General features: G+C 63.7%; 41 protein-coding genes. 24 read left to right on the top strand and 17 right to left on the bottom strand.

Annotation, left to right across the window (positions count from 1 at the left end; all coding sequences use genetic code 11):
- Positions 1-118: 118 nt before the first annotated feature.
- From QUG01_RS16420 to QUG01_RS16405, 4 genes are all read right to left on the bottom strand, one after another.
- Positions 119-1645: a fumarate hydratase gene (locus tag QUG01_RS16420; RefSeq protein ID WP_500831040.1), complete on the bottom strand. Its 1527-nt coding sequence runs from the start codon at positions 1643-1645 to the stop codon at positions 119-121.
- 234 nt (positions 1646-1879) lie between these two features.
- A complete protein-coding gene (locus tag QUG01_RS16415; protein WP_500831039.1) occupies positions 1880-2608 on the bottom strand; it encodes an MgtC/SapB family protein in 729 nt (242 codons plus the stop codon).
- A gap of 166 nt (positions 2609-2774) precedes the next feature.
- Positions 2775-4421: an NRAMP family divalent metal transporter gene (locus tag QUG01_RS16410; RefSeq protein WP_500831038.1), complete on the bottom strand. Its 1647-nt coding sequence runs from the start codon at positions 4419-4421 to the stop codon at positions 2775-2777.
- A gap of 560 nt (positions 4422-4981) precedes the next feature.
- The gene (locus QUG01_RS16405) at positions 4982-5878 is read right to left on the bottom strand and encodes a DMT family transporter (RefSeq protein WP_500831037.1); all 897 of its coding nucleotides are present in this window, start codon (positions 5876-5878) and stop codon (positions 4982-4984) included.
- Positions 5879-5973: 95 nt separating this feature from the next.
- Here QUG01_RS16405 and QUG01_RS16400 point away from each other — a divergent pair, with 95 nt between their 5' ends.
- Positions 5974-6798 (top strand): AraC family transcriptional regulator, encoded by an 825-nt coding sequence (locus QUG01_RS16400; RefSeq protein ID WP_500831036.1) that lies wholly within the window; start codon positions 5974-5976, stop codon positions 6796-6798.
- A 146-nt stretch (positions 6799-6944) separates the two neighbouring features.
- On the opposite strand, the gene QUG01_RS16395 is transcribed toward QUG01_RS16400, so the two are convergent.
- Complete coding sequence (locus tag QUG01_RS16395; RefSeq protein WP_500831035.1) at positions 6945-8360, bottom strand: cryptochrome/photolyase family protein; 1416 nt, start codon at positions 8358-8360, stop codon at positions 6945-6947.
- Complete coding sequence (locus tag QUG01_RS16390) at positions 8357-9307, bottom strand: LysR family transcriptional regulator (protein WP_500831034.1); 951 nt, start codon at positions 9305-9307, stop codon at positions 8357-8359. Before QUG01_RS16390 ends, QUG01_RS16395 begins: the two co-directional genes overlap by 4 nt.
- Positions 9308-9487: 180 nt before the next feature.
- Here QUG01_RS16390 and QUG01_RS16385 point away from each other — a divergent pair, with 180 nt between their 5' ends.
- On the top strand, positions 9488-9958 hold the full coding sequence (locus tag QUG01_RS16385; RefSeq protein WP_500831033.1) for a DMT family transporter: 471 nt from the start codon (positions 9488-9490) through the stop codon (positions 9956-9958).
- 2 nt (positions 9959-9960) lie between these two features.
- Entirely contained in the window at positions 9961-10425 is a 465-nt protein-coding gene (locus QUG01_RS16380; RefSeq protein WP_500831032.1) for a DMT family transporter, read from the top strand.
- Between the two features lie 8 nt (positions 10426-10433).
- On the opposite strand, the gene QUG01_RS16375 is transcribed toward QUG01_RS16380, so the two are convergent.
- Genes QUG01_RS16375 through hmpA form a run of 3 tightly spaced genes read right to left on the bottom strand, consistent with a single transcriptional unit; the run spans position 10434 to position 12507 of the window.
- Positions 10434-10775 carry a YnfA family protein gene (locus tag QUG01_RS16375; RefSeq protein WP_500831031.1) on the bottom strand — a complete coding sequence of 114 codons (342 nt, stop codon included), beginning with the start codon at positions 10773-10775 and terminating at the stop codon, positions 10434-10436.
- Between the two features lie 24 nt (positions 10776-10799).
- A complete protein-coding gene (locus tag QUG01_RS16370) occupies positions 10800-11237 on the bottom strand; it encodes an Rrf2 family transcriptional regulator (RefSeq protein ID WP_500831030.1) in 438 nt (145 codons plus the stop codon).
- Between the two features lie 55 nt (positions 11238-11292).
- Positions 11293-12507 carry an NO-inducible flavohemoprotein gene (gene hmpA, locus QUG01_RS16365; RefSeq protein ID WP_500831029.1) on the bottom strand — a complete coding sequence of 405 codons (1215 nt, stop codon included), beginning with the start codon at positions 12505-12507 and terminating at the stop codon, positions 11293-11295.
- Positions 12508-12922: 415 nt separating this feature from the next.
- Here hmpA and QUG01_RS16360 point away from each other — a divergent pair, with 415 nt between their 5' ends.
- The 3 genes from QUG01_RS16360 (at position 12923) to QUG01_RS16350 (ending at position 16518) form a co-directional block, all read left to right on the top strand.
- Positions 12923-15547 (top strand): glycoside hydrolase family 15 protein, encoded by a 2625-nt coding sequence (locus tag QUG01_RS16360; RefSeq protein WP_500831028.1) that lies wholly within the window; start codon positions 12923-12925, stop codon positions 15545-15547.
- Positions 15544-15873 carry a hypothetical protein gene (locus QUG01_RS16355; RefSeq protein ID WP_500831027.1) on the top strand — a complete coding sequence of 110 codons (330 nt, stop codon included), beginning with the start codon at positions 15544-15546 and terminating at the stop codon, positions 15871-15873. The genes QUG01_RS16360 and QUG01_RS16355 overlap by 4 nt, the downstream gene beginning before the upstream one ends.
- Positions 15874-15987: 114 nt before the next feature.
- Positions 15988-16518 carry a GNAT family N-acetyltransferase gene (locus QUG01_RS16350; RefSeq protein WP_500831026.1) on the top strand — a complete coding sequence of 177 codons (531 nt, stop codon included), beginning with the start codon at positions 15988-15990 and terminating at the stop codon, positions 16516-16518.
- Between the two features lie 70 nt (positions 16519-16588).
- Here the strand turns inward: QUG01_RS16350 and QUG01_RS16345 are convergent, their stop codons facing one another.
- Positions 16589-16909, bottom strand: a complete 321-nt coding sequence (locus tag QUG01_RS16345) for a cupredoxin domain-containing protein (RefSeq protein ID WP_500831025.1) — start codon at positions 16907-16909, stop codon at positions 16589-16591.
- A 58-nt stretch (positions 16910-16967) separates the two neighbouring features.
- Positions 16968-17924 (bottom strand): metallophosphoesterase family protein, encoded by a 957-nt coding sequence (locus QUG01_RS16340; protein ID WP_500831024.1) that lies wholly within the window; start codon positions 17922-17924, stop codon positions 16968-16970.
- 215 nt (positions 17925-18139) lie between these two features.
- Here QUG01_RS16340 and QUG01_RS16335 point away from each other — a divergent pair, with 215 nt between their 5' ends.
- The 6 genes from QUG01_RS16335 (at position 18140) to QUG01_RS16310 (ending at position 28582) form a co-directional block, all read left to right on the top strand.
- A complete protein-coding gene (locus QUG01_RS16335; protein WP_500831023.1) occupies positions 18140-18757 on the top strand; it encodes a TetR/AcrR family transcriptional regulator in 618 nt (205 codons plus the stop codon).
- Between the two features lie 73 nt (positions 18758-18830).
- Complete coding sequence (locus tag QUG01_RS16330) at positions 18831-19571, top strand: NADPH-dependent oxidoreductase (protein WP_500831022.1); 741 nt, start codon at positions 18831-18833, stop codon at positions 19569-19571.
- A gap of 33 nt (positions 19572-19604) precedes the next feature.
- Positions 19605-20711 carry an alkene reductase gene (locus tag QUG01_RS16325; RefSeq protein ID WP_500831021.1) on the top strand — a complete coding sequence of 369 codons (1107 nt, stop codon included), beginning with the start codon at positions 19605-19607 and terminating at the stop codon, positions 20709-20711.
- Positions 20712-20882: 171 nt separating this feature from the next.
- Positions 20883-22952, top strand: a complete 2070-nt coding sequence (locus QUG01_RS16320; protein ID WP_500831020.1) for a prolyl oligopeptidase family serine peptidase — start codon at positions 20883-20885, stop codon at positions 22950-22952.
- 138 nt (positions 22953-23090) lie between these two features.
- Positions 23091-27662 (top strand): response regulator, encoded by a 4572-nt coding sequence (locus QUG01_RS16315; protein ID WP_500831019.1) that lies wholly within the window; start codon positions 23091-23093, stop codon positions 27660-27662.
- Positions 27659-28582, top strand: coding sequence for a diguanylate cyclase (locus tag QUG01_RS16310; RefSeq protein WP_500831018.1), 924 nt, complete (start codon positions 27659-27661; stop codon positions 28580-28582). Before QUG01_RS16315 ends, QUG01_RS16310 begins: the two co-directional genes overlap by 4 nt.
- Positions 28583-28774: 192 nt before the next feature.
- Here QUG01_RS16310 and QUG01_RS16305 read toward each other — a convergent pair whose 3' ends face one another.
- Positions 28775-29926, bottom strand: a complete 1152-nt coding sequence (locus QUG01_RS16305; RefSeq protein ID WP_500831017.1) for a PP2C family protein-serine/threonine phosphatase — start codon at positions 29924-29926, stop codon at positions 28775-28777.
- A 370-nt stretch (positions 29927-30296) separates the two neighbouring features.
- Positions 30297-31385 carry a M35 family metalloendopeptidase gene (locus QUG01_RS16300; RefSeq protein WP_500831016.1) on the bottom strand — a complete coding sequence of 363 codons (1089 nt, stop codon included), beginning with the start codon at positions 31383-31385 and terminating at the stop codon, positions 30297-30299.
- A gap of 267 nt (positions 31386-31652) precedes the next feature.
- On the opposite strand from QUG01_RS16300, the gene queC reads away from it, so the two are divergent.
- The 10 genes from queC (at position 31653) to QUG01_RS16250 (ending at position 38613) form a co-directional block, all read left to right on the top strand.
- Positions 31653-32354, top strand: a complete 702-nt coding sequence (queC, locus tag QUG01_RS16295; protein ID WP_500831015.1) for a 7-cyano-7-deazaguanine synthase QueC — start codon at positions 31653-31655, stop codon at positions 32352-32354.
- A gap of 1 nt (position 32355) precedes the next feature.
- Positions 32356-33375 carry a 6-carboxytetrahydropterin synthase gene (locus QUG01_RS16290; RefSeq protein WP_500831014.1) on the top strand — a complete coding sequence of 340 codons (1020 nt, stop codon included), beginning with the start codon at positions 32356-32358 and terminating at the stop codon, positions 33373-33375.
- Positions 33376-33440: 65 nt separating this feature from the next.
- Positions 33441-34076 carry a 7-carboxy-7-deazaguanine synthase gene (gene queE, locus QUG01_RS16285; protein WP_500831013.1) on the top strand — a complete coding sequence of 212 codons (636 nt, stop codon included), beginning with the start codon at positions 33441-33443 and terminating at the stop codon, positions 34074-34076.
- 293 nt (positions 34077-34369) lie between these two features.
- The gene (locus tag QUG01_RS16280) at positions 34370-34621 is read left to right on the top strand and encodes a BufA1 family periplasmic bufferin-type metallophore (protein ID WP_500831012.1); all 252 of its coding nucleotides are present in this window, start codon (positions 34370-34372) and stop codon (positions 34619-34621) included.
- An 88-nt stretch (positions 34622-34709) separates the two neighbouring features.
- A complete protein-coding gene (locus QUG01_RS16275) occupies positions 34710-34970 on the top strand; it encodes a BufA1 family periplasmic bufferin-type metallophore (protein WP_199155092.1) in 261 nt (86 codons plus the stop codon).
- Between the two features lie 52 nt (positions 34971-35022).
- Complete coding sequence (gene bufB / locus QUG01_RS16270) at positions 35023-35853, top strand: MNIO family bufferin maturase (protein WP_500831011.1); 831 nt, start codon at positions 35023-35025, stop codon at positions 35851-35853.
- Positions 35840-36607, top strand: a complete 768-nt coding sequence (locus QUG01_RS16265; protein ID WP_500831010.1) for an HvfC/BufC family peptide modification chaperone — start codon at positions 35840-35842, stop codon at positions 36605-36607. Before bufB ends, QUG01_RS16265 begins: the two co-directional genes overlap by 14 nt.
- Positions 36604-37080, top strand: coding sequence for a DoxX family protein (locus QUG01_RS16260; RefSeq protein WP_500831009.1), 477 nt, complete (start codon positions 36604-36606; stop codon positions 37078-37080). The genes QUG01_RS16265 and QUG01_RS16260 overlap by 4 nt, the downstream gene beginning before the upstream one ends.
- Positions 37081-37230: 150 nt before the next feature.
- Positions 37231-38079, top strand: a complete 849-nt coding sequence (serB, locus tag QUG01_RS16255; protein WP_500831008.1) for a phosphoserine phosphatase SerB — start codon at positions 37231-37233, stop codon at positions 38077-38079.
- Positions 38080-38088: 9 nt separating this feature from the next.
- Entirely contained in the window at positions 38089-38613 is a 525-nt protein-coding gene (locus tag QUG01_RS16250; RefSeq protein WP_500831007.1) for a hypothetical protein, read from the top strand.
- A gap of 6 nt (positions 38614-38619) precedes the next feature.
- Here the strand turns inward: QUG01_RS16250 and moaA are convergent, their stop codons facing one another.
- Positions 38620-39594 carry a GTP 3',8-cyclase MoaA gene (moaA, locus tag QUG01_RS16245; RefSeq protein ID WP_199155087.1) on the bottom strand — a complete coding sequence of 325 codons (975 nt, stop codon included), beginning with the start codon at positions 39592-39594 and terminating at the stop codon, positions 38620-38622.
- Positions 39595-40137: 543 nt separating this feature from the next.
- Here moaA and QUG01_RS16240 point away from each other — a divergent pair.
- The gene (locus tag QUG01_RS16240; protein WP_500831006.1) at positions 40138-42054 is read left to right on the top strand and encodes a S53 family peptidase; all 1917 of its coding nucleotides are present in this window, start codon (positions 40138-40140) and stop codon (positions 42052-42054) included.
- Positions 42055-42191: 137 nt separating this feature from the next.
- On the opposite strand, the gene QUG01_RS16235 is transcribed toward QUG01_RS16240, so the two are convergent.
- Entirely contained in the window at positions 42192-42476 is a 285-nt protein-coding gene (locus tag QUG01_RS16235; RefSeq protein ID WP_500831005.1) for a YMGG-like glycine zipper-containing protein, read from the bottom strand.
- 109 nt (positions 42477-42585) lie between these two features.
- On the bottom strand, positions 42586-43326 hold the full coding sequence (locus QUG01_RS16230) for an acetoacetate decarboxylase (protein ID WP_261173932.1): 741 nt from the start codon (positions 43324-43326) through the stop codon (positions 42586-42588).
- A gap of 252 nt (positions 43327-43578) precedes the next feature.
- On the opposite strand from QUG01_RS16230, the gene QUG01_RS16225 reads away from it, so the two are divergent.
- Positions 43579-43914, top strand: coding sequence for a hypothetical protein (locus tag QUG01_RS16225; RefSeq protein WP_500831004.1), 336 nt, complete (start codon positions 43579-43581; stop codon positions 43912-43914).
- Here the strand turns inward: QUG01_RS16225 and QUG01_RS16220 are convergent.
- A complete protein-coding gene (locus tag QUG01_RS16220) occupies positions 43911-44957 on the bottom strand; it encodes an oxidoreductase (protein WP_500831003.1) in 1047 nt (348 codons plus the stop codon). The two genes, QUG01_RS16225 and QUG01_RS16220, sit on opposite strands and share 4 nt — an antisense overlap.
- Between the last annotated feature and the right edge of the window lie 121 nt (positions 44958-45078).

Here is a 45078-nt window from a genome sequence, read left to right as displayed (position 1 = left end):
ATCAGCAGATACAACCTGTGCATTGTTTGCAGGAAGCGGTGGGGCGAGGCTACCAACTTACAATTGGGACATAGCCAAAAAAATGCCGCCCATCGGGCGGCATTTCCCAAGCAATAATTTAAGCTTGGCTGACCGGTATCTTCCCAATCTTCACCCGCCACTCCGCCGGGCCGGTGTTGTGCACCGAGGTGCCACAGGAGTCCACCGCCACCGTCACCGGCATGTCCTTGACTTCAAACTCGTAGATCGCTTCCATGCCCAGGTCGGCGAAGCCCACTACCTTGGAGGCCTTGATCGCCTTGGACACCAGGTAAGCGGAGCCGCCCACGGCCATCAGGTAGACCGCCTTGTTGTCCTTGATTGCCTCGATGGCCGCCGGGCCGCGCTCGGCCTTGCCTATCATGCCGAGCAAGCCGGTCTGCTCCAGCATCTGGCGCGTGAACTTGTCCATGCGTGTGGCGGTGGTCGGGCCGGCCGGGCCGACGACTTCGTCGCGCACCGGGTCCACCGGGCCGACGTAGTAGATGAAGCGGTTGGTGAAGTCCACCGGCAGCTTCTCGCCCTTGTTCAGCATGTCCACCATGCGCTTGTGCGCGGCGTCGCGGCCGGTCAGGATTTTGCCGTTCAGCAGCAGCACGTCGCCCGGCTGCCAGCTGGCCACTTCTTCGCGGGTGATGTTGTCCAGATCCACGCGCTTGCCGTTGGAGGCGTCGTAAGTGATGTCCGGCCAGTCTTCCAGCTTCGGCGGCTCCAAGTGCGCCGGGCCGTTGCCGTCCAGATGGAAATGGATGTGGCGGGTGGCGGCGCAGTTGGGGATCATCGCCACCGGCAGGGAAGCCGCGTGGGTCGGGTAATCCAGGATCTTCACGTCCAGCACCGTGGTCAGGCCGCCCAGGCCCTGGGCGCCGATGCCCAGCGCGTTGACCTTTTCGAACAGTTCCAGACGCAATTGTTCGACGCGGGACAGCTCGGCGCCGCTAACCGCCTTGGCCTTCAGCTCGTGGATGTCCACGTGGTCCATCAGGCTTTCCTTGGCCAGCAACATGGCCTTTTCCGGCGTGCCGCCGATGCCGATGCCGAGGATGCCCGGCGGACACCAGCCGGCGCCCATGGTCGGCAGCGTTTTCAGCACCCAGTCGACGATGGAGTCGGACGGGTTCAGCATCGCCAGCTTGGACTTGTTTTCCGAGCCGCCGCCCTTGGCCGCGCAGATCACCTCCACCTGGTCGCCCTCGACGATCTCAAAGTGCACCACGGCCGGGGTGTTGTCCTTGGAGTTCTGGCGCTTGCCGGCCGGGTCCAGCAGCACGGAGGCGCGCAGCTTGTTGTCCGGATGGTTGTAAGCGCGGCGCACGCCTTCGTTGACCATTTCCTGCACGCTGAGCTGGGCGTCCCACTGCACCCGCATGCCCACTTTCAGGAACACCACCGCGATGCCGGTATCCTGGCAGATCGGGCGCTGGCCTTCGGCGCACATGCGGCTGTTGACCAGGATTTGCGCCATCGCGTCCTTGGCGGCGGTGCTTTCTTCGTGTAGGTAAGCCTGGTACAGCGCGTCGATATAGTCTTTCGGGTGGTAGCAACTGATGTACTGGAAGGCATCGGCGATGCTCTGGATGAAGTCTTCCTGGCGGATGATGGTCATAAGGCTGTCTCGAGAAGCCGGGCGCCGCTGCGGCCGCCCGTGGATTACCCCGCCGCCGGCGCTGGAGAAAAACCATGCCGCGCGACAACTAAAAACCTGTCTCGATTGTAACACTGTCCGTCATAAACTTTGACCCCGGACAAGGCGCGCGGCCGGCTATCCCGTCCGGCATCGGGCGCAAAAAAGCCGCCAGCGCCTGAAGGCCGCGGCGGCTGACGCCGGAAAGACTTGCGCTCATTCGCTGGTGCTGGTGTTCCAGTATGCCTGGCTGATATAGGGCTTGGCCGCCAATTCGTCGGCAATGCGGTCCAACTCGTCCGAATCCACCGAGGTGGCCAGCAGCGTGGCGGTCATTTCCACCTCGTCGTCGCCAAAGGCCTCCACGTCCAGATCGCCCACCGGATAATTGGCCCGCTCCAATAGATCCCCCACATGCGCCAGAGCCTGCTTCTGCTGCTCGCGAGTGGAGATCACGCACAACTGATACGTGACTTCGCTGGCGTCGTCGTCGATCGGACGGCGGTTGATCGAGTTCACCACCGGCCGCAGCAGCGTGTTCACCGCCAGCACGAACACCGTGGTCAGGATGGCCTGGCCCAACATGCCCGCGCCGGCGCAGGCGCCGGTGGCCGCCGATCCCCACAGCGTGGCCGCCGTGTTCAAGCCGCGCACGTTCAAGCCTTCTTTCATGATGGTGCCGGCGCCGAGGAAGCCCACCCCGGACACGACATAGGCCACCACTCTGGAGGCGCTGCCGGAGCCATCCAGTTGCAGCGCCATATTGACGAAAGCCGCGGCGCTGACTGCCACCAGCGCGTTGGTGCGCAACCCGGCGGTGCGCTGGCGGTATTGCCGCTCCAGGCCGATCACCGTGCCGCAGACAAAGGCCATCGCCAAACAGACCGTGGAGTGCAATAAGCCGAACAAATCGAAATCGAACAAATTATGCAGGTTGTAGTGCATGCGTCCTCCTGCTTGTAAAGTCGTTATACATATTAAGGAACGTGCATCGTGGCTTTCCGCGAAAGCCACGAGGGACCCTCCCTCATGCGAAAAACCGCCCAAACGGGCGGTTTCGCTCCGCCGGCTGCACCTCGCCGCGCAGCCGGCCACAACCATACCTTGCCGATCAGTGGCCTAGCAAGGCGACTTGCGTCACTTTGTACACCACCATGATGACTGCTACCACCAGATAACCGCGCAATACCGCCATCCACAGACGATTGGCGCGGGACAAGACCATGGGCTTCAGTTGGTCCAGCGGCGGCATGCGCCAGGTGTGCATGTACAGCTTGGTCGGCTTGACGTCGTCCTTCAGGTCGGCTCCGGTTTCGGCGTCGCGGCGCAGTTTCACGGTATGCGCCGCAATCACCACGATGCCGCCGATGATGCCGCCGCCGACCAGCACGTTAATGATGGTTTGGCTGGAAATATCCGGCCACAGCACGGAAGCGGTCAGAATCACCGACAACAACACCAGCACGGCCGCCACCGCGCCGGTAAACAGATTAGTCCAGCGGCCGTTCACCCACGGACCCAGCACTTCCTTGTCATTGCACAGCAGCAGCAAGAATACGGATGCGGACGGCAGCAGCACCCCAGCCAGGGTTTGCACCGCGTTGGTCAGCAGGCCCAGTGGCACGCCCGGGATCAGCACCAGCGCGGCGGCGCCGGCGATCAGCAGGAAATAGACCAGATAGAAGGCCCGCGCGTCGCTCGGCTTGCGGTGCAGCGAATGCTTCATGTTCAGCACGTCGGCCAGCGCGTAGGCGGTGGACAGCGACACGGCGCTGGCGCCGATCAGGCTGGCGTCGATCAGGGCGACAGCGAACAGCACGCCGGCCAGGTGGCTGTGATACTTGCCCAAGCCGGCGGCGACGGCGCCGGCATCCTGGAAATTGCCGAACTCCGGCTTGCCGGCAAACAGCGCGGCGGCCATGCCGATGATGGCGACGGCGCCGATCAGCACCAGCACGATGCCCAGCCACAGGTCGGCGCGCTCATACTTGATGAAGCGCGGGGTGATGCGCTTGTCGATCACATAGCTTTGCTGGAAGAACAGCTGCCACGGCGCCACGGTGGTGCCGACGATGGCTATGATCAGCAGCATCACGTCGGACAGCTTGCCGCCGGCGGGCATGCCCGGCACCAGCAGGTCATGGCCGATCTGTTCCATCGGCGGATGCACCATCATGAAAACCGGCACCAGGAACAGGCTGAACACCACCAGGATCATGGCAAAGCGCTCAAAGCGGCGGAAATCCCCGGTGCTCGCGGCGGCCATCACCAGCAGCGCGGCCGCGACTACCCCCCACTCCTTGGGCAGGCCCAGATACTGCAGGGCCAGGGTGATGCCGATGAATTCGGTGACGATGGTCAGCGCGTTCAGCAGGAACAGGTCGATGGCGCTGAAGGCGCCCCAGAATTTGCCGAAGCGCTCCAGGATCAAGCGGGCATGGCCCACGCCGGTGACGGCGCCCAGGCGCAGCACCATTTCCTGGTTCACGTACAGCACCGGAATCAGCAGGATCAGCGTCCACAGCAAGGAGGTGCCGTAGTTCTGGCCAGCTTGCGAGTAAGTGCTGAAAGCGCCAGCGTCGTTGTCGCCGACCATCACGATCAAACCAGGGCCCAAGATGGCCAACAGCGTGCGCAGGCGCTGCCAGATGCCGGTGCGGGCAGCCACGTCGCCGTGGCGGATGGTGCCGAATGCGCCGCGGATGTCTCCGACGTGGGCGCTGTCCAATACAGCTTCGTTCTTGACGGCATTTGTCATTGTCATCGTCTCCGTGCGGGCGGCGCAAGCGGGCCGCCCGTCGTTTTGCAAGCAAACGAAAGCATGCGGGCACGGACGCGGTTGCGTCGGCGAGCGAAAACGCTCAGCGTATGCAAGCACGCACGTGCACAAACCTGATTTAGGCGTCCGGATAGATTCGGTACGCGGTCATCAGCAGTAACGGTATGAGGGTAAGTACGCGGCGCGGGCCGGATGGCCACGCCTGAGATGCGCACTGTCTGGCTTCGCGGCAAGACAGCGGCCAATAGGATGGAACGATGCCTGTGCCGGTCAGCGCGACCCGGTAGATAACCAACTACTACTGCAACTTTCCAAGGCATCAGCCCCCAGTAATGAAAACGCGGCGATGGTACGCCCGGCTATTTACTTACGTCAACACCCCAGTCACTTCGCATTTTTGCAAGGCCATCTGGAGCTGCGCAGCAATCTGCCATGACATCGGTCAAACATGTGACATCATGAAAAATTGCTGCGCTGATTATTTTATAAGCGCAATGAAACGCCTCAAAAACGCAGTAAATTTTTGTTAATGAAATGTATCACTTATTCACGAAAGACAATATCAGCCCAGGCCGAACCCGCAACACACCCTGCCCCAACGCCACACCCAGCAAGATCAAGGCGCCGCCCAGCCAATGGTAGTGATGGATGGTTTCACCCAGCAGCGCGCTGGCCAGCAAGGCGGTGAACAGCGGCAGCAGATTCATGAAAATGGCGGTGCGCTCGCTGCCCAGACGCTGGATGCCGCGCATCCAGAAGTAAGCCGCCATCACCGATGAGCCTATGCCGGCAAACAGCACCAAGCCAATGCCCTTGGCCGGAATGGCCATGCTTTGCGCGGTGAGGGTCAGCGGCAACAACAACAGCACCGCCAGGCTGGCTTGCAGATACAGATTGACCCAGGCGCCGAACGGCGGCGCCCAGCGTTTCAGCAGAATGCCGTACAAGGCATACGACGCCGCGCCGGCCAGGATCAGCGCGTCGCCGGGATTGACGCCATTGGCCAGCAGGCTCAACGGCTCGCCCTTGCCCAGCAGATAGACCACGCCGGAAAAAGACACCGCCACGCCCAGCCAGGCCAGGGCGCTGACCTGCTGGCGGAATACCGCGGCATTCAGCAGCAGGCCCAGCAAGGGCACCAGAGCAGTGATCACGCCCATATTGGTGGCGCTGGTGCTGTGCGCGGCGTAATAGGCCAGGCACTGGAACATCACCATGCCCAGCATGGCCAGCACCAGCAGCCTGGGCAGCCAGCGCTTCAGTTCGCCCAGATGGCGGCGCACGGCCGGCAGGCAGAATGGCGTCAACACCAGCGAGGCCAGCAGCCAGCGGTAAAGCGAGATCGCCGCCGGGTCCAGCACCTGGGCGGCGGCCTTGGATACGATGACGTTGGCGGCCCAGATCAGCACCGCCAGCAGGGGAAACAACATGGCCATCACAGCCTCCTTCAAGAAGATCGCTCTATTTTAGGATCGTCCGTTATGGACGATATAATGAAAAACAGACAATCCACTCAGGCAAACCGGACAATATGGCCACCGATACCGGCGATGATTACTTTGCCAGCGACAGCAGCCTGCCCGAGCCGGCGCCGCTGACTTTCCGCTACCACCGCTTCACGCCCAAAAGCGAATTCGCCCGCCATCGCCATCGCTGGGGGCAACTCAACCGGATCAGCCTGGGCCTGGTGGAGTTGTTGCTGGACGAGGGCAAGGTGGTGGCGCCGGCGCAATACCTGCTGTGGACCCCGCCGGAAGTGCCGCACGCCGCGTATATCCGGCAGGCCATGCATTACACCTCGATCTATGTCTGCGATGAGCTGGCCGCGCGGCTGCCCGGCCATACCTGCCTGATCGAGCAAACGCCGCTGGTGCGCGCGCTATTGGACGACTTCAGCCTGCGGCAGATCACCGTGCCGAGCGCCCCCTGGGACATCCGCCAGGCCGAGCTGCTGTGCCAGCGCCTGCAAGAGTCGGCCCATGAGGCTAGTTATCTGCCGGACAGCCCGCACAAACTGCTGCGGCCGATACTCGACGCCATCCGCCATGATCCGGCCGACGCCACGCCGTTGAAGGAATGGGCGGCAAGGGTGTACAGCACCGAGCGCACGCTGGCGCGGCTGTTCCAGCGCGAACTGGGCATCAGTTTTGGCCAATGGCGCGGCCGGGCCAGGCTGGTGGAAGCGTTGGCGCGGCTGCGCCAGGGCGACAGCGTGCAGGCCATTTCGGCGCAGCTGGGTTACGCCACGCCGTCGGCCTTCATCGCCATGTTCCAGAAACAGCTGGGCGCGTCGCCGGAGCGCTACCGCCGGCAATTGCAGGAGGGCGGACAGTGGCAGGACGAAATCAACGCTTGACCCCATAAACGGCAGCACCCGCCACAAAACCCACGAAATGGCACGAAAAATTTAAAACCACGCAAAACTCGCCCTCAACAGGCATGCGGCCCTCCTGCTGCGCGCGATTGTTGGTGTTCTTTCGTGTATTTCGTGGCGAATGCGGTTTACCGCTTGAACAAGGCCAGCGCCAGCTCACGCTGCACGGCGTGATCGACTATAGGATGCGGGTAATCGCGGCCCAGCCGCACGCCGGCATCCAGCAGCTGCTCCGGCTTGGCCAGCCACGGGGCATGGATCAGCTTGTCCGGCAGCCGCGCCAACTCCGGCACGTAGCGGCGGATGAAGCGGCCGTCGGCGTCGAACTTCTCGCTCTGGCTCACCGGGTTGAAAATCCGGAAATACGGCTGCGCGTCGCAACCGGTGCTGGCGGCCCACTGCCAGCCGCCGTTATTGGCCGCCAAATCGTAATCCAATAATTTCTCGGCGAAGTAGCGCTCGCCCCAGCGCCAGTCTATCAACAGGTCCTTGACCAGAAAGCTGGCCGCCACCATGCGCAGCCGGTTGTGCATATAGCCGCTGCGGTTCAATTGGCGCATCGCCGCGTCCACCAGCGGGTAGCCGGTGCGGCCCTCGCGCCAAGCATCGAACCATTGTTGATGATTCGGAAACGGCAGCGCGTCGTATTCCGGCTTGAAGGCGTGCTCGACCACATCCGGCCGGTGCCACAGCACTTGCTGGTAGAAGTCGCGCCAGATCAGTTCGTTCAGCCAGCTCATCGCCCCTTCCCCGCCGTCATGCCAGGCGAAGGCGGCCAGTTGGCGGATGGAAATGGTGCCGAAGCGCAGATGGACGCTGAGATAAGACACGCCCTTGATGCCGGGGAAGTCGCGGGCGGTCTTGTAATACGCGATGCGGCGGGCGAAATCGGCAAACAGCGCCTCCGCGCCTTCCGCGCCCGCCTTCACCGGCAAGGAGGAGAGATCGCTGGGCTGGAATCCCAAACTCTCCAGGCTAGGCATCGCCTCCGGCTGGCGCGGCATCAGCGCATCGAGATAAGGCCGCACCGGGTAGGCCTGCAGATGGAAAGGCGTCAGCGCTTTCAGCCAGGCGTTCTTGTACGGCGTGAAAACGCCGAACGGTTTGCCGGCGCCGGTCAGCACTTCGTCGGTTTCAAAGATCACCTGATCCTTGCTGTGATGGAAGACTATGCCCTGCTCCGCCAGCCGCTTTTCCACCTCGGCGTCGCGCGCGCGGGCGGCCGGCTCGTAATCGCGGTTGCAGAACACCGCGTCGGCGCCCAGCTCCGCCGCCAGTTTGGGAATATCATCCTGCGGCACGCCGTGGCGCACCAGCAGGTCGCCGCCCAAGGCATTCAGCTCCGCCTTCAGCGCCGCCACGCTCTGCCAGATGAAATCGACGCGGCGGTCATCGCGCGGCAGCGCGTCCAGAATGGAGCGGTCGAACACGAAGACCGGCAACACTGCCTGGCTGTGTTTCAGCGCGTGGTAGAAGGCGGCATGGTCGTCCAGCCGCAAATCGCGGCGCAGCCACAGCAGCGCCGTGCGATAGCGTTTGCTCATGATGGTTTCCCTGTTTGCGGTGACAGCACAGATGGGGGCAGTCCTTCGTCCCACAATGGCGCGTCCCCGCCCAGCCGCTCATCGAGGAAATCGATGAAAGCGCGCGCCTTGGCCGGCAAGCGGCGGCGTTCCGGAAATACTGCATGGATGGCGTGCAGCGGCAAGGGGTAGTCGGTCAAGACCGGCAACAGCCTGCCGGCCGCCAGATCGGGGCCGACAATGAAGGTGGGCATTTCGCAAATGCCCAGCCCCGCCAACAGCGCGTCGCGCCGCGCCTCGCTGTTGTTCACCTGATAGTTGCCGCCCGGCTGCAGCCGGATCTCGCCCTCAGGCCCTTGAAAGGTCCAATAAGCGCCGCCGCGGTAGTAGGAATAAGAGAGGCAGTTATGCCGGGCCAGATCGACCGGGTGGCTGGGCACGCCATATTCGGCCAGATAGGCCGGCGACGCGCACATCACTACCCGGCACGGCGCGATGCGCCGCGCCACCATGCTGTTGCCCGGCAGATTGCCGATGCGCACCGCCAGGTCATAGCCGCCTTCCACCAGGTCCACCATGCGATCGTCCATCGCCATGTCCAGTTGGATGTCCGGATAGCGGCGCAGAAACGCCGGCACCAATGGCGACAAGTGCAGTCGGCCAAAAGCCATCGGCACGCTGATGCGCAGCAATCCCTGCGGCGCGCCCTGCAAGCCGGCCGCCACCTCCTCCGCCTCGCGCGCCAAGGCCAGCGCGCCGCGCGCCCGGTCGTAATAGCGCTCGCCGGCTTCGGTCAGGCTCAGGCTGCGCGTCGTGCGCTGCAATAGCCGCACGTTCAGCGCGGCCTCCAACTGCTGCACCCGCTTGCTGACGGCGGATTTGGTCAAACCCAGTTTGGCCGCGGCGGCGGAAAAGCTGCCCGCCTCCACCACGGCGACGAAGATGGGGATCGCAGCGAAATGTTCCATTGCTATTGTCCACTTATTCTCTACGATAAGTTTCCACAAAGCCGGATTATCAGTCAATAAAACACAATATACCATTCCGGCACGCGTCAACGACCTGCCGCCCATCCAGCACGAATGCCTCACTCCCCCAACGTCGCTGCGCTCGTCGTCCGCCCCCTATCTAGACACAAGGATCGCATCATGTCCCCACACCACGCCGCGGCCCCGCTGCTCAAGGATTACGGGCTTAGCCTGCTGGCGCTGCTCGCCGGAGCCTTGCTGGCGCTGATGATTCACTGCAACAGCCAGCTTTCCAGCTTCAGCAACCCTTTGTCCGCATCCTGGCAGGCCCACGGCATAGGCATGCTGACCGCCCTGCTGCTCTGGATGGCCAATCGACGCGCGTCTCCGGGCTCCACATCCCCGCCGCGTTGGGCTTACCTGGGCGGCATGCCCGGCGCGCTGGTGGTGGCGTTGGCGGCGATCACCGTCAACAGCCCGCTGGCGATGTCCGGCACGCTGGCGCTAGGCATGGCCGGGCAGCTGTTGTTCGGCCTGCTGTCCGATCACTTTGGCGGGTTCGGCATGCCGCGGCGGCGACTCTCCCTCAACGATGTTTTGGCATTGCTGCTGGCGCTGTCCGGCTGCGCCATTCTGATTTTTGGAGCCTGATCATGCTGTATTTCATGACCCTCGCCCTGATTAACGGGCTGTGCATAGGCGGCAGCCGCGCCATCAACGGCAAGCTGGCCCAGCACCATGGCGCCTTGGCTGCCTCGTTCTGGAATCATCTGGGCGGCTTTGTGTTTCTGAGCCTGTTATTAGGCTGTGGCGCGGCGGCGCTTCATCTGCCGCAGCACGCCCCATGGACAGCCTGGTGCGGCGGCGTCATCGGCGCCGGGTTTGTCGCGCTGAACAGCTTCGTTTTGCCGCGGCTGGGCGCCCTGAAAACGGCCTTGCTCGTCATTGCCGGCCAGATGCTGACCGGCGTGCTGTTTGACCGCCTGGCGGGACAGAGCCGTCAATCCGCCCTAGTCCAGCTGGCCGGGATCGCCCTGATCACCGTGAGTCTATACGTGTCGAAGCGCGGCCAGGCCAAGCCGGCGGCAGCGGCCCCTGCGCTGCGCACCACGCGCTGACCGGCCGCTCAGCCGCGCGGCGCGAACATGATCACCGCCATCCCGGCCAGCGCCAACGCGCAACCCAGCGCGTCCCAGCGGTCCGGCCGGATGCCGTCAACCAGCCATAACCAGCCCAGGGCCACCGTCACATAGACGCCGCCATAAGCGGCGTAGACCCGCCCGGCGGCGGCCGGATGCAGGGTCAGCAGCCAGGCGAACAAGGCCAAGGCTCCGGCGGCGGGCAGCAACAGCCACCACGGCTTGCCTTCGCGCAACACCAGCCACGGCAGATAGCAGCCGACGATCTCCATCAGCGCGGTCAAGACAAAAAGGCCTGCCACGCGGGGCAGGCCGGCTAGCCATTCCATGTTTACTCCTTGAGTCTACGCTTATCAGGCCACGCCGCGATGCAAACGGATGATGGCCTCGCCGGTGGGGCTGGCGACGATGTCGCGCAGCGTGTAGCCGTCCAGCGTCAGGAAAAACGCCGCCAGCGCCTCGTCCAGCGCGCCCTTGAGCAGACAGCCCTGGCGCAGCGCGCAGGGCGGCTCGGCGCAATCTATCAGTTGCGGCGTGCCCTCCAGCGCGCGCACCACTTCGCCCAGCCGGAAATGCTCCGGCGGCCGCGCCAGCGCCAGCCCGCCGCCCTTGCCGCGGCTGGTGGCCAGCCAACCCTGCTGCGCCATGAAATGCACCACTTTCACCAGATGGTTGCGCGATACATCGAACCGTTCGGCGATTTCCGGGATGGTGGCCAGCTGGCCGGATTCCAGCCTGGTCAGATACATCAGCACGCGCAGGCCAAGGTCGGTAAAACGGGTCAGTTGCATGGCGAAGATCGGGTAAGGTGGACCGGCGGCAGCATACCGCGTCTGGCCCTAGGCCTCAATCGCCGCCGGGATGGGAGCCGAACACTTCGTAATGGATGCGCTCCGCCGGCACGCCCAGCCGGCGCAGGCTGGCGCGCTGGGCGCGCATGAAGCCCAGAGGGCCGCACAGGTAGTAGTCCGCGTCCGGCAGCAGGACCAGGTCTTTCACTTCATCCAGATTCAGCCGGCCCGCCGCGTGGTAATCGATGCCCAGCGCATCCTGGGCGCGCGGCGCTTCGTAGCGGAAATGGATCTGCAGCTGCGGATGTCGCTCCGCCAGCTGTCGCACCTGCAAGCCCATCGCATGCGCGCCGCCGTGCCGCGCCGCGTGCAGGAAGCGCACCTCGCGCTGGCCGCGCTTGAGCAGCTGGCCCAGCATGGCCTGCATCGGCGTCTGGCCCACGCCGGCGCTGATCAGCACCACCGGACCATTCCTGTCCTCATGCAGGAAGAAATCGCCCTGCGGCGCGCTCAGCTCCAGCACGTCGCCCTCCTGAATCTCGCGATGCAGCAGGCTGGACAGGCGTCCGGCCGGCTTGCCCTCCGCCGCGTCCTCGCGCTTGACCGAAATCCGCAGGTACTCGCCGTTCGGCGCGTCGGACAGGCTGTACTGGCGCGGCTGATTCAGCCCCCACTCGGCGACGAAGCGCTTCACCGATACATACTGGCCCGGCTTGAACGGCGGCAATGCGCCGCCATCGCACGGCGCCAGATAGAACGACGCGATCTCCTCGCTTTCCTCCACCTTGTGCGCCACGCGGAACGGCCGCCAGCCGCTCCAACCACCGGCCGCGTTGGCGGACTCGCCATACATGCCGTTCTCGATGCCGATCAGCGTATCCGCCAACTGGCCATAGGCCTCGGCCCAGGCCTGGATCAGATCGTCGCCGGCCGCCTCGCCCAGCACTTCGCGGATGGAGGCCAGCAGATGCTTGCCGACGATGGGATAGTGCTCGGCGCGGATGCCCAGGCTGACATGCTTGTGCGCCACGCGGGTCAGCACCGGCAGCAGCGGCGACGGGTCTTCGATATGCTGGGCATAGGCCAGCACGGCGCCGGCCAGCGCCTGCTGTTGTTGCCCGGAATGCTGATGGCCCTGATTGAACAGGTTCTTCAGCTCCGGGTTGTGCTCGAACATGCGGCGATAGAAATGGCTGGTCAGCGTCACGCCGTGTTGCTGCAGAACCGGGACGGTGGATTTGACCAGGGATAGCGTTTGCTCGCTCAGCATGGACCACTCCTTAAGATGTATTAAAAATACATTTTTACCATTCAAAAAACAGCCCGTCATAACGAGAGTTTATAAGATGTAAAAATAATACATCTTATAAACCACATTGTCAGAAAATTACGCAATCCGCGGCAGCGCTGTTGTCTTTCTGCACCAGTGATGCCAACCGTTCTTTAGATCAGTTAGGCCGCCTTCTTTCCTATTCATGCGTGATTTTTGGGCGATTTTACTGCATGAGTGGCCATTGCCGGCCATCACCGCCTCAACATCCGCCGGCACAATCAAACAAGCGTTTGCACTAGAGCAAATCCCTTTCACTTTGTTTTGCTATAGTCCGTAACAAAATTACATCGGCATTCGGTAAGACTTTTATCCGTAGGTCAACCTGCCGTACTACAAAGTGGAGACAACAACCATGCGTAAACCGTCCCTGATGCGCCCCGCCTTGCTGGGCGTCCTGATCGCCAGCCTGTTCAGTCCGTTTGCCCATGCCGGAGAGGCCTTCGGCGCCCCCGGCGACACCCCGGCGCGCGGCCCTGCGGCCAAATCCTTCCTCGGCACCGCCGTCGGCAGCCCCTCCAAGGTTTATTTCACCGGCTACCGCGGCATCGTGTCCGAGGTGTACTACCCGGTGCTGGACACCCCGGAATCGGTGGATCTGCAATTTTTGGTGGGCGACGCAGGCAAGACCTTCGTCGACGAGGAGAAGCGCCAGGCCTACTCGGCCAGCCAGAGCGACACGCGCACCATGAGCTGGATCGCCAGCACCGGCAACGCCGGCCACAACTGGCAGATCAGCAAGCGCATCTTCGCCGATCCCAACCATGACACGCTGATCCAGCGCGTCACCTTCACCGCGCTGAACGGCCATACCATCGGCGACTTCAACCTCTACGTGCTGTTCAAGCCCTATCTGGACAACGCCGGCAGCGGCAACACCGCCCAGACCGTGGCCGCCGCCGGCGGCTACGCCCTGGCCGCCAGCCACAACAGCCGCGCCTCCGCGCTGCTGGCCAGCCAGCCATGGAAAACGGTCAACGGCCAGCCCATGCTTTCCAACGGCTTCGTCGGCCAGAGCGACGGCTGGACAGATTTGATAGGCAGCGGCGACAACAAGATGGACTGGACCTTCAGCTCCGCCAGCAACGGCAACGTGGCCCAGACCGGCTGGCTGGACCTGGGCGACCCGAACGCCACCAGCGTGTCCTTCGACGTGGCGTTGGGCTTCGGCAAGAGCCAGGTCGATGCGATCAATAGCGCCGCCGCCTCGCTGGGTTCGGACCTCACCGCCGCCCAGCAGCAATACGACAATGCCTGGCACGCCTACGCCGCCGGCCTGTCCACCCAGGGCGGCCTGGCCGACGACCGCTACTACCTGTCGGCGATGACGTTGAAAACCATGCAGGACAAGAGCAACGGCGCCATGATCGCCGGCATCGGCACGCCATGGGGCGAAACGCAGGGCGACGCCAACCAGGGCGGCTACCACCTGGTGTGGCCGCGCGATCTGTTCAAGTTCGCCAACGCGCTGACCACCGCCGGCGACACCGCCACCGCCACCACCGTGGTCAATTACCTGTTCAATACCCTGCAGCAGACCAGCAACTGCGGCACGGCCGAATACAACGCCGCCGGCTGCGCGGCCGGCTACAGCCGCATCGGCCGCTTCCCGCAAAACGCCTGGGTCAGCGGCTGGCCGTACTGGCAAGGCACGCAAATGGACGAGCAGGCCATGCCCATCCTGCTGGCCTGGCGGCTGGGGCCGTCGGTCTCCAGCCCGCTGTGGCCCAAGATCAAGCTGACGGCCGACTACATCGTCTCCACCGGCCCGTGGAGCTATCAGGAACGCTGGGAAGAAAATTCGGGCTATTCGCCATCCACCATCGCCGCCGAGATCGCCGGCCTGGTGGCCGCCGCCGACATCGCCCGCAACAACGGCGACGACGCCAGCGCCGGCCGCTACCTGTCGGCCGCAGACTACTGGCAGCAGAACATCGCCGCCTGGACCTATACCAGCAGCGGCGGCTTCGGCAACGGCAGCTATTATGTCCGCATCAATCCGGCCAGCCGCGCCGGCGCGGGCACAGACCGCGCCAGCTTCGCCCCATCCGCCGGACCGGACACCCCGCAGACACTGACCATCAAGAACGGCGGCGGCAGCCACGACGCCCGCCGCGTGGTGGACGGCGGCTTCCTGGAGCTGGTGCGCATGGGCGTCAAGCGCGCCAACGACCCCACCATACTCAATACCATCAATGTGTTCGACAGCGTGCTGGGCCAATCGCTATCCCTGCCCGGCGCGCCTACTCTCCCGTACAACGCCTGGTTCCGCTACAACTTCGACGGCTACGGCGAACACAACGACGGCAGCGACTTCAACGGCAGCGGCGCCGGCCGCCTGTGGCCCATCTTCACCGCCGAGCGCGGCATGTACGAGATCGCCCGCCAGGGCAGCGCCGCGGCCGGCCAGCCCTATTTCGCCACCTTGAAGCTGCTGGCCACGCCGGAAGGCATGCTGCCTGAGCAAGTGTGGTCCAACAACGCCACGCTGCCGGACGGCTGGACGGTAAGCACGCCGGCCGGCTATCAGCCCGGAACGCCCACCAAGTCCATGGCGCCGCTGAACTGGGCGATGGGCGAATACATCAGCCTGCTGGCCTCGATCCACGCCGGCAAGGTGGTCGACATCCCGCAAGTGGTATGCGCCCGCTACAACAACTGCCGCGCCGCGCCCAATGCCGGCGAGGTGCCGGTCAGCATCAACGTGACCGCCAGCACGCAGTGGGGGCAGCAGGTCTACGTCACCGGCAACGCTCGCGCCCTGGGCAACTGGAACCCCGATCTGGGCCTTCCGGTGGATGCGGCCAATTACCCGGTATGGCAAAACGGCGTCAACCTGCCGGCCGGCCAGCAGATCGCCTACAAGTACTACCGCAAGAACGCCGATGGCAGCGTCACATGGGAAAATCTGTCCGGCAACCGCAGCCTGCAAACGCCGGCCAGCGGCAGCCTGACCCTGAACGACCAGGTGAGCTGGTGATTCCGCGCCGCGCCAGGCCTGCCGTCCTGCTATTGATCGCGGCGGCGGCCGGCGGCGCGGCCTGGTGGCTGTGGCCGGCGGAGGCGCCTGCGCCTGCTCCGGCTGTAGCCAGACCCACGGCCGCCCTGCCCGCCCAGCCCATCGTCCATTTGCCGACGCCTGTCACGCCATGGAAGCCGCCCAGCCGGCCCGCCCTGCCGCCGGTGAAGAAAGGCGGCAACAGCTGGCGGCCGGAAGCGGCGCCGGTGGTGAACAAGGTGGAAACCCAGCGCGGCGCGCCGGACATCCCGGACGCGCAGCCGCTGGCCAGACCGCCCGATCCCTGAGCCGCCCGCGGCTCCCCTCGGCCCAGGCCCGGCTCAAGCGGGCCTTTTTCTTGCTTGCACCGCCTGGACTCATATCCAAGATCCATCGCCGGACCAGAGTTAAGGAGAATCAAGATGGCGCAAAGGGAAATCTTCGCAATGGACGCCGAGCAGGCCGAAGCCTGGCTGCCCGAGTTGGCCGAACTGCTGCACGCCTGCGTGCATGACGGCGCCAGCATTCATTTCGTGCTGCCGTTTTCCCTGGAACAAGCTGCCGCGTTCTGGCGCGACAAAACCTTGCCCGGCGTTGCCGGCGGCGGGCGATTGTTGCTGGCGGCGCTGCTGGATGGCGAACTGGCCGGCAGCGTGCAGCTGGACTGCGACACGCCGCCCAACCAGCCTCATCGCGCCGAGGTGTGCAAGCTTTTGGTGCATCCGCGCCACCGCCGCCAGGGCATCGCCCGCGCGCTGATGCTTGAACTGGAACGACACGCGCAAGCGCGTGGCCGCAGCCTGCTGACGCTGGACACCGCCAGCGGCGACAAGGCCGAGCCGCTGTACCGCTCGCTCGGCTATCAAGTCGCCGGCATGATCCCAGGCTTCGCGCTCGATGGCCGCGGCGAAAAGCTGAATGCCACCACGATCCTGTACAAGACGCTGAGCTGAATTTCGCCCGCGCATGAAAAAGCGGCCTCTCATCCGGAAGCCGCCTCTCAGGTCATAAAAAATGAAGCGTTTAGGGCTTGCGCACGTGCACCACGCCAGTCATATACGGGTGCACGGCGCAGAAATAGGCGTAGTCGCCCTCCTTGTCGAAGACATGCTCGTAGCGGTCATCGGTGTCCAGCGCCTTGGAGACAAAAGACTTGTCGCGGCCGGACACCGTATGCGGGATTTCGTCATGATTGATCCACGCCACCTTCGAGCCAGGCGCCACCGTGATTTCCTTAGGCGTGAAGGCGAACTTGCTGATATCCACCACCTGCGGTCCTTTGTCGGCCCAGGCTGCTGCGGCCAGGCAGACGCTCAATAGCCCGCCCATTTTCCAAACATTCATGCCATCTCCCCATCCGGCAGAAATCGGCCGCTGGCGGTAAAAGAATCTGAACAGGGGCTCAATGATCGAGCGGCGTATCCACCAAGGCCAGCAGGCTGCTGCCGGGCATCACCGTGATCTGCCGCGTCCCCAGCAGCTTGCCCAGCTCTCCGGCCGGCACCTTGACCGGCGCCGGCTCGCCGAATCCGGCTTGTCCCGGCGTCGGCAACGGATAGGCCAGCGAGCGGGCGGTATGGAAAGCGACATGGCCCTCCACCTTCTGCATCACTTGATGAATATGCCCGTTGAGAACGGTTACCGAACCGAACGGCCGCAGCAGGGCCAGCACTTGATCGGCATCGGCCGTGCCCCAGCCCCACTGTTCATATATGGTCCACAAGGGGATGTGTGCCAGCACGACTATCGGCGTGGAGCGCGATACGCCGGCCAGATCCTGCTTCAGCCAGGCCAGTTGCTCATCGCCCAGCGCCGCCAGCCGGCTGGTGGAGAAATTCAGCACATTGTTCAGCGCGACGAAATGAACGCCGCCCTGGTCAAAGCTATACCGGGCCTTGCCCTTGCCGTCGTGATCGAAAAACTTCAGATAGCCGGACACCCCATCGTCCAGCGCATCGTGCTCGCCGGGGATGGTGTGCACGCGGTCGACACGGATGTCCTTGAACATCTGTCGGCCCAAGTCGAACTCTTCCGGCTTCGACAAATGGCTGACGTCGCCGGTATGCACCACAAAGGCCGGCGGCTGACTTAAGGCATTGATATCGGCGATGGCTCGACGCAGGCTGCCCGGCACGTCTGGATTGGCCTCGCGATGGAAGCCCAGATGCGTGTCGCTGATCTGGACGAAGCTGAAACCGTTCCCGCCGCTCCCGGCAACCCCGGCGGCCTGCGCTTTTGGCACGCCTCCCACCAGCGTCCACACCAGCGCCGCGCCAGACCAGGCCGCCAGACAAGCCAGCGTTTCACGACGGCCGGCATCCGGCGTCTCGTCTTCAGCAACCGATTTGTGTTCTGACATCGCCAGCTCCTATCACCGTCAACTCATGGGGACGCCATTCTCTTGCAACAGGAAGGCGCTGAGCTGGTTGTAGGAGGATGCCATGGCAAGGTCAAGCTTGCCGCGCGCCATGGCCTTGGCCTGGAGTGTCTGCACAGATGTGAAAACGCAACAAAACCATCGCACTCGACATCGTGCGCTTGAAACTAGACGACTGGTCTAGTAGTATCCAGCTCATGTCACGAGCCAACCACACCGCAGACACACGCGAGCACCTGCTTGCCACTGGAGAAGCCATCATCCAGGGCAAGGGTTTCGCCGCCGTCGGACTGGCGGAAATCCTGTCCTGCGCCGGCGTGCCCAAGGGTTCGTTCTACCATTACTTTCCGTCCAAGGAAGGCTATGGCGTGGAGATGCTGCGCCGCTACTTTCTGAACTACGACGAAAAGCTGGTTCTGTTGCTGCGGCCTGAGGCCGGCCATGCCCGCGACTGCCTGCTGACGTATTTTCAGGGCTGGGTAGAACACCACCCATGCAGCGAGCACAACCACACCTGTCTGGCGGTAAAGCTGGCGGCGGAAGTGTCGGACCTGTCCGAACCGATGCGGGAGATGTTGGCCGAAGGCATGGGCAGGGTGATCCACCGCCTGGCCGACGCCATTCGCCGCGGCCAACAGGAAGGCAGCTTGTGCACGTATCTGGAGCCGGATGAGCTGGCGGCCAGCCTGTACAGCCTGTGGGTGGGCAGCGCCCTGCTGTACAAGGTGCTGCGCTCGCAGCAACCGATGCTCAACGCCTACAAGTTGACCGAAACCATGCTGGTGCAGCCCGATAGCGCCAGTTGCAAGCGATAGCGAACCCCGCCTCGATTGGCGGGTTTTCTTGAAACAAATACTAGACGACTGGTCTACTCAAATGGAGCCCATCATGAACGAAACCCTGCAACTGATGCATGAACACCGCAGCGTGCGCAGCTATCAGGACAAGGCGGTCGCGCCGGAAATGCTGGATGCGATTCTGGACGCGGCCTGGAAAGGCCCGACTTCGATCAACGGCCAACAGGTCTCGCTGGTGGTGGTGCAGGATGCGGCGCGCCGCAAGCGCATTGCCGAAATCGCCGGCGGCCAGCCTTGGATCGCCCAGGCGCCGGTCTTCATCGCCGTGGTGATGGACTTCCACAAGACCCGGGTCGGCGTCGAAATGGCTGGCGAACAGCAGGTGATTCACCACAGCGTAGAAGCCTTCGCCGTCGGCGGCGTGGATGCCGGCATCGCCTTGGGCAATATGATGACCGCCGCGCACGCCGCCGGCCTGGGCGTGGTGCCGATCGGCGGCATCCGCCGCGACCCGCAGGCCATGATCGAACTGCTGGAGCTGCCGGAGCTGACCTTCCCGCTGGCCGGACTGGTGATCGGCCACATCCAGCATGACAGCCAACAAAAGCCGCGCCTGCCGCGCCCGAGCTTCGTGCACCGCGAACGCTACCAGCCCGGCGAGCTGGCCAATCACATCGCCGCCTACGACGAAACGCTGCGCCGCCACTGGCAGGAGATAGGCCGCGCCGATGGCGAACCGTGGTCAAACAGCATCGCGCGTTTTTACCGCCAAGTTTACTATCCGCAGGTTGCGCCGGTTGCGCGCGCCCAGGGATTTGGATTCGATCAGTAAGCCCAACGCAATAGACTTCAAAAGGAAGAAAACATGCACGCCGACAAACTGTTCACCCCGCTGACCATGGGCGCCGTTACCCTGGCCAACCGCGTGGCGATGGCCCCGCTGACCCGCCTGCGCAATATCGAACCGGGCGATGTGCCCGGCCCGCTGGCCAAGGAATACTACCGCCAGCGCGCCAGCGCCGGCCTGATCGTGGCCGAAGGCACCCATATTTCCCCCACCGCCAAGGGTTACGCCGGCGCGCCGGGCATCTACAGCGAAGAACAAGTGCGCGCCTGGAGCGAAGTCACCGCTGCCGTGCATCAAGCCGGCGGCAAGATCGCGCTGCAACTGTGGCACACCGGACGCATCTCGCACCGCTCGCTGCAGCCGGGCGGCGACGCGCCGGTCGGTCCGTCCGCCATCCAGGCCGACAGCCGCACCAATATCCGCGCCGCCGACGGCAGCCTGGTGCGCGAGCAGTGCGATACCCCGCGCGCGCTGGAAACCGAGGAAATCGCCGATATCCTGGAAGACTACCGCCGCGCCACGGATAACGCGCGCCGCGCCGGTTTCGACCTGGTGGAAATCCACGGCGCCCACGGCTACCTGCTGGACCAGTTCCTGTCGCCGGCCGCCAACGTCCGCACCGACCAGTACGGCGGCAGCGTGGAAAACCGCGCGCGCTTCCTGCTGGAAGCGGTGGACGCGGTAGTGGCCGAGTGGGACGCCGGCCATGTCGGCATCCGCATCTCGCCGCTGGGCATTTTCAACGGCGTCTCCAATACCGACCAGCTGGAAATGGCGCTGTATCTGGCCGAACAGCTGGCCAAGCGCAAGCTGGCCTTCCTGCACATCTCCGAACCGGACTGGGCCGGCGGCCCCAAGCTGGACGACACATTCCGCGCCGAGTTGCGCAAGCGCTACCCCGGCGTGATCATCGGTGCCGGCGGCTACACCGCGGAGAAAGCGGAAACCCTGATCAAGCAAGGCTATATCGACGCCGCCGCGTTTGGCCGCAGCTATATTTCCAACCCGGATCTGGTGGAGCGGCTGAAACAAAACGCCCCGCTGAATCCGCCGCAAGCGGAAACCTTCTACGGCGGCGACGCGCACGGCTACACCGACTACCCGACGCTGCAACAGCAGGCGTAACGCCCGCTTCCGCCCGGCCCCTCAGGCCGGGCTTTTTTACGCCCCGAGCGGATGACAACTGGTTTTGAAACGCGCTACAGTCTGGGATCGCCGCGACGCCGCCGCGGCGGCACAATGACAGGCGCCCTGCACGCCGATGCGCGGCAAGGGCGCCGCACTCAGGAGAACATCATGAAGACCAGATTGCTCGCGTCCGCCGCCCTGATCCTGGCCGCGCAGAGCCACGCCGCAGCCGACCCATACCTGTGGCTGGAAAACATACAAGGCAAACAGGCCATGCAATGGGTGCGCCAGCAAAACGCGCTGACCAACAAACAAACGGAAAGCTGGAACAGCTTTCCTGGACTGAAAAAAGACATCCTGGCCATTCTGGACTCCAGCGCCCGCATCCCCGGCATCGAGAAAATCGGCGACCGCTACTACAACTTCTGGCGCGACGGCCAGCATCCGCGCGGCATCTGGCGCAGCACCACGCTGGAGGAATACCGCAAGGCCGATCCGGCCTGGGACACGGTGCTGGACCTGGATCAGCTGGCCAAGAATGAGAAGGAAAACTGGGTGTGGCAAGGCGCGGACTGCGTCAAGCCGCAACAAGACCGCTGCCTGATCCGCCTGAGCCGCGGCGGCGGCGACGCCGCCGTGGTGCGCGAATTCGACCTGCCGGGCAAACGCTTCGTCGCGGATGGCTTCGTCGTGCCGGAAGCCAAGAGCGAGGTCAACTGGAAAGACCGCGACGCGCTGTACGTCGCCACCGATTTCGGCAAGGGCACGCTGACCGCCTCCGGCTACCCGCGCATCGTCAAGCAATGGCAGCGCGGCCAGCGCCTGGAGCAAGCCGCCACGCTGTTCGAAGGCAAGGCCAGCGACATCTCGGTCAGCGCCAACCGCGTCAACAGCGCGGGCTACCAGTACCATCTGATCAGCCAGGGCACCAGCTTCTTCAGCAACGACCTTTACCTGCAGCGCGACGGCAAGTGGCAGAAACTGGACAAGCCCGGCCACGTCGAAGCCAGCTTCCACGGCCCATGGCTGTTGTTGAAACCGCGCCAGAGCTGGAGCATCGGCGGACATGATTGGCAAGCCGGCAGCCTGCTGGCCATCAAGCTGGACGATTACCTGCAGGGCAAGCGCGACTTCAGCCCCTTGTTCCAACCCAGCGCCTCCACCTCGCTGGCTGAAAGCACCGACACCCGCAACGCCGTCATCCTGACCGTGCTCGACGACGTCAAGAGCCGGCTGGTGGAGTGGCAAGTCGTGGACGGCAAGTGGCAATCGCGCGCGGTAGCCGCGCCAGGCTACGGCAATATAGAAGTCAGCGCGATCGACAGCGACAGCTCGGACGACTACTTCTTCACCTTCACCGACTTCCTGACCCCCACCTCGCTGTCGCTGGCCCATGCCGGCAGCGACGCGCGCGAGCCGCTGAAGCAACAGCCGGCCTTCTTCGACGCCAGCCCCTACCGCATCCAGCAGTTCTTCGCCCGCTCGAACGACGGCACCCAGGTGCCCTACTTCGTGGTGGCGCGCAAAGACTTGAAGCTGGACGGCCAGAACCCGACCCTGCTATACGGCTACGGCGGCTTTGAAGTCTCGATGACGCCGTACTACAGCGGCACCATGGGCAAGGCCTGGCTGGAGCGCGGCGGCGTCTATGTGCTGGGCAATATCCGCGGCGGCGGCGAATACGGCCCGGCCTGGCACGAGGCGGCGTTGAAGCACAAGCGCCAGAAGGCCTATGACGACTTTTCGTCCATCGCCAAGGATCTGGCGCGGCGCGGCATCGCCGACGCGCGCCACCTGGGCATCAAGGGCGGCAGCAATGGCGGCCTGCTGATGGGCGTGATGCTGACCAAGTATCCGCAGCTGTTCCATGCCGTCGTTTGCCAGGTGCCGCTGCTGGACATGCGGCGCTTCAACAAGCTGTTGGCCGGCGCCAGCTGGATGGACGAATACGGCAATCCGGACAAGCCGGAAGACTGGGCGTATATCAAACGCTACTCGCCATACCAGAACCTCCGCTCCGGCGCCGCTTATCCGGCTACGCTGTTCGTCACCTCCACCCTGGATGATCGCGTCCATCCGGGCCACGCTCGCAAGATGTACGCGGCGATGAAACAGCTAGGCGCCAACGTCCATTATTACGAACGAACCGAAGGCGGCCACGGCTCCGCCGCCAACCACGAGGAAGAGGCCGGCATCGCCGCCATGGAATACGCCTTCCTGTGGCAGCAGCTGCGCTGACCGCGCGCGGCCCCGCGCAAGCGGGGCCGTTATTCCAATGCATCGCATCCCTGCGCCTCCGCGATGCGATTTGAATGAGGCGACCGCTTTTCTATACTGGACGAGGGCTGTCCTTGACCCCATCCCGGGAGTTGAACCTTGTCCATCCTTCCCCGCGCCGCGCGATTGCGGCTTGAATGGTCGCTCGTCGCGTGTTTCCTATTGATCACGCTGATCGTTACCGCCGTCGTGGTCTGGCAAACCGGGCAACATCAACGCCAGCAGCTGCTGGCCGTTTATCAGACCCGGCTGGGTTACGTCTCGCAAACCCGCAACGCCATCCTGCGCAGGCAATTTGACCAACTGGATCGCGATGTGCGTTTTCTCAGCGCCACGCCGCCCATCGGCGGCATCATCCGCGCCAAGGCCGACAACGGCATCGACAAACAGGAAAAATCCACGCTGCTGGATTGGAACAAGCGCCTGACCTCCCTGTTCAGCGCCTTCCTGGCGGCCAATCCGGAATTGACCTCAGTGCGGCTGATCGGAGCGGCCGATGGCGGGCGGGAACTGCTGCGCGTGGAGCGCGGAACGCGCGGCGACATAGTCGTCGTTGCGGAAGGAAAGCTGGCCCGACGCGGCGATCGCAATTACGTAAGTGAGGCGCTGCGCCTGCCGCCGGGACAAGTCTATTTTTCCGATCTGTCGATGGGCTCGCGCCCGCGGGAAGCGCATGGCGCGCCGCCGGTGCCGACCCTGCATGTATCGATGCCGGTCCGCGATGACCGCGGCTCGGTATTTGGCGTGGTGGTCATTAATTTCAACGCCGGCGAACTGCTGGCCTCGTTAAAACGCAACATCCCGACGGAAATCCAGATTTACCTGACCGATCAGAACGGCAGCTATCTGCAGCAACCGGACCCGACCCGCGCTTTCGGTGCCGCCCCCGGGCACCTCAAGCGCTGGCAGGATGATTTCCGGCCGACATCGCAAGACATGGGGCAACCGGCTACCTTGCGCACCTTCGACTCGCCGTACGGCATCGCCTACGCGCATGCGATCCACGTTCCGTTCACGCCCAGAGCGCCTGAACACTATTGCCAGCTGATCGCCGTGCTGCCGGACGAGCAAGTGGCCAAACTGGTCGCCAACACCCAGGCCGCCGTGCTGACCAATGCGCTGAGCGTATTCCTGCTGCTGGGCCTCGCCTGCCTGCTGTATTTCCGTACCTACCGCCAGGCTGCCATACGCCAGGCCGAACTGGCCGCGATCATGGAAAGCTCGCAGGACGCCATCATCGGCTGCACCGCCCAGGGACGCATCGTCAGCTGGAACGCCGGCGCGGAACGCCTGTTCGCTTGTCCGTCCGAACAGGCGATAGGCCAAACGCTGGACAGCATCATTCCGCAACCCGAAGGCGCTCCCGCCTCTCCCGAGCGGCTGCTGCAGGCCCGCGAAAATGGCGCGCCAAGCAACCTGCGCTGCGGCCTGCGGCTGCCGGATGCCCGCTGGCTGGACGTGGACATCACCATTTCGCCGATTCGCCATGGCCGCGGCCGCCCCAGCGGCGTGGCGCTGACCATACGCGACATCAGCGAACAGCAAGCCGCCGAAAAATACATCCGTGAATTGAATGCCTCGCTGGAGCAGCAGATCGAGCAGCGCACCCGGCAGCTGCGCGCCTATTCCGCCATGCAAAACGCCATCCTGGCCCACTCCGGCTACGCCATCATCGCCACCGACGGCAACGGCCTGATCACGCTGTTCAATCCGGCGGCGGAACGGATGCTCGGTTATTCGGCGCCCGACATGATAGGCCAACGCTCTTTGGCCGACTTCCATTGCCGGGACGAATTGGCCGAACGCTCGATCCAGCTATCGCACGAACTGGGCGAAACCGTAGGCGCGGACTTCGAGGCCATCGTCGCGCCGGTGTGGCGGCAAGAAACCGACGAAAGGCAATGGACCTATGTGCGCGCCGACGGCAGCCGCTTTCCGGTACAGCTGACGGTCTCCCGGCTGGAAAATGAGAGCGGCGACGCCGCCGGCTATCTGGTCATCGCCTCCGACATCACGCAGCGCCTGCAGGACCAGCGCAGCCTGGAGTCCGCCCGCGACCAGCTGATCAAGGCGGCGGAGGTGGCGGAGCTGGGCATCTGGAGCTGGCGCATCGCCAGCGACACGCTGGAGTGGAACGATAGGATGTTCGACATCTACGATATACCGCGCTCGTTCCGCGACTTCGGACTGTACTACAACCATTGGCGGGGGCGGGTCCACCCGGACGATGTCGCGGATGCCGAACTGCAGCTGCAGCAGTCCCAGGAAACCGGCGCGGCCTTCAACCAGACCTTCCGCATCGTGCGCCAGGACGGAGACATCCGTTACGTGCAGGCGGCGGCGGTCGTCGAATGCGGCCCGGATGGCAAACCCAGCCTGATGCTGGGGATCAATCGCGACATCACCCCGCAGCGCGAGCAGGAAAACTGGCTGCGCGAAGCTAAAACCGCGGCGGACAGCGCCAGCCGGGCCAAGTCTGACTTCCTGGCCAATATGAGCCATGAGATCCGGACGCCGATGAACGCCGTGCTGGGCATGTTGCAACTGTTGCAGCACACCAGCCTGGACGACCAGCAAGCGGACTATGCCGACAAGGCCGCCGCCGCCGCGCGCACCCTGCTCGCCCTGCTCAACGACATTCTGGACTTCTCCCGCGTGGAAGCCGGCAAGCTCACGCTGGACCCGCATCCGCTCAGCCTGGACAAGCTGCTGCGCGACATCGGCGTCATCCTGTCCGCCAATGTCGGCGCCAAAGACGTGGAAGTGGTATTCGACATCGCCCCCGAGCTGCCCGACACCATCATCGCCGACTCGTTGCGCCTGCAGCAGATTCTGATCAATCTGGCCGGCAACGCGATCAAGTTCACCGAGCGCGGCGAAGTGGCGCTGTCGGCCCAGTTGGTGGAACGGGATGCGGACCGGCTGCGCATCGCCTTCGCCGTGCGCGATACCGGCATCGGCATCACGGCGGAACAATGCCAGCGCATCTTCGAAGGCTTCTCCCAGGCTGAATCGTCCACGGCGCGCCGCTATGGCGGCTCCGGACTCGGCCTCGCCATCAGCCAGCGCCTGGTCGGGCTGATGGGCGGCCAGCTGCGGGTCGATAGCGAACCGGGCCAGGGCAGCACCTTCAGCTTTGAAATCGAATGCGAAGCGGCGCCTGCCGCGGACATGCCCGTCTCCACAGGGGTCGTGCCGCTGCAAAACCTGCACTGTCTGGTCATTGAAGACAATGACAGCGCCCGCCAGACGCAAAGCGCCATCCTGCGCTCCTTTGGCTGGAGGGTCGATGCCGCCGCCAGCGGCGAAGAGGCGCTGGCCATGCTTTCAGCACAGCCTGAAGGGCTGGATTACGACGTGGTGCTGGTGGACTGGCGCATGCCCGGCATCGATGGCTGGGAAACCTGCGAGCGCCTGCGACGCCTTCCGCCGCAGGGCCAGCCGCCGGTGATCATGATGGTCACCGCCTACGGACGCGAGCTGTTCGAACAGCGCCGCAAGCAAAGCCCCGGCGTCATCGATCACTTCCTGATCAAGCCGGTGACGGCATCCATGCTGTTCGACGCCGTCGCCGACGCACGCGCCGGACGAGGACTGCGCCAGGCCCTTCCCCCGCTGCCCGCCGGCCAAGCGCCGCGGCTGGCCGGCCTCAAGCTGCTGCTGGTGGAAGACAACGCCACCAACCAGCAGGTGGCGCGTGAACTGCTGAGCCAGGAAGGCGCCACGGTGGATGTGGCGGACTGCGGACAGGCGGCGCTGGCCGCCATGGCGTCATCGGCTCATTACGACCTGGTGCTGATGGACATCCAGATGCCGGACATGGATGGCTATGAGGCAACCCGCCGCTTGCGCGCCCAGTTCCCCGCTACCACCCTGCCCATCATCGCGATGACCGCCAACGTGATGCCTGCCGACCGCGAACAGGCGCTGGCCAGCGGCATGAACGACCATGTCGGCAAGCCCTTCGACTTGGATCAGCTGGTGGCGGCGATACTCCGCCACACTGCGCGTCCGCCCCAAGCCAAGATGGAGCCCCTCGCCCAGGCGGAACCGGCCCGCGCAGAACCGACAGCCGACAGCGGCCTGATCAACAGTCGCGCCGCCATCCTCCGTTTCGGCAGCAATGTCGAAATCTACCGCCGCACCCTGCTGAGCTTCTGCGAAGAACTAATCGGGTTGATGGCCAGCCTGCAAGGCCAGATCCAGCAAACCCTGCGCGAGCCGGCGATCCAAACCCTGCATACGCTGAAAGGGCTGGCCGCCACTGTCGGCGCCGACCCACTGGCCGCCCTCGCCGCCGACAAGGAGGCCTGGCTGCGCGATCCGGCGCGCGCCTGGCCAACGGACTTCTCCGCGCTGCGGCAAGCGGCGGAAGAGGCGGCCGCGGGGGCACAACGCCTGGCCCAGCAGCTAGTCGCGCCCCCCGCCGCCCAGCACCCCGCAGCTGGCGATGTCGCCGACATCTGGCAGGAGCTGGCCGATTTGCGGCGGCTGCTAAACACATCCAATCTAGAGGCCGTTCAGCGCTTTGAGCAGCTGGAACAGCAATATCGCGTGGCCATGCCGCAGGAACTGGAACAACTCGGCGACGCCATCATGCAGCTGGACTTCGCCGCCGCCACGCGCCTATGCGACGACCTGCTCAGACAACAAAAGGTGGATCAGCCATGAACGATGCGCCCTTCCATGCCAGCGGCCGGCGCGGCAGGATACTGGTCGTAGACGATCAGCCGACCAACATCTTGGCGGCGCATCAAATCCTGCAGCCGGAGCACGATGTTTTCATGGCCACCACCGGCGAACAAGCCATCGATTTTTGCCAGTCGACGCCGCCTGACTTGCTGCTGCTGGATGTGGAAATGCCCGGCATGAACGGCATGCAGATCTGCCAGCAGCTGAAGCAAGATCCAGCCACTTGCGACATCCCCGTCATTTTCGTAACCGCCCACCACGGGCAGGAGCAGGAAATCGCCTGCTGGGAGGCCGGCGCCGTGGACTTCGTCACCAAGCCGGTGACGCCGGTCACCTTGCGCAAGCGGGTCAATGCCCATTTGACGCTGAAATTCCAGGCCGACCAACTACGCGCGCTGGCCTTCAGCGACGGCCTGACCGGCCTCGCCAACCGGCGCCGCTTTGACGAGCGGCTGGAGCAGGCCTGGCGCCATGGTCTGCGCCATAATCATCCGCTCTCGCTGATCATGGCCGACATCGATCACTTCAAGAAATACAATGATCGCTACGGCCACAGCGCCGGCGACGAATGCCTGCGCCGGGTGGCGCAGACGCTGCGCGAGCAACTGAACCGCTCTTATGATCTGGCCGCCCGCTTCGGCGGCGAGGAGTTCGCTTGTCTGCTGCCGGAAACCACGCTGGCCGGCGCCACCACGCTGGCCGCGAAAATGGAGGCAGCCATCCGCGAGCTGCGGATCGAACATGCCGATTCGGACGTGGCGCCCTGGGTCACGCTCAGCCTGGGGGTCGCCTGCCTGCAGCCGGTTGTCGACTGCCGCAGCCAGCGCTTGATCGAACAGGCTGACGGCCAGCTCTATCTGGCCAAGGGCAGGGGGCGCGGGCGCGTCTGCGCCATCTAGGGGCTGTTGACGTTTGGAGAGCGGTCGCGCCGGGATACGTTTTGCGCCGAATCGAGGCGTTTCGCGCGCCGCATTTCATTCTCTGCCAGCGCGGAACAACGAAGAGTCGGCGCGAAAGGCGCCCGGCCCTGCGGGTTTGGCGAAGCTCAAACGCGATCCACTCACCAAACGTCAACAGCCCCTAAGATCGGCCTAACTGGCCGGATGGCGGATGACCAGCAGGGAAATATCGTCGCAGGCCACGCCGCCCAGCATATGGGCCTTGGCCGACGACAGCACTGATTCGCCTATCGCTTGCGGCCAGCCCTGGCGCACCGCCGCCTCGACCCCGGACAGGCCGAACATCGCGCCGGCGCCGTCCTTGGCCTCGGTGATGCCGTCCGAGCTGACCACCAGCACCTGCGACGGACGCCACTCCAGCGTCTGCATCGAGTCGTCAAAGTCTTCGGCCGCCAGCACGCCCAGCGCCGGGTGGCTGGACTTGCAGCGCGCCGTCACCTCACCCTGCTCGTCGAACAACAGCACGCAAGGCACGCCGCCATTCCATATCCGCAGCGTGCCGCCGCCGGGTTCGATGGCGATCAGCGCCGCCGCCACGAAACGGCCGCCCGGCAGCAAGCGGTGCAGTTTCTGATTGACCCCGCGGACGATGTCAGCCATGTCGCAGCCGGCCTCGGTCATCTCATGAAAACAGTCGATTGCCGGCAGCGCGCTGATGGCGGCAGTCAAACCGTGTCCGGTGCAATCGGCCAGCATGATGTGCTCGCCGCCGGCCGGCGTAGGACAAATGATGATCAAATCGCCGTTGAAGCCGGCGGCCGGGCTGAGGTATTGCCAGATATGGCTGGGTGTGGACGTGCGCAGGCTGATCAGCCGCTCGATCAGCTCCAGCGCCAGTTGCTGCTCGAACTCGTTTTCGCGGTAATACTTTTCCAGCCGCACCGCATCCTGGTTGATCTGGTTCTGCATCTCGGCAATGCGCAGAAAGACATGGATCTTGGCGGATAGCAGATCGAAACTGACCGGTTTGGCCAAGTAGTCGTCGCCGCCGGCCTTCAAGCCCTGCACCACGCTCTCCAGCTCATTCAGGCTGGTCAGGAAAATGATGGGCACCCAGTGCTCGCCGAACATCCGGCGCAGCTCCGTGGTTGCCTGCAAGCCATCCATCTCCGGCATGATGACATCCATCAGGATCAGGTCCGGCAGCTGATTCTGACAAAACGCCACCGCTTCCAGGCCGTTCTTGGCCGAAACGCAGCGATAGCCAAGCTCCATGATGAACTGCTCGATGAAATAGCGATTGGTCGCGCTATCCTCTACCAACAAGATTGTCGTCGACGACATCCCATCCTCGCCTGATGCAGCTGCTGCCAGTCACAAACCGAATCCATCCCGGCCCCGTCGTCATGCTGCGCCGCTGACAAATCCCCTGCTACTGCATAAGCCCTGGACCATCCGCACCAGGGCATTCCGCGCTCCGCGCTTGTATTAACAAGGCCAAGAACCGACCGCCGCACCGCCATGCGCTCAATCAGCCCACTCCCATAATAAGACTACTGCCGACAACACTCCAAGTTGCAATGCAATATCGCGCGCGGGCAGCACATATCCAAGAAAAATCCCCGCAGACGCGGGGATCAAAAGTTATCGCGCTTTCCGTTTTTGACATGGCGAGTCGACGCGATTGGGCCAGACGGGAAACCGCGCGTGCCGCTCACGGCTGGAATGGCGTGTTTTCAGCAAAATATTCATGGTTGTCGGCATTGTTCAGCGCCTGAGCCGGGCTGCTCCTGGCCAAATCCTGAGCGCCGCTCTGGCCATAGACATTGTCCCGCGTCCCGGCCACCACGGTGAAATGCGACAACTCATGCACCAGCGTGCCGCCTTTGGAATCGGTGCCCTTGGTCGGCGCTTTCCAGAATGCCCCGCACAGGTAGATAGTGTACGGCTGCGACGGATAGACGTAGGCAAAGGTGTCGCTGTTGGTGCAGCTGCAATCCAGCTTGATCGGTTTGGTGTCCAGCGCGTCCTTGATCTTCACATAGTGGGACTTGGCCGTGTTCCAGTTGGCCTGGCTGTACTTGCCAAACCAGGTGACATAGCGCGGCGACGCCGATTGCGCCCCGCTCAGATACGCCGCGGTCTCATCCGCCATCGCCCCGGCGGCCACTACGCCATCCTTGGATTGCGACTGCTGGCTGACCGAGCAATTGCCGGCGTAACTGATGCCGCTGACCGCGCTGCGGCTCTGGATCTGCCAGGTCTGCTTCGCCGCGCGCGAGCGCAGCAGCAAGGGGCTGATCTTGCCTGCGCTGACGGCGCCGACCGCATTGGACACGATGGCTTCGTCCTGCTGCGGCGCGGCCTGCTTGGCGCTGATGCCGGCAGGCAGGCCGCGGTTCAGCACCCGCTTGCCGCTGCTTTCGAAGCGAACGCTCAACTGGCCGCCCTTGGACAGATCGTAATAATCAGACACCCGCACCTTGGCGCTCAGCGTCGCGCCGGGCGCCAGCGTCACCGTATCGCGCAGCGACGGCACCGCCCGCTTGTACTGCGGCCCAAGGTACTCCGCCGGCTTGCCGTCGACGCTGACCGCCAGGAAACGCTCCTGCACTTCCTTGCCCGGCAGGTACCAGCGGTAGAGATGCAAGGGCTGCTTGCCGGTATTGCGATAGTTGACGGTCACATCGACATCCTGCTCGGCGCTGACGCTTGGCTGGCCGAGGCTGACTTGCAGATCCGCGGCAAAGGCCGATGAAGCAAACAGCAAAGCCGCGGCAACGATGGGTAATCTCTTGTCCATTTTATTGTTCCCTTTAGAGGATTCTTTCATCACGGAAAGTTATATAAAACGCATTTGTCATGCGAAAATCATTAATTACATGAACCAGCCATGACGACAATCAATAAAATTACCGATGTTGCAAAATGCACACATCATATCCATGGCTGCACCCGCCTCAGCGCCAACATCGCCGGTCTATAGTGCGGTAAGATCACAGGTTGACTGCGCCGGGTGAGACCGATCCCGGCGCGCGGCCACAACCCTCGACTGTTTTTCGACGGAATCATGAATCAAGCATCTGAAAAAGCCCTGGTCGTCCTGTCCGGCGGCCAAGACTCCACCACCTGTCTGTACTGGGCGCTGCGCCGTTTTGGCGCAGGCAATGTGGAAGCCGTCACCTTCGACTACGGCCAGCGCCACCGCGTGGAGCTGGATTGCGCCCGCAAAATCGCCCAGCTGGCCGGCGTGCGCCAGACCGTGCTGCCCATCGACACCTTCGCCGCCATAGGCGGCAACGCGCTGACCGACGACGCCATCGCCCCGGAAGCAGGCATGCGCGACGACGACGCCCTGCCCAACACCTTCGTGCCCGGCCGCAATCTGATCTTCCTGACCTTCGCCGCCGCCTTCGCTTACACCCGCGGCGCGCGCCATCTGGTGACCGGCGTGGCCCAGACCGACTACTCCGGCTATCCGGACTGCCGCGAAAACACGCTGAAGGCGCTGGAGCTGGCGCTGCGCCTGGGCATGGATAGCCGGGTGGAGCTGCATACGCCGTTGATGTATCTGTCCAAGGCCGAAACTGTGACGCTGGCGCAACAGGTCGGGGCGATGGAAGCGCTGGCCTGGAGCCACACCTGCTACAACGGCGAGGTGCCGCCCTGCGGCCATTGCGCATCGTGCGAGCTGCGCGCCAAAGGCTTCGCCGAAGCCGGCGTGGCCGATCCCTTGGTGGAACGCTGCCAGGCCGAAGCGGAAGGGCACTGAGATGCACGCCAGTTATCTGCTCGCCGGCGCCGGCTTTGAAGCGGCGCGGCAGCTGCCGGCCGTTGCCGGCAAAGCCTCCCGTCCGCATGGCCACAGTTTCCGCGTCCTGATCCGCAGCGAATCGCAATGCGGCGACGCCGCGGCGCTGGAAAGCGCCGTGCATGCGGCCCTCTCGCCGCTGGACTACACCGACCTGAACGCGCTCCTGGCCGACAGCGACGATCTGGCGCTGGCGCGACACATCGCCCAGGCCCTGCCCCACCCGGCCGCCATCAAGCTGCAAGGCGCGCCGGATCGCGGCGTGACGTTGGATGGACAACACGCCTTCTGCTGGCTGAACGCTTCATTCGAGGCCGCCCACCATCTGCCGCACGTGCCGGTTGGCCATAAGTGCGGCCGCCTGCATGGCCACGGCTTCGGCGTGAGGCTGGTAGCCGATGCCGCGCGCTGCGGCGTACAGGAACTGGAACAGGCCTGGACACCGTTGTTCCATCGCCTGAACCACCGCTACCTGAACGATATCGCAGGCCTGAACAACCCCACCAGCGAAGTGCTGGCCCTGTGGCTGCACCAGCAGCTGAAGCCAGCGATGCCGGGCCTCGCCTGGGTGGAGGTGCGCGAGACGCATACCGCCGGCAGCCAATTCGACGGCCAGCGTTTCCGCATCTGGAAAGAACAGCGCTTCGAGAGCGCGATGCCTTTCGACGAAGCCGGCAACTACACCGGCCACAGTTATCTGGTCCGCCTGATGCTGGCCGGCGACATCGACCGCACCATGGGCTGGCTGCTGGACTTCGGCGACGTCAAGGACCGCTTCAAGCCGATCTACCGCCAGCTGGACCACAATCCGCTGGACAAGCTGACCGGCCTGCGCCGCCACGACAACGCCGCGGTGGCGGAGTGGATCCATGCCCAATTGTCTCCGCTGGTGCCGGAACTGGACCGCATCGATCTGATGGAAAGCGAGCGCGCGGGCGTCTCGCTACACTTCCATCAGGACATGCGCTGGCCGCTGCTGTAAACGGCCTGGGCGCATACTGAATCCCGCGCGGGCAAGCCGCTCGCGCCATGCCTTCGAGAAATAGCGTGACTACCTACACCGTCAAGGAAATCTTCTACACCCTGCAAGGCGAAGGCCGGCAGGCCGGCCGCGCCGCGGTGTTCTGCCGCTTTGCCGGCTGCAATCTGTGGTCCGGCCGCGAGGAAGACCGCGCCAAGGCGATTTGCCAGTTCTGCGATACTGATTTCGTCGGCACCGGCCCGGACGGCGGCAAGTTCGACGGCGCCGCCGCGCTGGCCGCCCGCATCGCCTCGGAATGGCCAGAGGATGCCGGCGGCGTTCGCTATGTGGTATGCACCGGCGGCGAGCCGCTGCTGCAACTGGACAGCGAACTGATAGACGCCCTGCATGCCGAGGGCTTCGAAATCGCCGTGGAAACCAACGGCACCGTGGCCGCGCCTCCGGGCATAGACTGGATTTGCGTCAGCCCCAAGGCCGGGGCGGAGCTGAAACAACGCAGCGGCAACGAGTTGAAGCTGGTCTACCCGCAACCCGCGCAGTTGCCCGACACCGTGGCGCATCTGGATTTCGACACCTTCTACCTGCAACCGATGGACGGCCCGGACCTGGCCGCCCACACCCGCGCCGCCATCGCCTACTGCATGGCGCACCCCAAGTGGCGGCTGTCGGTGCAAACCCACAAGGTGGTGAATATCCGCTGACTCCCAAGCCGCGCTACGCGGCTTTTTTTGTGTCCGCATCGCTCAGCCATTCAAGCAGCCATGACATTGGCGCGCTATAACGACGACAGCATCGGCACCGGGCTGCAGGCGGAACCGCCCGGCACGAAGATCCTGGCGCGGAAAAAGTTTTTCTCTATACCGTGTAAGAAGCGGTCAGCCATCGCGACTCAATGGTGAGTAGGCGATGCTGCCAGCAACAGGACTGTAAGCATCCGCCGCTTCCGGCGACCAATCGCCATCACCCGCATGGGTGAACTACCCAGGAGAAAACCATGAGCAGCAACAAAACCCTTATCGCTACCGCGCTCAGCGCGGTCATCGCCGTCGGCGCGCTGAGCAGCATGCCGGCCGCGGCAGCGGACAAGGACCAGTGCTTCGGCATCGCCAAGGCCGGTCAGAACGACTGTAAAAACGCCGCGCACGCCTGCGCCGGCCAAGCCAAGGTCGACAACGACCCGGCCGACTTCAAGCTGGTCCCCACCGGCACTTGCCAGCAAATGGGCGGTCAAACCAAGCCGATGTAATTTTGCTGGCTGGCAAGCCCAGCCATTTTGATTACCATACCCCGGCTTGGCGGCACCCGCCGCCAGGCACCAGACCAAGGAGTCAGACATGAAGCAGAACAAAGCCCTGATCGCCTCCGCGCTCGGCGCCGTCATCGCCATGGGCGCCCTCTCCGCCGCGCCGGCCAGCGCCGCAGACAAAGAAAAATGCTATGGCATCGCCCAGGCAGGCAAGAACGACTGCGCCTCCGCCACCGGCATGCACTCCTGCGCCGGACAGGCCAAGGTGGACAAAGACCCGGGCGACTGGAAATACGTCGCCAAGGGCAGTTGCGAAAAAATGGGCGGCAGCGCCACGCCTAAGAAGTAATCCGCTCCATCCGGCCCGCCATGCGGCGGGCCGCCCTGCCCGGAACCGCAGCATGTTATACACCAGCCTACCCAGCGTTTGCGGCATCGGCCTGCGCGCACCTCATTACCGCGAAGCACTAGACACCGGGCCGGCCCTCGGCTGGGTGGAGGTGCACAGCGAAAACTTCTTCGATGGCGGCACGCCGCTGGCCATGCTGCGCCGCGTCGCCGACACCTGGCCCTTGTCCCTGCATGGCGTGGGCCTTGGTCTGGGCTCCGCCGCCCGGCCCGACGCCGGCCATCTGGCGTCGTTGAAGCGGCTGGTCGACGAGTTGCAGCCAGCCGCGGTATCGGAACACCTGTCGTTCAACCACTCGGCGCAGCGCTACGTGAACGACCTGCTGCCGATTCCTTATACCCGCGCCGCGCTGGATACCATCGCCGGCCATGTAGCGCAGACGCAGGACGCGCTGCGCCGCCCCATCCTGCTGGAGAACCTGTCGAGCTACGTCGAGTTTCCCGGCAACGAGATGAACGAAGGCGAATTCCTGGCCGAACTGGCGCGCCTGACCGGTTGCGGCATCCTGCTCGACGTCAACAATCTCTACGTCAACCGCATCAATCTGGGCACCGACACCGAGGCCGTGCTGTCGGCGCTGCCGGTCGAGGCGATCGGCGAAATCCATCTCGCCGGCTATAGCGAACGCGAGGGCCTGCTGGTGGACACCCATAGCCAGCCGGTGCATGACGGCGTCTGGCAGTTTTACCGCGAAGTGATAGCGCGCATCGGGCCGCGCCCCACCTTGATCGAATGGGATCTGGAGATTCCGCCGCTGGCGGTGTTGCGCGGCGAGGCCGCCAAGGCGCAAGCGATACTGGAGAGCCGTCATGAACTGGCATGACTGGCAGCACGCGCTGCTGGAGGCGATTGCCGACCCGGCGCAACAACCCGCCGCGGCGGAATGGGGACTGAGCCCCGCCGGCCTGGCCGTCTACCGCAATAATTACCGCGTCGGCCTGATCGATACGCTGGCGCACAGCCACCCGGTATGCCGCGAACTGGTGGGCGAGGAATTCTTCGCCGCCCTGGCGCGCGAGTACGTCAAGAGCCAGCCGTCGGTCAGCGGCAACCTGCATGTCTATGGTTCCGGCTTCGCCGACTTCATCGCCGGCTTCGAACATTGCCGCGAACTCCCGTACCTGGCCGACGTGGCGCGCCTGGAGTGGGCCATCCACCGCTGTTACTACGCGCAGGACGCCGCATCGCTTGATATCTCCGCCTTGGGCGCAGTACCGCAGGAACAATGGGGCCAGTTAATCTTCCTCCCCCTGCCGGACGTGGCGCTATGCCAGGCCCGCTCGCCCGCCGTCAGCATCTGGCGGGCGCACCAAGGCCACGGGCCGCTGGAAGGCATTTTGCAACGCCCGCCGGAGGACGCCCTGGTCTACCGCGAGCATGGCGCCGTGCAGGTCAAAGCGCTGGCGCGACGCGACTACGCCTTCTATGCCTCGCTGTTCGATGGCCTGCCGCTGGCAGAGGCTGCGGACCATGCGCAAACGCTGGATGCAGCCTTCGATCTGCAAGCCGCCTTGCTCGGCCTGTTCCAACCGCCTCTGCTTGCCTCCTTCCATCTTCAACCGGACGCCTCCTCATGAATCACGCGCTCAAACCGGTTTTATGCGCCTACCGATTGCTGATCCGCGCCGGCGACCTGCTGCAACCGCTGGTGCTGGTGTTGCTGCGGCTGTGGATCGCCCATGTGTTCTTCAGCTCCGGCCTGACCAAGATCGCCGACTGGGACGTCACGCTGGCCTTGTTCACCGACGAATACCATGTGCCGGTGTTGCCGCCGAATGTCGCGGCCATCATGGCCACCTGCGGCGAGCTGGGCCTGTCCAGCCTGCTGGTGCTGGGCCTGGGCGGGCGCTTTGCCGCCGCTGGCTTGTTCATCCTCAATGCGGTGGCGGTGATCAGCTATCCCGGACTGACCGATGCCACGCGACAGTTCCATTATTTCTGGGGCGCGCAAATCCTGGTGCTGCTGGCCTTCGGCCCCGGCTTGCTGTCGCTGGACGCTTTGCTCAAGCGCTGGCTGCAACAGCGTTGCCCCAACTCAGGCAGCCGCTGAAGGCGGCGACCTCCTCTCTACGAGGCGCCTTGGACAAGGCGTCTCGCCGCAAGCAAGGCGGCGAATCCAGCATCGGCATGGTTGCCGGCCCGGCAAGCGGCGCAAGTCGTGGCATAATCAAACCAACCACTTTGATGCCGATCGCACCTCATGAGCACACCGCAAACCCTGGCCGTCGTCGCCGCGCATGCCGACTTCCCCTTTATCGATGACCTCGCCCGCCTGGCGCAAACCAGCCGAATTGACCGCTCACGCCAAGGCGTCATCCGCCTGAACGGCGTAGCCAGCGAACAGAAGCTGGATCTACTGGGCCTGTGCCGGCAACATCGCTGCGATGCGGGCTTGGTCGAGAGCGAGCGCCGTTTTGCCGATTTCGGCCTGCTGGTGTCCGATATGGACTCCACGCTGATCAGCATCGAATGCATCGACGAAATCGCCGACCTCAAGGGCATCAAGCCGCAAGTGGCGGAAATCACCGAGCGCGCGATGCGCGGAGAGTTGGATTTTTCCGCGGCGCTGCGGGAGCGGGTGGCTTTGCTGGCAGGCCTGCCGGAGGCCGCGCTGCAGGAAGTGTATGAACAGCGGCTGCGGCTGAATCCCGGCGCTGCGCAATTGTTGGCGGCCTGCCGCGAGGCTGGCATTCGGACGCTGCTGGTATCCGGCGGCTTCACCTATTTCACTGACCGGCTGAAAGCGGAACTGGGCCTGGACGAGGCGCATGCCAACCAGCTGGAAGTCATCGATGGCCAGCTGACCGGCCGCGTGCTGGGCGGCATCGTCGATGCCGAAACCAAGCGTCGCCTGCTGATCGCCGCCCGCGAACGCCTGGGCCTGCGTCCGGATCAGGTTCTGGCGGTGGGCGACGGCGCCAACGACCTGCCCATGCTGCGCGAGGCCGGCGTCGGCATCGCCTATCACGCCAAGCCGCGCGTCAGCGCCGAGGCGGATCTGGCGGTCGAGTACGGCGGCCTGGATGTCATCCCGCATTTTTTCCTCTGAGTACGCGCCATGCAAGCTCCCACCCCTGCCGCCCTGCCGCAACTGGACACCGTCAGCTTCGATGCCGAACTGCCTCTGGCGGCCCAGGTATTGGACGGGGAATATCCGCCGCGCATGCAACGGGAAACCAGGCTATCCCTGCGCGTGCTGGCGGCGCCGACGGAAACCCCAGACGACAGCAACCCCGTGATGCTGCGGCTGGAGGCCAAGCTGGACCTGGCGCTGGAAGTTTCCCTGCTGGAACGGCATCCGGATCGTCCAAACAATACGCCTTGCCGGCTCGGCTTGAACAGCATAGCTTGGCGCGACCAGCAGAATTGGCAGCCCGGACAGCGCCTGCTGCTGCGCCTGCATCCCAATCCAGACTCCGCGCTCAGCCTATGCCTATGCGGCGTCATCGCCAGCAATCAGCTCGCAGGCGAACGCGATTATCTGCTGACGGCCGATATCCACGAATCGTTCGATACCGACACGCATCTGCTTTGGGAAAAGTGGGTATTCCGCCGCCATCGGCGGGCGATACAAGAGCGCTGAGCGAACTCAACCGCCGGTCATCGACATGAAGCGGACCAGTTTTTGCGGCTGCTCGCGGAATTCATGCCGCTCCGGCTTCAGCTCTATCGCCTGACGGATCGCAGCCTCCAGGCCGGCATCGTCGATGCCGCCGCGCAGCAAGGGCCGCAACTCCATTTTCTCTTCCTGCCCCAGGCACATATACAGCGTGCCGTCCACCGATAGCCGCACCCGGTTGCACGTCGCGCAGAAGTGTTGCGAGATGGGCGTGATCACGCCCAGGGAAAAACTGCCGTCGCGGCGGCCCCAGTAACGGGCAGGCCCGCCGCCCAGCGTCTTGGCCTGCTCCACCAGATCGTAGCTGGCGCACAAGCGCTTCAGCACCGGCTGCAAATCGAGGTACTGCGTGGCGCGCCCGGTGTCGCCCATCGGCATGGCCTCGATCAGCCGCAGGATCAAGCCATGTTCGATGCAAAACGCCACCATGGCGTCGATGTCCTGCTCATTGACGCCGCGCATCGCCACCATATTGATCTTGATCGGCGAGAAACCGGCCGCCTTGGCCGCCATCAGGCCTTCCATCACCCGCGGCAGGTTGTCGCTGCCGGTAATCTGCTCCACGCAGTCGCGGCGCAGCGAATCCAAGCTCAGATTCAGGCGGCGCACGCCGGCGGCGTACAGCGCCTCGGCATGGCGCGGCAGCTGGGTGCCGTTGGTGCTCAGCGACAAATCCTCCAGGCCGGGCAGCGCAGCCAGCCGGGCAGCCAGTAGAGGCAAATCGCGCCGCAAAAGCGGCTCGCCGCCGGTCAAGCGCAGGCGGCGGGTGCCCAGCCGGGCGAACACGGCCACCACCCGCTCGATCTCGTCGAAAGTCAGCCAATGCGCCGGCTCCTCGAAATGCTTGAAGCCCTTGGGCAGGCAATAACTGCAACGCAGATCGCAACGATCGGTCACCGATAACCGCAGATACTCGATGGCTCGGCCGAAACGGTCAATCAACATGCTCTCTCCAAGCCTTGCTCCACACTGTGTCATTTAGTCGTCGCCGGAACCCATTTCTGACGCCCGCCATGGTGCCTCATCGGCATCGAGACGCTGCAAGAGCGCAAGCGCATTTTCATTGTACTGCACACTGCGCCTCGCCACAGGCTTGCAATGGAGAGTCGGCCTCATCCAAATCTGAGCCGCCATCATGACAAGCAACCAATAGCGGCGCGCCTTCACCGCCATATTGCCCGCAGACCGGCTCCATCAAGCTAAAAATCCAATTGGAAGCGCTAGCTATTTATCTTAATAATCAAAACCTTAAATTAATTTCAATGACATACACGATACACACAACGTTACAAAAACACTTAACTTGACGCAATTCGCCATTCTTATACTGGCCTCGCCAGTTTATTCAAATTGGATCAAAAAGCGCCAAATACCTTGTGGCCTCTTCCTGCCTTACCGGCCCCATACCCAGAGAGCGCAATCATCAGGAAGGCGGCGCGGCGCCCACCCGGCCCACGCACAGCCCTCCCCCAAAGGAGAAATAAAAGCATGGCTAAAGCATTCACAATAAAAATGTTGGTTGCCGCCCTGGCCGCCGTCGCCTCCTCCGGCGCGATGGCCGCGACGGCCCAGGATCTGGGCAAGGTGGAGCAAGCCGCGCCAGCGCAGAAATTGACGGTGACGCTAGCGCTGAACCTGCGCGACCGCGACGCCGCCACCCGCTATCTGCAAGAGGCCCACAGCCCGGCCAGTCCGAACTACCACAAATTCCTGACGCCGGCAGAATTCCGCGCCCGCTTCGCTCCGAGCGACGCCACCGTGGCTCGCGTCAGCGCGCGGCTGCAGGCTGCCGGCCTCAGCGTCAAGCGCATAGGCAGCGCGCTGTTGCAGGTCAGCGGGCCGGCCGCCACCGTGCAGAAGGCCTTCGGCGCCGAAGTTCATGTATTCCAAAACAAAACCACCGCCCAAGCGGGCGTGTCCCGCTATATCGCCCCGGTACGCGCCGGCACGCCCAGCGTGGACCTCAGCGATGTGCAGGCGGTGATCGGTCTGGATAGCCGTCCGCACTTCCGGCCGCACCTGCGCCAACTGCCCAGCCATCTGCAACCGGCCGCCGGCAAAGCCAGCGGCTCCGTCACCGGCGGCAACGCGCCGGGGCAATGGACCGTCACCGATCTGGCCCGCTATTACAACATCACGCCGTTGTACAATCAGGGCATCCATGGCAAAGGCGCCACCATCGGCATCGTGACCCTGGCCAGCTTCACACCGTCCGACGCCTTCCAGTACTGGAGTCAGATCGGCCTGAATACCGACCCGAACCGCCTGAGCGTGGTCAACATCGATGGCGGCCCGGGCGCGCCCAACGATGACGCCGGCTCCGACGAAACCACGCTGGATGTCGAGCAATCAGGCGGCATCGCGCCGGACGCCAAGATCATCGTGTATCAGGCGCCCAACACCACCCAGGGTTTCGTCGACGCCTTCGCCCAGGCGATCGAATCCAACACCGCCGATACCTTATCGGTCAGCTGGGGCGAATGGGAATGGTTCGACCAGCAGGCCCAGGCGGCCAATCCGGTCAACGGCCAAACCACCAATGTGCTGCAGGCCTACCATGACTTGTTCCTGCAAGCCGCCCTGCAAGGCCAGACCATGTTCGCCGCAGCCGGCGATGCCGGCGCCTATGACGTGAACCGCGCAGCGCCGCTGCCGCAGTACAGCAAGGTGTTGTCGGTGGATAGCCCGGCCAACCAGCAATTCATCACGGCGGCGGGCGCCACCACGGTTCCCTCGACCCTGACCTTCCACCCGAATGGCAAGGCTATGCAGGTCAAAATTCCGCGCGAGCGCGCCTGGGGCTGGGACTACCTTAACGGTCTATGCCAAGCCCTCGGCAAGGACCCGGTGGCTTGCGGCACTTTCCCGGTGGGCGGCGGCGGCGGCGTCAGCGGCTTCATCAGCCGTCCGTTCTACCAGTATTGGGTGCCCGGCATGCAAAGCACGCCGACGGGCCAGCAACTGGTGGACAACAGCCAGAATCCGCCGCAGGTGATCGCATCGATCCCGGCCAATTTCAAGGGCCGCAACGTGCCCGACATCTCGATGAACGGCGACCCGGAAACGGGCTATGTGGTGTACTACACCTCCAGCAAAACCGGCTTCTCCGTCCTGAGCAACAACGGCGGCACCAGCTTCGTCGCGCCGCAGCTGGCCGGCATCACCGCGCTGTTGAATCAGTCGATGGGCGGACGTCTCGGCTTGCTGAACTTCTCGCTGTACGGTCTGCTGGCAACCGGCCATGCCTATCACGGGCATGGCCATCATGGCGCGCCGCTGCGCGAAATCACCGCCGGCGACAACTGGGGCTACAACGCGCATCGCGGTTATAACCAGGCCACCGGCGTCGGCGTGCCCGACGTCGCCAATCTGGATGCCGCCTTGCATCGCTACTTCTGGTTCTAATTAATAGCCACAATAGAAAACGGCCATCTCTGAGAGATGGCCGTTTTACTATTAGACATGATCCGCTTCATTCGCCAGGCGACACCCACTGCCATGAAACAAAGACCGGCGCCAGGTATGCATGGCAAGCCACTCCATCAATGATGGCGATGATGCTTGTGGTGCTTGTGATGCTTGCCGTGCTTATGCCCCGGCTTATCGTGCCGCTTGCCTTGCTGCTCGCGGCCGTAGTCGTGGCCCACTGCCGCGCCAGCGCCCCCGCCAATCGCGCCGCCGATGATGGCGCCATCGCGCCCGCCAACCGAGTGGCCTACAGCCGCCCCAGCCGCGCCGCCCAAGGCAGCGCCGACGATGGCGCCGGTTGACGAGTCGGCGCTGGCCACTGCTGACAGCAGAGCAGCAACCGCAAAAACTGACTTCATTTCCATTTTCCTGCAATTAATCAGAAAACGAAGCTTAAGGGTCGAAGCGGGTTTGGTCTGTATCCATATGTTAGAGAATGTGAATATTCATTCACAAAAAGATGCCGCCCTATTGCTGCAGGTAATCGAAGACCACCGTCCCCAGATCCAGCGTCAGATCACAGATAAAGTGACGCGCCGACAACACTTCCAGCACCGGCAACTCGGCCACCGGCGCCAGCGCATGCGGATGCAGTTCCAGCGCGCCCGGCGCGCTCCAGGCGCCTTTGATCGTCACATCCGTGGTGTGATAGCGCACCAACTCGCAGATGCGCGGCGTGCCATCCACATGCGGGATGATCTTCAAGAGGAAATTCGGTTCCGCCATGCTCTGTTGCAAGGCTGCGTGATCCAGCGTCTGGTACTTGTAGCCCATGGTGCCGGTGGCGATGCGCAAGGGCCCAAAATCCAGGGTGCCGATCAGCGTTTCCCGCTGCACCTCCAGCCGCGGATGGCCCGCCTTTTTCGGAAAGCCCCATAGTTCGCGACCTCCCGCAATGGGAGGATGGTCATCCAGAAACATCGAGTGGACATAGCTGCCTTTCACGCCGCGAAAGCTGACCGGGATCACCTGCCCGCTCTCGGTGTAGTCGCCAAACCCGGTGGAATCCGGCATGCGGATGAATTCATACTTGACCACCGGCTCGGTTGCCTGCAGCGGCTCAGGCAGGATGGCCTGAATCGCCGCCGGGTCCGTGCGATACGTGATGACCATGTACTCCCGATTGACGAAACGGTACGGCCCAGGAGGAAACGCCGGGCTGGTCAAGGGCATGGCAAAGGCGCGGCTACGCACTTCTTGTTGCTTCATGGAACTTCTCCTTTAGAAACACACAAAAGACGGCAAGCAATCGGCAAAATCAGCTGCGGCTGTCGATGCATGAAAATATGTCAGCGAACCGCTCAATTCAATAAGCATAAACACAGAGCAATTTTCGTCGGCATGCGACAATCTCCCTCGGTCAGGCGAGACGAGGTTGACGCGCTACGCGTGAGCCGACGATCATTACAGGCGCATGACCAGATTCGTCCGTCAACACCGCGCTAACAGACAGGAAAAAATATGAACGCCGCCAAGAAAATCCGCCGCTTCATCGAAGAAGGTCACGATCCGCAGCAAATGCATGTCCTGAAAGAACTGGCCGCCGCATTGGAAATGGGCCGCTCGTTCGACCTGAGCCAGCTATACGATATCGACATGCGCTACTTCGATGTCGCCATCGATCTGCTGAAGGACTGGCGCTTCGATCACCACATCAGCTCGCGCAGCAAGCTGCTGGAACAGCTGCTGACCGAAATCGCCCCGGAACAGCAGACGGCGATCAGCGCCGAGGACGTCATTGCCACCGCCCAACACGCAAGCGGCGATGGCGGCGGCAAAAAGAAGGGCAAAAATTAACAGGCCAACGCTGCCGGAACAGTCTGCCAATGCTGTTGATCCGCGCTGAGCCAGCCAAGTTCCAGTAAAACCATGACCTGCCATGCTTGCACAGCAGGCACGGGGTTAGCCGCGCCATGCAGCAGGGCATCGCGTACGCTTGAGTAATACCGCGTATAGTCGCCGGCGGGGCCGACATGCTCGCGCGGCACGCCATCCGCCAGCACCAAGCGCCCAGGCAAGTCATCCCAGCCCCAAGCTGCGCTGCCCGGCATGCCTCCGGCCTTAAGCGCATCTTCTTGCGGATCCAGGCCATATTTGCTGAAGCTGCCCTGCGTGCCATGGATGATGAAGCGCGGCCCGGCGTCGGCCACCAGCGCGCTGCCATGCAGCATGACTCGTTTATCCGGATAGCGGAGCAGTGCATGAAACCAGTCATCGGAAAGCGCGCCATCGCGCAGGGCCGCCTTCTCCAACAAGATGGCTTGCGGCAGGCCAAACAACTGCACAACCTGATCCAGCAGATGCGGGCCCAGGTCATACCACAGCCCCGCACCGGCATTCGTCGACTCGCGCCAGCGCTGGCGCACCTGAGGCCGATAGCGATCAAAATGCGACTCAAAGTGGACTACCCTGCCCAGCAGTCCGTCTGCCATTAGCTGTTGTATCGCCAGGAAGTCGGCATCCCAGCGCCGGTTATGAAAGACCGACAACAGCAACCCCAGCCGCTCAGCCAGCGTGACCAACTGCCTCGCTTCGGCAGCAGTCAATGTGAACGGCTTATCCACGACCACATGCTTGCCAGCCCGCAAAGCCGCCTCGGCCAAGGGAAAGTGGCTGTCATTCGGCGTGGCGATCACCACCAGGTCGATGTCCGGCGCCATCAACAAGGCATCGGGGGTTGCATGAACCTGAACATTCGGCAACACCGCCACCACCTGCTCCGGCCGACTGGACGCCACCGCTACCAACTCGATGCCATCCACCGCTCGCAATAGCGGCGCATGAAATGTCGAACCAGCATAACCAAACCCAAGTAGTCCCACTTTGAGCGTTTTTGTCATCATATTCTCCGGCGCAATCCGAACATGATACGGGCGACGGCTATAAACGCCAACGCCCCGGCAGGGACTGTCGGGGCGAGTTGGGGCGGCGTTTCGCCGGCGCAAAGCACAAAGCCCAGCT

This window comes from Chromobacterium sp. CCUG 76385 (assembly GCF_059916625.1).
This window is presented reverse-complemented; position numbering and strand designations above follow the sequence as displayed.

What these genes read in the sequence shown, in the direction of transcription:
- QUG01_RS16420 (WP_500831040.1), bottom strand. Translation starts at nt 1,645, where the DNA reads ATGACCATCATCCGCCAGGAAGACTTCATCCAGAGCATCGCCGATGCC.
- QUG01_RS16415 (WP_500831039.1), bottom strand. Translation starts at nt 2,608, where the DNA reads ATGCACTACAACCTGCATAATTTGTTCGATTTCGATTTGTTCGGCTTA.
- QUG01_RS16410 (WP_500831038.1), bottom strand. Translation starts at nt 4,421, where the DNA reads ATGACAAATGCCGTCAAGAACGAAGCTGTATTGGACAGCGCCCACGTC.
- QUG01_RS16405 (WP_500831037.1), bottom strand. Translation starts at nt 5,878, where the DNA reads ATGGCCATGTTGTTTCCCCTGCTGGCGGTGCTGATCTGGGCCGCCAAC.
- QUG01_RS16400 (WP_500831036.1), top strand. Translation starts at nt 5,974, where the DNA reads ATGGCCACCGATACCGGCGATGATTACTTTGCCAGCGACAGCAGCCTG.
- QUG01_RS16395 (WP_500831035.1), bottom strand. Translation starts at nt 8,360, where the DNA reads ATGAGCAAACGCTATCGCACGGCGCTGCTGTGGCTGCGCCGCGATTTG.
- QUG01_RS16390 (WP_500831034.1), bottom strand. Translation starts at nt 9,307, where the DNA reads ATGGAACATTTCGCTGCGATCCCCATCTTCGTCGCCGTGGTGGAGGCG.
- QUG01_RS16385 (WP_500831033.1), top strand. Translation starts at nt 9,488, where the DNA reads ATGTCCCCACACCACGCCGCGGCCCCGCTGCTCAAGGATTACGGGCTT.
- QUG01_RS16380 (WP_500831032.1), top strand. Translation starts at nt 9,961, where the DNA reads ATGCTGTATTTCATGACCCTCGCCCTGATTAACGGGCTGTGCATAGGC.
- QUG01_RS16375 (WP_500831031.1), bottom strand. Translation starts at nt 10,775, where the DNA reads ATGGAATGGCTAGCCGGCCTGCCCCGCGTGGCAGGCCTTTTTGTCTTG.
- QUG01_RS16370 (WP_500831030.1), bottom strand. Translation starts at nt 11,237, where the DNA reads ATGCAACTGACCCGTTTTACCGACCTTGGCCTGCGCGTGCTGATGTAT.
- hmpA (WP_500831029.1), bottom strand. Translation starts at nt 12,507, where the DNA reads ATGCTGAGCGAGCAAACGCTATCCCTGGTCAAATCCACCGTCCCGGTT.
- QUG01_RS16360 (WP_500831028.1), top strand. Translation starts at nt 12,923, where the DNA reads ATGCGTAAACCGTCCCTGATGCGCCCCGCCTTGCTGGGCGTCCTGATC.
- QUG01_RS16350 (WP_500831026.1), top strand. Translation starts at nt 15,988, where the DNA reads ATGGCGCAAAGGGAAATCTTCGCAATGGACGCCGAGCAGGCCGAAGCC.
- QUG01_RS16345 (WP_500831025.1), bottom strand. Translation starts at nt 16,909, where the DNA reads ATGAATGTTTGGAAAATGGGCGGGCTATTGAGCGTCTGCCTGGCCGCA.
- QUG01_RS16340 (WP_500831024.1), bottom strand. Translation starts at nt 17,924, where the DNA reads ATGTCAGAACACAAATCGGTTGCTGAAGACGAGACGCCGGATGCCGGC.
- QUG01_RS16335 (WP_500831023.1), top strand. Translation starts at nt 18,140, where the DNA reads ATGTCACGAGCCAACCACACCGCAGACACACGCGAGCACCTGCTTGCC.
- QUG01_RS16330 (WP_500831022.1), top strand. Translation starts at nt 18,831, where the DNA reads ATGAACGAAACCCTGCAACTGATGCATGAACACCGCAGCGTGCGCAGC.
- QUG01_RS16325 (WP_500831021.1), top strand. Translation starts at nt 19,605, where the DNA reads ATGCACGCCGACAAACTGTTCACCCCGCTGACCATGGGCGCCGTTACC.
- QUG01_RS16320 (WP_500831020.1), top strand. Translation starts at nt 20,883, where the DNA reads ATGAAGACCAGATTGCTCGCGTCCGCCGCCCTGATCCTGGCCGCGCAG.
- QUG01_RS16310 (WP_500831018.1), top strand. Translation starts at nt 27,659, where the DNA reads ATGAACGATGCGCCCTTCCATGCCAGCGGCCGGCGCGGCAGGATACTG.
- QUG01_RS16305 (WP_500831017.1), bottom strand. Translation starts at nt 29,926, where the DNA reads ATGTCGTCGACGACAATCTTGTTGGTAGAGGATAGCGCGACCAATCGC.
- QUG01_RS16300 (WP_500831016.1), bottom strand. Translation starts at nt 31,385, where the DNA reads ATGGACAAGAGATTACCCATCGTTGCCGCGGCTTTGCTGTTTGCTTCA.
- queC (WP_500831015.1), top strand. Translation starts at nt 31,653, where the DNA reads ATGAATCAAGCATCTGAAAAAGCCCTGGTCGTCCTGTCCGGCGGCCAA.
- QUG01_RS16290 (WP_500831014.1), top strand. Translation starts at nt 32,356, where the DNA reads ATGCACGCCAGTTATCTGCTCGCCGGCGCCGGCTTTGAAGCGGCGCGG.
- QUG01_RS16280 (WP_500831012.1), top strand. Translation starts at nt 34,370, where the DNA reads ATGAGCAGCAACAAAACCCTTATCGCTACCGCGCTCAGCGCGGTCATC.
- QUG01_RS16275 (WP_199155092.1), top strand. Translation starts at nt 34,710, where the DNA reads ATGAAGCAGAACAAAGCCCTGATCGCCTCCGCGCTCGGCGCCGTCATC.
- bufB (WP_500831011.1), top strand. Translation starts at nt 35,023, where the DNA reads ATGTTATACACCAGCCTACCCAGCGTTTGCGGCATCGGCCTGCGCGCA.
- QUG01_RS16265 (WP_500831010.1), top strand. Translation starts at nt 35,840, where the DNA reads ATGAACTGGCATGACTGGCAGCACGCGCTGCTGGAGGCGATTGCCGAC.
- QUG01_RS16260 (WP_500831009.1), top strand. Translation starts at nt 36,604, where the DNA reads ATGAATCACGCGCTCAAACCGGTTTTATGCGCCTACCGATTGCTGATC.
- serB (WP_500831008.1), top strand. Translation starts at nt 37,231, where the DNA reads ATGAGCACACCGCAAACCCTGGCCGTCGTCGCCGCGCATGCCGACTTC.
- QUG01_RS16250 (WP_500831007.1), top strand. Translation starts at nt 38,089, where the DNA reads ATGCAAGCTCCCACCCCTGCCGCCCTGCCGCAACTGGACACCGTCAGC.
- moaA (WP_199155087.1), bottom strand. Translation starts at nt 39,594, where the DNA reads ATGTTGATTGACCGTTTCGGCCGAGCCATCGAGTATCTGCGGTTATCG.
- QUG01_RS16240 (WP_500831006.1), top strand. Translation starts at nt 40,138, where the DNA reads ATGGCTAAAGCATTCACAATAAAAATGTTGGTTGCCGCCCTGGCCGCC.
- QUG01_RS16235 (WP_500831005.1), bottom strand. Translation starts at nt 42,476, where the DNA reads ATGAAGTCAGTTTTTGCGGTTGCTGCTCTGCTGTCAGCAGTGGCCAGC.
- QUG01_RS16230 (WP_261173932.1), bottom strand. Translation starts at nt 43,326, where the DNA reads ATGAAGCAACAAGAAGTGCGTAGCCGCGCCTTTGCCATGCCCTTGACC.
- QUG01_RS16225 (WP_500831004.1), top strand. Translation starts at nt 43,579, where the DNA reads ATGAACGCCGCCAAGAAAATCCGCCGCTTCATCGAAGAAGGTCACGAT.
- QUG01_RS16220 (WP_500831003.1), bottom strand. Translation starts at nt 44,957, where the DNA reads ATGACAAAAACGCTCAAAGTGGGACTACTTGGGTTTGGTTATGCTGGT.